The 56,463-nt window shown below is 63.6% G+C and carries 51 protein-coding genes and 1 pseudogene (1 of these 52 cut by a window edge); 24 read left to right on the plus strand and 28 right to left on the minus strand.

From position 1 onward, the window contains the following. Positions 1-583, plus strand: the 3' portion of a protein-coding gene (locus tag FJ941_RS11920; protein ID WP_181165846.1) for a branched-chain amino acid ABC transporter permease. The gene continues 401 nt to the left of window position 1, outside the view; 583 of the gene's 984 nt are visible here — the last part of the coding sequence; its start codon lies off the left edge, out of view; its stop codon occupies positions 581-583. After that, complete coding sequence (locus FJ941_RS11925; protein ID WP_140505719.1) at positions 580-1,884, plus strand: FAD-dependent oxidoreductase; 1,305 nt, start codon at positions 580-582, stop codon at positions 1,882-1,884. Before FJ941_RS11920 ends, FJ941_RS11925 begins: the two co-directional genes overlap by 4 nt. Before the next feature lie 22 nt (positions 1,885-1,906). On the opposite strand, the gene FJ941_RS11930 is transcribed toward FJ941_RS11925, so the two are convergent. The 4 genes from FJ941_RS11930 to FJ941_RS11945 are packed head-to-tail and all read right to left on the minus strand — an operon-like array spanning position 1,907 to position 6,234. After that, on the minus strand, positions 1,907-2,563 hold the full coding sequence (locus FJ941_RS11930) for a GntR family transcriptional regulator (RefSeq protein ID WP_140505721.1): 657 nt from the start codon (positions 2,561-2,563) through the stop codon (positions 1,907-1,909). A 16-nt stretch (positions 2,564-2,579) separates the two neighbouring features. After that, positions 2,580-3,872: an aspartate aminotransferase family protein gene (locus FJ941_RS11935; protein ID WP_140505723.1), complete on the minus strand. Its 1,293-nt coding sequence runs from the start codon at positions 3,870-3,872 to the stop codon at positions 2,580-2,582. 5 nt (positions 3,873-3,877) lie between these two features. Continuing rightward, a complete protein-coding gene (locus tag FJ941_RS11940; protein WP_140505724.1) occupies positions 3,878-4,936 on the minus strand; it encodes a phosphotransferase in 1,059 nt (352 codons plus the stop codon). Next, positions 4,933-6,234 (minus strand): ArgE/DapE family deacylase, encoded by a 1,302-nt coding sequence (locus tag FJ941_RS11945; protein ID WP_181169765.1) that lies wholly within the window; start codon positions 6,232-6,234, stop codon positions 4,933-4,935. The genes FJ941_RS11940 and FJ941_RS11945 overlap by 4 nt, the downstream gene beginning before the upstream one ends. Positions 6,235-6,408: 174 nt before the next feature. On the opposite strand from FJ941_RS11945, the gene FJ941_RS11950 reads away from it, so the two are divergent. Then, positions 6,409-7,086 (plus strand): GNAT family N-acetyltransferase, encoded by a 678-nt coding sequence (locus tag FJ941_RS11950; RefSeq protein WP_140505726.1) that lies wholly within the window; start codon positions 6,409-6,411, stop codon positions 7,084-7,086. Between the two features lie 13 nt (positions 7,087-7,099). Here the strand turns inward: FJ941_RS11950 and FJ941_RS11955 are convergent, their stop codons facing one another. Together FJ941_RS11955 and FJ941_RS11960 are read right to left on the minus strand one after the other, a co-directional pair. Beyond that, positions 7,100-8,746 (minus strand): acetolactate synthase large subunit, encoded by a 1,647-nt coding sequence (locus tag FJ941_RS11955; RefSeq protein ID WP_140505728.1) that lies wholly within the window; start codon positions 8,744-8,746, stop codon positions 7,100-7,102. 94 nt (positions 8,747-8,840) lie between these two features. After that, positions 8,841-9,743 (minus strand): LysR family transcriptional regulator, encoded by a 903-nt coding sequence (locus tag FJ941_RS11960; protein WP_140505729.1) that lies wholly within the window; start codon positions 9,741-9,743, stop codon positions 8,841-8,843. 102 nt (positions 9,744-9,845) lie between these two features. Between FJ941_RS11960 and FJ941_RS11965 the strand changes: the two genes are divergently transcribed. The 6 genes from FJ941_RS11965 to FJ941_RS11990 all read left to right on the plus strand — a co-directional run bounded on the left by FJ941_RS11965 (position 9,846) and on the right by FJ941_RS11990 (position 15,595). Beyond that, entirely contained in the window at positions 9,846-10,835 is a 990-nt protein-coding gene (locus FJ941_RS11965; protein ID WP_140505731.1) for a zinc-dependent alcohol dehydrogenase family protein, read from the plus strand. Positions 10,836-11,020: 185 nt separating this feature from the next. After that, positions 11,021-11,320, plus strand: a complete 300-nt coding sequence (locus FJ941_RS11970) for a zf-TFIIB domain-containing protein (protein ID WP_027145106.1) — start codon at positions 11,021-11,023, stop codon at positions 11,318-11,320. A gap of 75 nt (positions 11,321-11,395) precedes the next feature. Beyond that, the gene (locus tag FJ941_RS11975) at positions 11,396-12,388 is read left to right on the plus strand and encodes a Tim44 domain-containing protein (RefSeq protein WP_140505733.1); all 993 of its coding nucleotides are present in this window, start codon (positions 11,396-11,398) and stop codon (positions 12,386-12,388) included. A 356-nt stretch (positions 12,389-12,744) separates the two neighbouring features. After that, positions 12,745-13,296, plus strand: a complete 552-nt coding sequence (locus FJ941_RS11980; protein WP_140505735.1) for a MaoC family dehydratase — start codon at positions 12,745-12,747, stop codon at positions 13,294-13,296. A gap of 2 nt (positions 13,297-13,298) precedes the next feature. Next, complete coding sequence (locus FJ941_RS11985) at positions 13,299-14,459, plus strand: CaiB/BaiF CoA-transferase family protein (protein ID WP_140505737.1); 1,161 nt, start codon at positions 13,299-13,301, stop codon at positions 14,457-14,459. 14 nt (positions 14,460-14,473) lie between these two features. After that, a complete protein-coding gene (locus FJ941_RS11990) occupies positions 14,474-15,595 on the plus strand; it encodes an extracellular solute-binding protein (RefSeq protein ID WP_140505904.1) in 1,122 nt (373 codons plus the stop codon). 12 nt (positions 15,596-15,607) lie between these two features. Here the strand turns inward: FJ941_RS11990 and FJ941_RS11995 are convergent, their stop codons facing one another. Both FJ941_RS11995 and FJ941_RS12000 read right to left on the minus strand, forming a co-directional pair. After that, positions 15,608-16,447, minus strand: a complete 840-nt coding sequence (locus FJ941_RS11995) for an amidohydrolase (protein WP_140505739.1) — start codon at positions 16,445-16,447, stop codon at positions 15,608-15,610. A gap of 65 nt (positions 16,448-16,512) precedes the next feature. Next, a complete protein-coding gene (locus FJ941_RS12000; RefSeq protein ID WP_140505741.1) occupies positions 16,513-17,298 on the minus strand; it encodes an IclR family transcriptional regulator in 786 nt (261 codons plus the stop codon). A 168-nt stretch (positions 17,299-17,466) separates the two neighbouring features. Here FJ941_RS12000 and FJ941_RS12005 point away from each other — a divergent pair, with 168 nt between their 5' ends. The 8 genes from FJ941_RS12005 (at position 17,467) to FJ941_RS12040 (ending at position 24,765) form a co-directional block, all read left to right on the plus strand. After that, a complete protein-coding gene (locus tag FJ941_RS12005) occupies positions 17,467-18,786 on the plus strand; it encodes a sugar ABC transporter substrate-binding protein (RefSeq protein ID WP_140505742.1) in 1,320 nt (439 codons plus the stop codon). A gap of 123 nt (positions 18,787-18,909) precedes the next feature. Continuing rightward, positions 18,910-19,806: a sugar ABC transporter permease gene (locus tag FJ941_RS12010; RefSeq protein ID WP_140505744.1), complete on the plus strand. Its 897-nt coding sequence runs from the start codon at positions 18,910-18,912 to the stop codon at positions 19,804-19,806. A gap of 2 nt (positions 19,807-19,808) precedes the next feature. After that, positions 19,809-20,675, plus strand: coding sequence for a carbohydrate ABC transporter permease (locus FJ941_RS12015; RefSeq protein WP_140505746.1), 867 nt, complete (start codon positions 19,809-19,811; stop codon positions 20,673-20,675). A gap of 4 nt (positions 20,676-20,679) precedes the next feature. Beyond that, on the plus strand, positions 20,680-21,777 hold the full coding sequence (gene ugpC / locus FJ941_RS12020; protein WP_140505748.1) for a sn-glycerol-3-phosphate ABC transporter ATP-binding protein UgpC: 1,098 nt from the start codon (positions 20,680-20,682) through the stop codon (positions 21,775-21,777). A gap of 5 nt (positions 21,778-21,782) precedes the next feature. Then, positions 21,783-22,895: a mandelate racemase/muconate lactonizing enzyme family protein gene (locus FJ941_RS12025; protein WP_140505750.1), complete on the plus strand. Its 1,113-nt coding sequence runs from the start codon at positions 21,783-21,785 to the stop codon at positions 22,893-22,895. A 10-nt stretch (positions 22,896-22,905) separates the two neighbouring features. Continuing rightward, entirely contained in the window at positions 22,906-23,235 is a 330-nt protein-coding gene (locus FJ941_RS12030) for an L-rhamnose mutarotase (protein ID WP_027145216.1), read from the plus strand. Then, the gene (locus tag FJ941_RS12035) at positions 23,228-24,304 is read left to right on the plus strand and encodes a Gfo/Idh/MocA family oxidoreductase (protein ID WP_140505752.1); all 1,077 of its coding nucleotides are present in this window, start codon (positions 23,228-23,230) and stop codon (positions 24,302-24,304) included. The genes FJ941_RS12030 and FJ941_RS12035 overlap by 8 nt, the downstream gene beginning before the upstream one ends. Before the next feature lie 8 nt (positions 24,305-24,312). Then, positions 24,313-24,765: a MaoC/PaaZ C-terminal domain-containing protein gene (locus tag FJ941_RS12040; protein ID WP_140505753.1), complete on the plus strand. Its 453-nt coding sequence runs from the start codon at positions 24,313-24,315 to the stop codon at positions 24,763-24,765. Between the two features lie 71 nt (positions 24,766-24,836). Here FJ941_RS12040 and FJ941_RS12045 read toward each other — a convergent pair. The 12 genes and pseudogenes from FJ941_RS12045 to FJ941_RS12100 form a co-directional block, all read right to left on the minus strand. Continuing rightward, positions 24,837-25,475, minus strand: a pseudogene (locus FJ941_RS12045) (GntR family transcriptional regulator). A gap of 222 nt (positions 25,476-25,697) precedes the next feature. Beyond that, complete coding sequence (locus FJ941_RS12050) at positions 25,698-26,819, minus strand: acyltransferase (RefSeq protein WP_140505754.1); 1,122 nt, start codon at positions 26,817-26,819, stop codon at positions 25,698-25,700. Positions 26,820-27,036: 217 nt separating this feature from the next. Next, on the minus strand, positions 27,037-28,038 hold the full coding sequence (doeB, locus tag FJ941_RS12055; protein WP_140505756.1) for a N(2)-acetyl-L-2,4-diaminobutanoate deacetylase DoeB: 1,002 nt from the start codon (positions 28,036-28,038) through the stop codon (positions 27,037-27,039). Between the two features lie 5 nt (positions 28,039-28,043). After that, complete coding sequence (gene doeA, locus FJ941_RS12060) at positions 28,044-29,222, minus strand: ectoine hydrolase DoeA (RefSeq protein WP_140505758.1); 1,179 nt, start codon at positions 29,220-29,222, stop codon at positions 28,044-28,046. 139 nt (positions 29,223-29,361) lie between these two features. Further along, positions 29,362-30,354 (minus strand): ectoine utilization protein EutC, encoded by a 993-nt coding sequence (gene eutC, locus FJ941_RS12065; protein WP_140505760.1) that lies wholly within the window; start codon positions 30,352-30,354, stop codon positions 29,362-29,364. Continuing rightward, positions 30,351-31,343 carry a hydroxyectoine utilization dehydratase EutB gene (eutB, locus tag FJ941_RS12070; protein ID WP_140505762.1) on the minus strand — a complete coding sequence of 331 codons (993 nt, stop codon included), beginning with the start codon at positions 31,341-31,343 and terminating at the stop codon, positions 30,351-30,353. The genes eutC and eutB overlap by 4 nt, the downstream gene beginning before the upstream one ends. Positions 31,344-31,348: 5 nt before the next feature. After that, entirely contained in the window at positions 31,349-32,128 is a 780-nt protein-coding gene (gene eutA / locus FJ941_RS12075) for an ectoine utilization protein EutA (RefSeq protein ID WP_140505764.1), read from the minus strand. A 3-nt stretch (positions 32,129-32,131) separates the two neighbouring features. Continuing rightward, the gene (gene ehuD, locus FJ941_RS12080; protein WP_140505765.1) at positions 32,132-32,791 is read right to left on the minus strand and encodes an ectoine/hydroxyectoine ABC transporter permease subunit EhuD; all 660 of its coding nucleotides are present in this window, start codon (positions 32,789-32,791) and stop codon (positions 32,132-32,134) included. 34 nt (positions 32,792-32,825) lie between these two features. Further along, complete coding sequence (gene ehuC / locus FJ941_RS12085) at positions 32,826-33,485, minus strand: ectoine/hydroxyectoine ABC transporter permease subunit EhuC (protein WP_027145207.1); 660 nt, start codon at positions 33,483-33,485, stop codon at positions 32,826-32,828. Positions 33,486-33,654: 169 nt separating this feature from the next. Next, positions 33,655-34,506, minus strand: coding sequence for an ectoine/hydroxyectoine ABC transporter substrate-binding protein EhuB (ehuB, locus tag FJ941_RS12090; RefSeq protein ID WP_140505767.1), 852 nt, complete (start codon positions 34,504-34,506; stop codon positions 33,655-33,657). Between the two features lie 70 nt (positions 34,507-34,576). After that, positions 34,577-35,368, minus strand: coding sequence for an ectoine/hydroxyectoine ABC transporter ATP-binding protein EhuA (gene ehuA / locus FJ941_RS12095; RefSeq protein ID WP_027145205.1), 792 nt, complete (start codon positions 35,366-35,368; stop codon positions 34,577-34,579). A gap of 143 nt (positions 35,369-35,511) precedes the next feature. After that, positions 35,512-36,897: a PLP-dependent aminotransferase family protein gene (locus tag FJ941_RS12100; RefSeq protein WP_140505768.1), complete on the minus strand. Its 1,386-nt coding sequence runs from the start codon at positions 36,895-36,897 to the stop codon at positions 35,512-35,514. A gap of 83 nt (positions 36,898-36,980) precedes the next feature. Between FJ941_RS12100 and FJ941_RS12105 the strand changes: the two genes are divergently transcribed. From FJ941_RS12105 to hutH, 5 genes are all read left to right on the plus strand, one after another. Further along, complete coding sequence (locus FJ941_RS12105) at positions 36,981-37,472, plus strand: Lrp/AsnC family transcriptional regulator (protein ID WP_140505770.1); 492 nt, start codon at positions 36,981-36,983, stop codon at positions 37,470-37,472. A gap of 130 nt (positions 37,473-37,602) precedes the next feature. Continuing rightward, complete coding sequence (locus FJ941_RS12110; RefSeq protein ID WP_140505772.1) at positions 37,603-39,096, plus strand: NAD-dependent succinate-semialdehyde dehydrogenase; 1,494 nt, start codon at positions 37,603-37,605, stop codon at positions 39,094-39,096. 35 nt (positions 39,097-39,131) lie between these two features. Next, the gene (locus tag FJ941_RS12115; RefSeq protein WP_140505773.1) at positions 39,132-40,511 is read left to right on the plus strand and encodes an aspartate aminotransferase family protein; all 1,380 of its coding nucleotides are present in this window, start codon (positions 39,132-39,134) and stop codon (positions 40,509-40,511) included. Positions 40,512-40,520: 9 nt separating this feature from the next. Then, positions 40,521-41,624, plus strand: a complete 1,104-nt coding sequence (locus tag FJ941_RS12120; RefSeq protein WP_140505775.1) for an alcohol dehydrogenase family protein — start codon at positions 40,521-40,523, stop codon at positions 41,622-41,624. Between the two features lie 148 nt (positions 41,625-41,772). Continuing rightward, on the plus strand, positions 41,773-43,269 hold the full coding sequence (gene hutH / locus FJ941_RS12125) for a histidine ammonia-lyase (protein WP_140505778.1): 1,497 nt from the start codon (positions 41,773-41,775) through the stop codon (positions 43,267-43,269). Positions 43,270-43,297: 28 nt separating this feature from the next. Here hutH and FJ941_RS12130 read toward each other — a convergent pair whose 3' ends face one another. After that, positions 43,298-44,737, minus strand: coding sequence for an NAD(P)-dependent oxidoreductase (locus tag FJ941_RS12130; protein WP_140505780.1), 1,440 nt, complete (start codon positions 44,735-44,737; stop codon positions 43,298-43,300). Between the two features lie 318 nt (positions 44,738-45,055). Between FJ941_RS12130 and FJ941_RS12135 the strand changes: the two genes are divergently transcribed. Both FJ941_RS12135 and FJ941_RS12140 read left to right on the plus strand, forming a co-directional pair. Continuing rightward, a complete protein-coding gene (locus FJ941_RS12135) occupies positions 45,056-46,909 on the plus strand; it encodes an ABC transporter ATP-binding protein (RefSeq protein WP_140505782.1) in 1,854 nt (617 codons plus the stop codon). Beyond that, positions 46,909-48,801: an ABC transporter ATP-binding protein gene (locus tag FJ941_RS12140; RefSeq protein WP_140505784.1), complete on the plus strand. Its 1,893-nt coding sequence runs from the start codon at positions 46,909-46,911 to the stop codon at positions 48,799-48,801. The genes FJ941_RS12135 and FJ941_RS12140 overlap by 1 nt, the downstream gene beginning before the upstream one ends. A gap of 549 nt (positions 48,802-49,350) precedes the next feature. On the opposite strand, the gene FJ941_RS12145 is transcribed toward FJ941_RS12140, so the two are convergent. From FJ941_RS12145 to FJ941_RS12175, 7 genes are all read right to left on the minus strand, one after another. Next, positions 49,351-50,133 carry an ABC transporter ATP-binding protein gene (locus FJ941_RS12145; protein ID WP_140505786.1) on the minus strand — a complete coding sequence of 261 codons (783 nt, stop codon included), beginning with the start codon at positions 50,131-50,133 and terminating at the stop codon, positions 49,351-49,353. 10 nt (positions 50,134-50,143) lie between these two features. Further along, on the minus strand, positions 50,144-50,911 hold the full coding sequence (locus tag FJ941_RS12150) for an ABC transporter permease (RefSeq protein WP_181165849.1): 768 nt from the start codon (positions 50,909-50,911) through the stop codon (positions 50,144-50,146). Positions 50,912-51,035: 124 nt separating this feature from the next. Next, positions 51,036-52,043 carry an ABC transporter substrate-binding protein gene (locus tag FJ941_RS12155; RefSeq protein WP_140505906.1) on the minus strand — a complete coding sequence of 336 codons (1,008 nt, stop codon included), beginning with the start codon at positions 52,041-52,043 and terminating at the stop codon, positions 51,036-51,038. Between the two features lie 431 nt (positions 52,044-52,474). Further along, positions 52,475-53,206 carry a histidine utilization repressor gene (hutC, locus tag FJ941_RS12160; protein WP_140505789.1) on the minus strand — a complete coding sequence of 244 codons (732 nt, stop codon included), beginning with the start codon at positions 53,204-53,206 and terminating at the stop codon, positions 52,475-52,477. 1 nt (position 53,207) lies between these two features. Then, positions 53,208-54,236: a zinc-binding dehydrogenase gene (locus FJ941_RS12165; RefSeq protein ID WP_140505791.1), complete on the minus strand. Its 1,029-nt coding sequence runs from the start codon at positions 54,234-54,236 to the stop codon at positions 53,208-53,210. Positions 54,237-54,251: 15 nt separating this feature from the next. Beyond that, positions 54,252-55,574 carry a histidinol dehydrogenase gene (gene hisD, locus FJ941_RS12170; RefSeq protein WP_140505793.1) on the minus strand — a complete coding sequence of 441 codons (1,323 nt, stop codon included), beginning with the start codon at positions 55,572-55,574 and terminating at the stop codon, positions 54,252-54,254. 80 nt (positions 55,575-55,654) lie between these two features. Further along, positions 55,655-56,428 (minus strand): glucose 1-dehydrogenase, encoded by a 774-nt coding sequence (locus FJ941_RS12175; protein WP_140505794.1) that lies wholly within the window; start codon positions 56,426-56,428, stop codon positions 55,655-55,657. Between the last annotated feature and the right edge of the window lie 35 nt (positions 56,429-56,463).

Consider the following 56,463-nt stretch of genomic DNA (forward strand, 5'->3'; position numbering starts at 1 on the left):
CGGCGGCCTGGCCGAAACGCCGCTGCTGTTCAACCTGTCGAACCTTGCTGTCGTTTGTGCCGTGACGCTGATTGCCTATCTCGCTTTGGAGCATCTGTCGCGAAGCCCGTGGGGTCGCGTGCTGAAGGCGCTGCGGGAGGACGAGCGGGCGGCGATTTCGCTGGGCAAGAGCGCGCGCTTCTACCGCGTCCAGGCGTTTGCCGTCGGCGGCGCCATCATGGCGCTGGCCGGCGCGCTGCAGGCGCACTTCACCGGCTTCATCGCGCCGGACAATTATCTGCCGATCCTCACCTTTCAGGTCTGGGTGATGCTGATCGTCGGCGGCTCGGGCAGCAATCTCGGCGCCGTCATCGGCAGTGTCCTGGTCTGGGGGATATGGGCGGGATCGGGCACGCTGACCAGCGTGTTCTTCCCGCCCGAGCAGCAGGCACGCGCTGCCTCGCTGCAGATCGTCGCCATCGGCGTCATGCTTTGTGTGATCCTGCTGATCCGGCCGAACGGGTTGTTCGGCGACAGGCCGAGGCGGCCGCGCTTTGGCAAGCGTAAGCGGATCGCTACGGACAAAAGCAGTTCCGGCTCATGAATGCTCTGGTCCGGCAGGGTGCGAATGGCACTTCGCTCTGGCATGCCATCAACCGCGATCGCCGGGAACGGCCGACGCTGCAAGGCAGGCTCGATGTCGATCTGGCCATCGTCGGCGGTGGATTTTCCGGTCTGTCGACCGCGCTGCACGCCGCTGAAAAAGGCATCTCCGTCGCTGTGCTCGAAGCCGAGATCATCGCCTGGGGCGCGACCGGCAGGAACGCGGGTTTCGTCGTGCCGAACTTCGCCAGGATGGATCCGGACAACATCCTTGCGCATCTCGGCCCCGAGCGCGGTGAGCGCCTCATCAATTTCGCCGCCGGCAGTGCCGACCTCGTTTTCGGCCTGATCCGGCGGCACGGCATCGACTGCCACGCTGTGCAGAACGGATGGATTCAGCCGGCGCACTCGCCCGGCGCCTTGCAGAAGGCCAAATCACGTGCGGACCAATGGGCGCGGCGCGGACGGCCTGCCGTCACCCTGGATCGGCAGGAGGTCGAAGCGCTGACCGGCGCGCGCGGCCATGTCGGTGCCTGGATGGATCGTTCCGGCGGCGTGCTCAATCCGGTCGCCTATGCGCGCGGACTGGCCGATGCGGCGGAGAAGACTGGCGCGAAGATTTTCGAACACACGCCGGTCACCTCGATCGATCGCGGGGCCGATGGCTGGGTGCTTAAAACAGGGTTGGGCTTGGTGCGCGCGGCCAAGGTATTGATCGCCACCAACGCCTATGGCGGGTCGCTCAGTCCGTTGCTGCGGCGAACCTATATTCCGCTGAAGGTTTTCCAGATCGCGACCGCGCCGCTACCGCTCGAAATCCGCACGCGACTGCTTCCCGGGGGGCAAGGCGTCGGCGATACCAGGCGCAATCTCTTCACCTTTCGCTTCGACGCCGATAACCGGCTGATCAGCGGCGGCATGCATATTCTTGGCCCTGGCGCCGATACGCGCGTGCCGCAAACAATCTTGCGGCGGCTTGCCAGCCACCTCGACCTGCCCGATTTGCCGCCGCTTGCCTACAGCTGGTCGGGAATCGCGGCGGTCGAACCGGATTTCCTGCCGCACCTCCTCGATCTCGGCCCGGGGCTGATTGCCGGCCGCGCCTGCAATGGACGCGGCATCGCCATGACCACGACGATGGGCAAGGTGCTGGCCGACTGGGCCGCTGGAACCGACGCGCGTGATTTGCCGCTGCCCTTTGCACCGCCGGCGCCGATCCCGTTCCATGTCCTGCTGCGGCACGCACCCAACATGCTGCTTGGCTGGAGCATGCTGCGCGACCGGATGGACGAGACGGCATAGGCCGACCGAGCCTGCCGTGCGATCAGTCCGCCGTGCAAAGGTTTTCGGAGAGGATAGCGGCCGCCGCGACAATGTCCTGCTCGAGGGAAGCCCGGACGGCTGGACCGTTGCGCTGTTCCAGCGCGGCGACGATCGCGCGGTGTGCGTCATTGGACTGCGGAATGTAGCGGTCAGCCCGCATCAGGAGCTTGAGATAGGGTCCGACGCGCCCCCAGAGATCGCGGATCATGTTCAAGAGGATGGGCGCGCCGGCATGCTCATAGATAGCGAAATGGAAGGCCTCGTTCAGGGAAAGATAGGTCGTGGCGTCCTGCGCCTCGACGGCCCGCTGCATGCCGGCGAGCGCGGCTTGTATGTCGGCCAGCCCGCTTTCAGTCATCCGTGACGTAGCCATCTCGCCCGCCAGCCCCTCGACGGCGATGCGGATGCGCGTCAGTTCCGCGAAAGCGGGCGCGGAGAGCAACGGCACGATGATCGAGCGGTTGTTCTGTATTTCCAGAAGCCGCTCGGCGACCAGCCTTTGCAGCGCCTCGCGGATCGGTGTGGTCGAAATGCCAAAGGTTTCGGCGAGCTTGCGGATGACCAGTGTCTGGCCCGGGCTGAAACCACCTGAAATCAATTCCTGCTTGAGCGCGCCGTAGGCGCGGTCATTGAGGGTTTGATGCTCGAGCTTCAGCATGCGCGGACCGCTCGGCTCACCATTTCGACAGCGCGCGATCGAGCGTCTCGGCCAGTTGCTCGGCATTGTCCCTGGAAAAGGGCAGCGGCGGCCTGATCTTCAGCACATTGCCGCGTGGGCCACAGGATGAAATCAGCACGCTGTCCTCGCGCATGGCTTCGACGACGGAAGAGGTCTTGGCAGCGGCAGTGGCCCCATCCTCCGCCGTCAGCTCGACGCCGAAATAGAGGCCATTGTGCCTGACATCGGCGACCATGCCGTGCCGGCTTTGCAAGGCGCGAAGCAGGTTCCTAGTATAGGCACCGACTGTCCGCGCGTTCTCGATCAGCCCCTCGCCCTCAATCACCTCGAGCACGGCGATGCCGACGGCGGCCGCGACCGGATTGCCACCGAAGGTGTTGAAGTAGCCGGTGTTGGAACCGAACGAGCTCACCAGCTGCGGCCGCACGATCACCGCACCCATCGGATGCCCGTCGCCGATCGGCTTGCCCAACGTGACGATATCAGGCTCAAGGTCGTAATTGGCGAAGCCCCACATGCCCTGGCCAAGCCGGCCGAAACCGGACTGGACCTCGTCGGCAATGACGATGCCGCCGGCTTTCCTGACGTGATCGGCCGCCTCGCGGATGACAGAACCATCGGGGAAGAAAATGCCATCGCTGGAAAAGGCCGAATCGAGCAGCAGCGCCGCCGGGCGGATGTTTTGCGCGCGCATATCGTCAATGGCGGCGGCGACATTCCTGGCGAAATCACGCGCGGCGCGGCCGCCGTCGCGGAACGTGTCCGGCGCTGCCACGGCTCGATGATGCGCGGGTACGCCCTTGGCGCCGACCGCCGCCGGCGACAGCTGCGCGGTGGCGATGGTGGCGCCGTGATAGGCGAAGTCGGTGATGATCACGCCGGTGCCGCCGCTCGAATGCTGGGCGATACGGATGGCGAGGTCGTTGGCCTCGCTGCCGGTGCAGGTGAACATGGCGTGGCCGAGATGGGACGGAAGCGTGCCGAGAAGCTTTTCCGCGTAGTCGAGGATGATCTCGCTGAGATAACGCGTGTGCGTGTTGAGCGTGTCTGCCTGCGCCGACAATGCCTCGACGACGCGCGGATGGCAGTGTCCGACCGAGACGACGTTGTTGTAGGCATCGAGGAATTTTCGGCCCTGCGCATCGTAGAGCCAGACACCGCTGCCACGCACCAGATGGATCGGGTTGCGGTAGAAGGCGCGATAGGTAGGCCCGAGCAACCTGGCGCGGCGTTCGAGCAGCGCGCGCTCGGCATCGGCAGAAACAGTTGCGGGCGAGGGCTGGGACACGGCATCTACTCCGGCTCGGAATGGTCGAGAAAATAGCGGCGGGCTTCAGCGGATGAGAGACCGTCCAGCCGTTCGAGCGAGGCCCAGACCTCGGTGATGAGGCGCAGGACATAGTCACGTTTGGCCGGAAACCGCTCGGCCTGCCAGCTGGCTATATTGGCGATAAGTGCGAGGCGGGCACGAATGAGGTGGAAGAGGATGCCAAGCTCTTCAATCTCGAGCGGCTGCACGGACTGGTAACCGGCGACGAAGCGTGCCGCAGGCGCCAGCGGATGGCCTTCAGCCGGCCAACGATAGACGGCACCGATGGCGAGATCGCAGATCAGCGGCGAGTGGATCATGTCGCCGAAATCGAGGATGCCGCTGACCATTTCCGGCCGCGAGGCATCCATCACCACATTGTAGGAGTTCATGTCGTTGTGGACGATCTGCGCGCGCAGCCCGGGGATGACCGGCGCTGCATGTTCTTCAAAAGCGTCGATGACACGCTCGACCATGGCGCGATGGTGGGCGTCGGTGATATGCGCCAGCATGGGCCGCGTCTTGGCGACCTTGCGGATGTCCCACAAAAGGTCGCTACCGGCGGCCGGATGGAAGAAGCCGCGCAGTGCCCGGCCAAGCTGGGCGAGGAAGATGCCGAGATTGCGATCCTGCGCCGCCGACGTGGGCGAGCGCGAAAGCAACTGGCCGGGCAGATAGGTGACCAGCCGGACGATGCGCGGCGCCGATCCGCCGACGCTGACCATAAACTGCGCTTCGCCTTCAAGGCTCTTGCGCACCGAGGGAACCGGCAAGGCCGGGTCGACTGTCAGAATATGGTCGAGCGCCCTGTTCTGGAAATCGGTGAAGCCGGCCTCTTCCGCCGGATGCGATACCTTCAGGACGAACTCGCCCTCGCCTTCGGTCTGGATATGGAAATTGTGGTCGCGTTCGCCCGGTAGCGGGCGCGCTCTGCCGGTGAGCCCGTAGTGCCGGCGCAATATGGCAAGCGCCTCGGCGATCGAAATGTCAGGGGCATCCTCGGCGAGCGTTTCGCCGAAGGCATCCGATACGGCCGCGTTCATAGCCTGACCTCGGGATCGATGGGCTCAAGGCCACACCAGTCGGCGATGAAGAGCGCGATGGTCTGGGTGACCTTGCGGACGGAGTCGAGATCGACGGCCTCGTCATAGCCATGCGGCATGCGGCAGATCGGGCCGTAGACGATCGCCGGCGTGTCGGCATAGAGGCCGAAGAAGCGCGCATCGGTGGTGGCCGAGGTGACATGCTCCGTCAGCGGCTCGCCCCACACGGCGGTATGGCTGCGCCGCAGCACGGCTTCCATCTCGTCGGGACCTTCCAGCACATAGCCCTCGGCCATGAAGCCGTTATAGGTCATCCTGGGCGGGCGATTGGCCAGGAACGGATCGGCGCGCGCCGCATCGGCGATGCAGGCCTCGAGTTCGGCTCTGGCGTCCTCCAGCTTCTGGCCGGGATAGGTCGCGACACGCATCTCGAAGACACAGCGCGCCGGAACGCTCGATGTCCATTCGCCGCCCTCGATCTTGCCGAGGTTGAAGCGGATCGGGTGCGGGTGATCGCAGAAATGCTTGTCATCGACTTTTCTCGCGTTCCAGACGATTTCGAGCTGCTTTAGAGCCTGTATGATGAGGAAGGCCTTCTCGATGGCATTGGCGCCGGCCGAGAAAGCGCCCGACGCGTGCTGCGGATCGCCGTCGACCTCGACCCTGAACCAGATCGGCCCGACCTGCGCCCGCATCAGCCTTGGCTCCAGCGGTTCAGGAATGAAAGCGGCGTCGGCGCGGTAGCCGCGCTGCAGGCAAGCAAGCGCGCCGTTGCCGGTGCACTCCTCCTCGACGACCGACTGCAGGAATACTTTCGCCGCCGGCTGATAGCCGAGGCCCCGCAAGGCGGCCAGGGCATAGAGACAAGCCGACAGGCCGGCCTTCATGTCGCCGGCGCCGCGGCCATGCATCCAGCCGTCCTCGATCGCGGGATCGTAGGGGTCGCGCACCCAGCGATCGAGCGGTCCCGTCGGCACCACATCGATATGACCGTTCAGGATCAGCGAGCGGCCGGTGGCGTTTCTCGGCGTGTGGGTGGCGACCACGTTGAAGGCGTCATCGTAGGACACCGCCACGGGTGAGAAGCCAGGCAGGTCGCGAATCGCATCGACATCGACACGCCACATGTCGACCGCATAGCCATTGACTTCATAGGCAGCCGCCATGAAGGATTGCGCGGCATGTTCCTCACCGCGTTGGGAGGGAAAGCGCACGAGATCGGCCAGGAAAGCGAGCTGGCAGTCAAAGCCATCGTCGACCGCCCGTAAGATAGCCTCATCCGCAATTAGCTCAGGCATGATATTCCGCCTTCCCAGAAATGATGTATCATATCTCATATGCCATTTCCCGGAAGCGCAAGAAGGCAGGCGGCCAAAATCATGGCCCACCGCTGGAGCCTCTTGGCAGGCGGCAGCAGAGTTGGCATCAGCTTGAAGCGCCGGCAAGGCTGCGCGGCGGAAGATCGAGGACAGATGCAGGTCACCGAAGGCACATTGCCGGCTGAAATCACCGATCTCACCGTCGGCTACCGGCGCCTGCCGGCCGGCAAGCTCGCCAATGCGGTGACCTGGATGGAGGCGCGCGCTCCCCTGCTCGGTCTGGCGCGGCCGCTCGCCATAAAACGGATCACGACGCCCGACTGCGCCTCGTATCGGGCGATCTTCCGCGAAATCGGCGCTCCCTGGCTGTGGGACCGCGTGTCCGAAATGTCCGACGCCGAGATAATGGCTCACTTCGCCGACCCGCGTCAGCACCTCTATTATGGCCACGATGAAACCGGCGCCCACATCGGCATGGTCGAATTCTTCGTTGCCGACAGCAACGAGATCGAGATCACCTATTTCGGCCTGTTCCCGTCCCTGACCGGCCGCGGTTTCGGCAAGCGGCTGATGGCCGGCGCGCTCGACCTGGCATGGCGCCTGAACCCGAGCCGCATCTGGTTGCACACCAGCAGCTTCGATCATCACAGCGTCATCGGCTTCTACGGCGCATGCGGGTTCGTGCCCTTCGCGACCGGGTTTGAGATCATCGACGATCCCCGGATAAAGGGAACCTTGCCGCGCGATGCGGCGCCGCAGATTCCGCTGCTCGATATGGAACGGGGCGCCCAGAGCGAGAACGTCGCACGGCGGCGAGCAGGCAAGCCCTGAGATAGCGTCTCCGTCAGGTCGCCTGCGGCGCCGGCAGCCGTTCGCGCAATTCGTCGACAAGCACCCTGGTGTTTTCGGAATAGTCGATGGGTACGACGACGAGATGCACGCCGCCGCCGGTGAAGGCCTGTTCCAGCGTCGGCCGCAACTCGGCGATCGCGCCAACCCTGGTCCCTTTGGCGCCATAGGCCTCGGCGTATCTAACGAAGTCGGGATTGCCGAAGGTCATGCCGAAATCCGGGAATTCGTCGACCGCCTGCTTCCAGCGGATCATGCCATACGCATGGTCTTCCAGCAGCAGGACGACGAGGTTCAGCTTGAGCCTGACAGCCGTCTCCAGTTCCTGGCTGTTCATCATGAAGCCGCCATCGCCGCAGATGGCCATGACACGACGCTGGGGATAGAGCAGCGCCGCCATCATCGCCGACGGCAACCCGGCGCCCATGGTGGCCAGCGCGTTGTCGAGCAACAGCGTGTTTGCCATGCGCGTGCGGTAGTTGCGCGCAAACCAGATCTTGTACATGCCGTTGTCCAGCGCGAGGATGCCGTCGGCCGGCATCACGGCGCGCACGTCGTGCACGATGCGCTGCGGCGTGAAGCGGTCTTCGGTGGCGCGCGCGGCGATGCGGCTCAAAATGCCTTCGCGCAGGGACAGCAGCGCCTGCGCGTTGGGGATCTTGCCTTCGATGCGGTCGGCCAGCAGCGCCAGCGACGGGCCGAGGTCGCCGACGATCTCGGCTTGCGGGAAATAGACCTGCTCGACATCAGCCGACTGGTAGCCGACATGAATAACCTTCGGTCCCTTCGCGCCCATGATGAACGGCGGCTTCTCGACCGTGTCGTGGCCAATGGTGATGATCAGATCGGCCTGTTCGATGGCCTCGTGGACATAGTCGCGCTCCGAAAGCGCCGCCGTTCCCATGTAAAGCTCGGTGCCGCCGGGCACGGTGCCCTTGCCCATCTGCGTGGTGAAATAGGGAATCTGCGTGCGCAGCACGAACTGGGCGACGTCGGGGGTCACGCGCGGCCGTGACGCCGCGGCGCCGAACATCAGCAGCGGGCGCTTGGCCTCGAGGATCATGCGGGCGGCGCGATCGAGCGCGCCAGCGCTGGCCAGGGGCAACTCGACCGGATGCGTCGGCACCAACGCGATCGGTTCGCACTCCGCCGCCGCGATGTCTTCCGGCAGTTCCAGGTGCACGGGGCCGGGGCGCTCTTCCTGTGCGACGCGGAAGGCTTCGCGCACCAGCGACGGGATCATCTTCGGCGAGACGATCTGGCGCGACAGCTTGGTCAGTGGCTTCATCGCCGCAACGATGTCGACGATCTGGAAGCGCGCCTGCCTGGACGACAGGATGCCTTTCTGGCCGGTGATCATGATCATAGGCATCGCACCGAGCAGCGCGTAGGCCGAGCCGGTCGTCAGGTTGAGCGCGCCGGGGCCGAGCGTGGTGATGCACACTCCTGCCTTGCCGGTGAGCCTGCCATAGGTGGCGGCCATGAAGGCGGCCGCCTGCTCGTGGCGGGTCAGGATCAGCTGGATCGACGAGCGGCGGATGGATTCGACGATGTCGAGATTTTCTTCGCCCGGAATGCCGAAGATCCGATCGACCCCTTCATTCTCGAGGGCCGCCACGAACAGATCCGAACCCTTGGTCATGAACCGTCTCTCCTGCGATGCGCGCATTCCATCAGCCATCTTCATATGGCACCGGAACGCGACGCCTCAAAGAGCGCAAGTCGTCTGCTGGCAATCACGCCATCATTTTCGGCAAGGCGGCCGCCAATGCGTCGACGGCCAGCCGGACCTTGAGCGGCAGATGCGGCGTCTGCAGCCAGAGTGCATGACAGTCGTAGGGATAGCGTGGCTGGTCCGGCAACAGCTCGACCAGCGCGCCGACCTGGATGCGCTGGCGAGCCAGCCAGTAAGGCAACCACGCCAGCCCCATGCCGCCGACAGCGGCATCGGCGATGGCATCGAGATCGTCGAGCCGCAGCCGGCCGTTTGGGATGACCTCGAGCGCGGCTTGTCCTTCGCGCGCGAACAGCCAGGGCTGAACGATCATGCCGAGCCGGCGATAGACAATCGCCTGATGATCGGCGAGATCTTCGATCCGCCGTGGTTCGCCATGAATTTCCAGATAGGAAGGCGCGGCACAGACGACCATGTCCTGGCGTGCAACACGGCGCGCGATCACGCCGGCCTTGTCGTCCAGCTCACCGGTCCGTATGGCGAGGTCGTAGCCATCCTCGGCAAGATCGGCAAAGCGGTCGCTGAGCGAGAGGTCGAGCTCCAGCATCGGATACCGCCGCGCCAGTTGCAGCAATACGGGGGTCACGCAGTGGCGGCCGAAATGCGCAGGCATGGTGACGCGCAATTTTCCGCGCGGTTCCGAGAGCTGGTCGGCGGCGAGCGCGTCGGCGGCCTCGGCCTCGGCCAGCACCAGGCGGCACCGCTCATAGTAGGCGCGGCCGAAATCGGTCAGGCTCTGCCGGCGCGTGGTCCGGTTGATGAGACGCACGCCAAGTCTGTCCTCAAGAAATCGGACATGCTTGCCGACCATCGGTCCAGACAGATCGAGCGCAGTGGCCGCCGCTGCGAACGAGCCGAGGTCAACCGCCCTGACGAACACGCCCATGCTCTCGAGCCTATCCATATTCGAAACTCCTGGTTTCTAGTGCATAACCAGAACAGCCATTTATCGCCGAAAGCCCTCGCGTCATAGCTCATTCGGTTCAGATAATTTGGAGTTGGCCGAATGACCCGTGTAGTCCGCTTTCACCAGCATGGTGGTCCCGAGGTCCTGCGCATCGAGGAGGTCGACCTGCCCCCACTGCGCCAGGGTGAAGTTCAAATCCGCGTCAGGGCATTCGGCCTCAACCGCGCCGAGGCGCTGCTGCGCGCCGGCAGCTATATCGAGACACCCGTGCTCCCGTCCGGGCTCGGGCTGGAAGCGGCAGGCGTCATCGAGGCGATTGGCGAAGGCGTGGCGGAGCTGGCGCCCGGCGACGCGGTCAGTGTCGTCCCGCCGCAATCGATGGTTCGCTGGCCGGCCTACGGTGAGCTTGTCACTTTCCCCGCCGGGCTCATCGTCAAACACCCACCGTCCCTCGACTGGCAAACCGCGGCGGCGGTTTGGATGCAGTATCTCACTGCCTACGGCGCCATGATCGACATCGCCAGCTTGAGCAGTAGAGATGCCGTTGTCATCACCGCGGCCTCGAGCAGCGTCGGACTTGCCGCGATCCAGATCGCCAACAGGGTTGGCGCGACAGCGATCGCGGTGACGCGGACATCCGCAAAAAGACAGGCCCTGCTTGATGCCGGAGCGGCTGAAGTCGTGGTCCTCGCCGACGAAGATCTTGCCATGCGGCTGAGTGGGATCGCTGGGCAGGATGGCGTGCGCGTCGTGCTCGATGCAGTCGGCGGCCCGATCTTCGAACCGCTGACCGCAGCCATGTCGAAGGGCGGCATTCTGATCGAATATGGCGGCCTCAGCAGCGACCCGACGCCGTTTCCGTTGCCTGCGGTACTGGGCAAGACGCTGACGTTGCGCGGCTATCTCGTCCACGAGATCACCGGCAATCCTGAGAAGTTGGAGGCTGCCAAGGCGTTCATCCTCGAAGGGCTTGGGGACGGCACGCTGAGGCCGATCATCGACAGAACGTTTCCATTCGACCAGATCGTCGAGGCGCATCGCTATCTTGAATCGAACGAACAGTTCGGCAAGATCGTCGTCACGGTTTGAGCAGCAATCATTCTCGCCGGCAATATTGCCCCTTGAAGGGGCCGCCCCGCATTCCTAAATCCCGAATGCGGGCCGGGCCCCTCTGACTGTCGCTTCTGGCGACCGTGATGTCGGACCGCTTCAACGGGCCCGTTTTCATTCCTTTCGGTCGAGCGGGCTCATTCCTTTCTGGTTAGGAGCCCCTGATGACATCATCTCTCCTCGGTATGGTCTGCCCCTCCTGCCGCGTCGCCCTCGTGATGAGCGAACGCCAGGGGATCGAGATCGACTACTGTCCGCAGTGCCGCGGCGTCTGGCTTGATCGTGGCGAACTCGACAAGATCATCGAACGTTCCGGCAGGGATGCGTCGCCCGCGCCGCAAGCGCAGCCCGCGCCATTTGCCCAGCCGCAACACAGCCGGGACCGCGATGACGACTATTCCCGCTCGCATGGCCAACGCTATCCGAAGCGAAAGAAGTCATTCTTCGAAGAGCTGTTCGACTGACCCTTATGACGCCCGCGACCCGGGGCCAGCGCCTTGCTGAAATTTTCCGAAACGACATCGATAAGGTTCTATCAGATGATTTCCCGCACAAGCCGATTCGCTATCCTCTTTGCCGGCCTGTTCCTCGCCTTCTCGATGGTCGCGATCGATCATGCCGAGGCGCGGCGCGGCGGCAGCTTCGGCAGTCGTGGCGCGCGCACCTTCCAATCGGCACCGCCGACCAGGACCGCGCCGGCGCCGACCGCGCCGGTCGAGCGTTCGATGACACCCAATGCCGGCGTGAACAATGCAGCCCGGCAGCCGCAGGCCGGCCCGCAGAGACCCGGCTTCATGAGCGGCTTCGGCGGAATGATGATGCGCGGCCTGCTGCTCGGCGGCCTGATCGGACTGCTCGTGGGCCAAGGTTTCGGCGGCCTCGCCGGCATGTTCGGATTCCTGCTCCAGGCCCTGCTCATCGGTGGCGCGATCATGCTGGCCATCAGGTTCTTCCGGTCGCAGTCCGCGCGTGGCCCCGCGCCCGCGCTCGCCGGCATGGACAATGCCCAGGCTTCGCGGCTTGAGAACCGCGCAACGGCACAGCAGGAGACGGGAACCGCAGGCTCCTTCACCATTCCCGGCTTTGGCGGCGGTTCGGGCGGAGGCTATGAGGCCACCCGGTCCGAGGAGATTACGCTGGCCCAGACCGACCTCGACGCCTTCCAGCAGTTGTTGACCGAGGTCCAGGAAGCATTCGGCCGCGAGGACCATGCCGCATTGCGCCGGTCGGTGACCCCCGAGATGGTGTCCTATCTGTCGGAAGAACTGGCCGACAATGCCCAGAAAGGTCTCAGAAACGAAGTGTCCGATGTCACCCTGCTGCAAGCCGACATCGCGGAAAGCTGGCGCGAGGATGACCGCGACTACGCCACCGCCGCATTGCGTTATGAGTCGCGCGACGTGGTGCGCGAACGGGCGAGCGGCAAGGTCGTCGAGGGCGACGAGGGCCACCCCACCGAGACGACCGAGTTGTGGACGTTCACGCGTCAGAACGGCTCGAACTGGAAGCTCTCGGCGATACAGGAGGCTTGAGCCTGGCGAGTTCATTGGCGATCAAGCCACGATCTTGACGCACATCGGCGTGCTGATCTCGATGGCGGAGACAGCACCGCCGGCGCCGTGAAAATAAGGCGTCTCCCGGTTCGGGCTGCCGACAAACACCAGACAGGCCATTCCAGGCACCGCGCATGATTTGCTCCTGCCCTGCCCGCGCTTCCGCGCGCAAAACCAGCCGAAATTTCGCCTGTCCTCGCTTGCAACATAGCCTCATATGTGAAAATAGTATTTATAAAAGAAGATTGGCGGGGAGGAGACATCGTGCAATCAGGCGCTTCGATGCGTGCTCGAATGATCACCTGGGCGCTCTTGCGAGACCGGTGGATTGAGCCATGAATGATTTCGCACCCACCGTCGGTGTTGCCTCGACGTACCCCAAGAATATGCCTGCCGATCATGCCGCCCTGCCGGTGTGGAACGCCGAGAACTGGTTCTACGAGGACTGGCCGGTTGGCCAGAGAATCCGTTCGTTGCGACGCACCATGGCGGAAGGCGACAGCCATCTCTTCAACACGCTGGTGCTCGACATCCACCCTTACGTGCAGGACCAGATGTTTGCCGAGAGCGAGGGCATTTTCGGCAAGAGGCTGATCGCCGGCGCCTTCGTCTTCTCGGCTGGGCTGGGGCTGGTCGCCACCAACTGCGTCAACGCCTTCTCCTACGGCTATGACAAGCTCCGCTTCATAAAGCCCGTCTTCATCGGCGACACCATCTATTCGATCCGTTCCAACCTCGACAAGAAGCCCCGCTACAAGGAGATGGGGCTGATCCGCGCCAGCTATGAGGTGTTCAAGGGCGAAGGCGAGCTGGTGCTCTATTGCGAGCATCTGCAGACGGTGAAGTACCGCAACCCTGCCGATTTCGTCGGCAAGACGGAGAAATAGAGATGCTGGCAGCAGCCGAATTGCCGCTGGCCGGCCTCGTCGTCGTCGACATGAGCCAATTCCTGTCCGGGCCGTACTGCTCGCTCAGGCTGCTCGATCTCGGCGCCCGCGTCATCAAGGTCGAGCGTCCTGACGGAGGCGATCTGTCGCGCCGGCTCTATCTCAGCGACACCGAGATCGGCGGCGATTCGACGATCTTCCATGCCATCAACCGGGCCAAGGAAAGCCTCGCCATCGATTTGAAGAAGGAGGCGGACCTCAAGGTATTGCGCGGGCTGCTGGCCAAGGCCGATGTGCTGATCCAGAATTTCCGGCCCGGCGTCATCGAACGCCTTGGCCTTGACTACGAGGCCGTCCGCCAGATCAACCCGCGCCTGGTCTATGCCTCGATCAGCGGCTATGGCGAGGAGGGTCCGTGGGTGAAGCGCCCGGGCCAGGATCTTCTGGCGCAATCGCGTTCCGGCGTGATGTGGTTGAATGGCGACGAAGACCAGGGGCCGGTGCCGTTCGGGCTCGCCATCGGCGACATGCTGGCGGGTGCGGCCTGCGCGCAAGGCATCCTGGCAGCACTGGTGCGGCGCGGCATCACCGGTCAGGGAAGCCATATAGAGACCAGCCTTTTGGAAGCGCTGGTCGACTTCCAGTTCGAGGTGCTGACCACGCATCTCAATGACGGTCGTCGCCTGCCCAGGCGCTCAAGTTTCCGCAGCGCGCATGCCTATCTCTCCGCGCCTTATGGCGTCTATCCGGCCAAGGACGGATATCTCGCCATCGCCATGACGCCTATCCCCAAGCTCGCCGAACTCTTGTCGCTCAGCGAGTTGGCCCCCTATTGCGACAAGCCGGCATCCTGGTTCACCGCGCGCGACGATATCAAGGCGATCATCGCCCGGAGGATCGCCACCAAGACCATCGACGAATGGCTCGAAATCCTGGAGCCGGCCGACATCTGGTGCGCCAAGGTGTTGAACTGGCCGGAGATGCTGGCAAGCCAGGGTTTCCAGTCGCTCGACATGCTGCAGACGGTGACGCGTGAGGATGACGTCTCGATCCTGACCACCAGTTCACCGCTCAGGGTTGATGGGATCAGAGCCAAGGTTGACCGCGCGGCGCCGCGCATCGGCGAGCACAGTACGAAAATCCGCGAGGAATTCGGACTGTGAGCACGCTCAAGGGCATGACCTGGAGCCACCCGCGCGGGTATGATCCGATGATCGCGTGTTCATCTCTGTGGGAGCAGAAGACCGGCGTTCCGATCGAGTGGGACAAGCGTTCGCTGCAGGATTTCGAATCCTATCCGGTCGAGGAGTTGGCGCGCGCCTATGATTTGATCGTCATCGACCATCCGCATGTCGGCCAGATCACGGCGGAGCGCTGTCTTGAGCCTCTCGACGTCACCGGCCGCGAGGCGCAGCGCGCCGCGCTTGCCTCGGGCAGCGTCGGCCAATCCTATCCGAGTTACACCTGGCAGGGCCGGCAATGGGCGTTTCCGATCGACGCGGCGGCGCAGGTGCAGGCCTGGCGGCCGGACGCGCTCGATGCGCCGGCAGCGACGTGGAGCGAGATGCTCGCTGTCGCCCGGCAGGGCGGCGTGTTGCTGCCACTGCGGCCACCGCATTGCCTGATGACATTCTACACGCTGGCCGGCAATCTCGGGCATCCCTGCGCGACCGATCCGTCTGGCGATCTTATCGACGTCGAGATGGGCTGCGAAGTCTTCGATAGGATGCGAGAGATCGCGGCGCTGGTCGACCCCACCTGCTTCGACATGGACCCGATCGCCGTTTCGGAGCGCATGGCCGAGGCCGGCTCCCGCATTGTCTGTGCGCCGCTGATCTATGGCTATGTCTCTTATGCGGCGTCGGGTTTTCGCGCGAACAGGCTGGCCTTTGCCGATATCCCGGTCATTGGTTCCAAAGGCCCGATCGGCTCGGCGCTCGGCGGCACAGGCATTGCGGTCTCGGCCTTTTCCAAGGCGAAGGACGCCGCGATCGACTTCGCCTACTGGATCGCCAGCGGCGATGTCCAGCGCGGCATCTATGCCGCCGCCGGCGGCCAGCCGGGCCATGCGGCTGCCTGGGAAGACCAGACGGTCAATGAAGCGACCGCTAACTTCTATCGGGACACGCGCGCGACGCTGGAGGACGCCTGGATGCGGCCGCGCCATGACGGCTACATGGCGTTCCAGCAGGCGGCGTCCGACCGCATCAATTCCGGTCTGACCTCCGGCGACCCGGCCGGCCAGGTCGTCGCCGATCTCATCAGCCTGTTCCGGGCCAGTATCCAGGCGGCCACCTGAGGGACTGGATCGTTACTTCAACCGCCACTGCTTGCGGGCGTTACCCGACAAAAGCTTGTCACGTTCCGAGACGCTGCAGCCGGCAAGCAGCGCATGTGTCGCCGCCACCCAGGTCGAGAGACCACCACCAAGCGTACAGACCGGCCAGTCGCTGCCCCAGACAACACGGTCCCAGCCGAATGAATTGATGGTGTGTTCGACGTAAGGCCGGAGTGTCTCGACCGTCCAACTGCCGGAGTCCGCATAGGCGACCACCCCGGAGACCTTGGCCATGACGTTCGGACGCCGCGCGATCTCGCTCATGTGTTCACGCCAGGGATGCTCAGCGTTGCCCTTGATGTCGGGGACACCGCAATGGTCGAGCACGAACTGGACATCGGGAGCCAGATCGGCGAGCGCCATCGCCTTGGGGACCTGATGCGGCAGTACGACGAGGTCGAAGGTCAGGCCGGTGCCGCCAAGCCGCTTAATGTTGTCACGGAACAATGCCCCTTCCGAAATATCGTCCGGCACGACGTGGAGGACACGGCGAAAGCCTTTGACGAAGGGATTTGCCCGCTGGCGTTCAAGATAGGCAGGGAAATCCGCCTCCTCGGGACGGCAAGATGCAATCGCCCCGGCGAGCATGCTGCCTGCTTGCCGCGACAGGCCCTCGACACGGGTGGTTTCCGCCTCGATGTCAGCCGGGTCGACATCCACCTCCATATGCAGCACGCAGCCGACGCCGACACGCTGGGCCTCCGTGGCGTATTCTTCATAGGAGAAATCGCGGTTCAGTGCCGGCTCGCCGGCAAGCCAGGGATAGCGCAGCACCGAGCGATCGATGAGATGCAAATGGGTGTCGATGATCATGGCGATGCTCCTCCGCTGGCTTTCTCAGATCATCTCACGGGGGAATTCTTCATTCAAATAAGAATTCATGCCGATGAACCGACGGCCGACCCGGCTAGGTGCGACAGCTTTTCGCAGGTTGCCAGCAACAACTCGATGGTCCGGGTGATATCGGGCGCGGACGGCGCGTTGACCACGGTGATGTAGGGGATCGACAGCGCCGCGATGGCCTTGCCGTCGGAACCGCGCACCGGGGCGGAGAGGTTGAAGACGCCTGCGGTCTGCATGGAAGCCATCATCTCGTAGCCGCGGTCGCGAATCTGGTCGAGACGGGCGAAGAACTCGGCCGGCTGCGCGGTCTTGTCGGTGCTACGGACATGCTCCGAGATCATCATCTGCCGCTCTTCCGGCGAACGGAAGGCGAGCAGGACGTGGCCTGAACCGGTATCGAACAGGCTAATGTGGGAGCCGACACGGATCGAAATCCCCCAGTAGTTCGGCGCCTCCTGCTGGCCGATCACGACAGCGGAACCGCGATCAAAAACAACGAGTTGGTTGGCTTGCTGCGAGGTCTCGGCCAACTCGCGCATCAGCGGCGTCGCATAGGAAACCAGCCGCCGCACCGGCGCGTGCAATTGTGCCAGGCCAAACAGCTTGAGCGTCAGCGAATAGCGGTCGCCGTCCAGTCGCGTGACGTAGCCACGCCGCACCAGCCGGTCCAGCATGCGATAAAATTCATTGGGGCTGCGGTCGAGTTTCTTGGCGATTTCCGCCTGCGTCAGGCCGCCATCGACGCCAGCCAGCAGTTCGAGGATGTCGAGCCCCTTGTCGAGCGCCGGCGCGCGGTAGCGCTCGTCTTCGCTGTCTTCCATGGCTCGTCCCTCCAGTGAATTCAGCTCTTCATATACGCAGGAACGTGGCTGGCGGAAACAAATTTCGCCTTGACGTATTCATGAATGTTTTGTTTGTATATGAATGTAGGACTTCTTGTCATCAGACGAGTTGCGGTCGCCGCTGAGGCGCACCAAGGGAGGATATCAATGAACAGACTGCTTTCCGGCGTGTCCGCCGGCGCATTGGCACTCGCATTTGGCGCGGGTGCTGCCCTTGCCGGCGACCTGCCCGGCAAGTTCGAAGGCGTGACCGTCGACGTAAAGCTGATCGGCGGCCAGCAATATGAAAAGCTCTACGAGCGCATCCCGGAGTGGGAGAAGGCGACCGGCGCCAAGGTCAATATCCTGACCAAGAAGAACGGCTTCGATATCGACAAGGAGCTCAAGTCCGACATCGCTTCGGGCAGCACCAACTGGTGCGTCGGCTGGAACCATTCCTCCTTCGCGCCGCAGTACACCGGCCTCTACACCGATCTCAGCAAGCTCCTGCCGAAGTCGGAGATCGACGGCTTCGTGCCGTCGACCATCAAGGCGGCAACCATCGACGGCAAGCTGGAAATGCTGCCGCGTGCGCAGTTCGACGTTTCGGCGCTCTACTACCAGAAGAGCCTGTACGAAAACGCCGACAACAAGACCAAGTTCAAGGCCAAATACGGCTACGACCTGGTGCCGCCGGACACCTGGAAGGAAGTCACCGACCAGGCCGAGTTCTTCGCCAACCCGCCCAATTTCTACGGCACCCAGTTCGCCGGCAAGGAAGAGGCGATCAACGGCCGCTTCTATGAAATGGTGGTCGCCGAGGGCGGCGAATATCTCGACAAGGACGGCAAGCCGGTCTTCAATTCCGAGGCCGGCATCCGGGCGCTCGACTGGTTCGTCAACCTTTACAAGGCCAAGGCCGTGCCGGCCGGAACCACCAACTACCTCTGGGACGATCTCGGCCAGGGCTTTGCTTCGGGCACCGTCGCCATCAATCTGGACTGGCCGGGCTGGGCCGGATTCTTCAACGATCCGAAGTCGTCGAAGGTCGCCGGCAATGTCGGCGTCAAGGTCGCGCCGAAGGGCTCCGCTGGCGTACGCACCGGCTGGTCGGGCTTCCATGGTTTCTCCGTGACCGAGAATTGCCCGAACAAGGAGGCAGCCGCGTCGCTCGTATGGTGGCTGACCAATGAGGACAGCCAGAAGCTCGAGGCCGCGGCCGGCCCGCTGCCGACGCGCACCGCGGTCTGGGACTGGGACCTGCAGCAGGCCGCGAACGATCCTTACAAGAAGGAGGTTCTGTCGGCTTTCCAGGAAGAAGCCAAGCACGCCTTTGCCGTGCCGCAGACGCCTGAGTGGATCGAGATCTCGAACGCCGTCTATCCCGAGTTGCAGGCCGCTATCCTCGGCGACAAGACCTCCAAGCAGGCACTGGATGAAGCCGCCGCCAAGGCGACGCAGATCCTGCAGGACGCCGGCAAACTCTAAGCATTGTTCTCAAGACCGCCTCCCCCACTGTGAATTGGGGGAGGCGATCGCGTCTTGCCGGTGCTGTCCATTCACCGGTCAGGCCCCGGCCCAAAATTGCATGCCAGATACCAAAGGACCCCGATGAAGGGCTTCAAGCCATCCGCACCATTCCTGCTGCTGCTTCCGGCGTTCATCGTGCTGGCGGCGGTCGTGGTGGTGCCGTTGCTTCTCTCGCTCTATTCCAGCTTCACGCCCTTCCGGCTGACCAAGCCCGAGACGTTTTTCGTCTTCATCGGCTTGCGGAACTATCTTTCGATCCTGGCCAATATCGATTTCTGGTGGGCGTTCGGGCGCACGGTTCTGCTGCTGACGATCGCGCTCAATCTTGAAATGCTGCTTGGCCTCGGCCTCGCCATGCTGGTCGAGAAGGCGACACGCGGCCAGCGCATCCTGCGCACGCTGATGATGTTTCCGATGATGTTCTCGCCGATCCTCGTCGGCTTCCAGTTCAAGTTCATGTTCAACGATAATATCGGTCTGGTGAACAACGCGCTGCAGTCGCTCGGCATCACCAGCGACGCCATCCCGTGGCTGATCGAAGGCCATCTCGCCTTCGTCGCAATTTCAGTCGCCGAGATCTGGTCGTCGACGGCGATCTTCGCCATCCTGATCCTGGCCGGGCTGCTCGCCATGCCCAAGGAACCGATCGAGGCGGCTCGCGTCGATGGCTGCACGCCGTGGCAGACATTCCGCTATGTGACGTGGCCGTTCGTCATGCCCTTCGCCTACATCGCCATGACCATCCGCTCGCTCGACGTGGCGCGCGCCTATGACATCGTCAAGATCATGACCGATGGCGGGCCGGCCGGCCGCACCGAACTGCTTTGGACGCTGGTGGCGCGCACCGCCTATAGCGACGGACGCATGGGAATGGCCAACGCGATGGCCTATTTCTCGATCCTGCTGTCGATCGCCTTCACAGTCTACTTCTTCAACAAGCTCGCCGCGGCGCGCACGCAGACCGGTGCCGAGTGGTGAAGATGGACGAGAATTCTTCCGCCCGCCTCAAGCGCCGACTGCTTGATATCGTCTATCGGATCGGCCTGTTTCTGGCGATGCTGACGATCTGCCTGCCCGGCCTCTGGATCGTTCTGTCGTCGCTGCGACCGACGGTCGAGATCATGGCGAAGCCGCCTGTATGGATCCCGCAGGACATTTCGTTCGATGCCTATGTCGCGATGTTCTCAGGCATCGGCAAGGGCGGCATTCCGGTCATCGAGTATTTCCGCAACTCGCTGATCATCTCGGTGACCTCGACGGTTATCGCGGTCGCCATCGGCATGGCCGGTGGCTATGCCTTCGCGCGCTACCGCTTCCGCGGCAAGTCGAGCGTCTTCCTCGGCCTGATGCTGACGCGCACGGTGCCGGGCATCGCGCTGTCGCTGCCACTGTTCTTCCTCTATGTGCGGCTCGGCATCATCGACACGCATTTCGGGCTGATCCTCGCCTATGTCGCACTCAACGTGCCGTTCACCATCTGGCTGATCGACGGCTTCTTCCGCCAGGTGCCGAAGGACCTCGCGGAAGCAGCGCAGATCGACGGCTGCACGCGCTGGCAGGCCTTCTGGCAGGTGGAATTCCCACTCGCCGGACCGGGCATTGGGTCGGCGGCGATCTTCGCCTTCCTGACCTGCTGGAACGAGTTCGCGCTGGCTTCCCAATTGACCCGCTCGGTGAGCGCCAAGACGCTGCCGGTCGGCCTGCTCGACTACACGGCCGAGTTCACCATCGACTGGCGCGGCATGTGCGCGCTCGCCGTTGTGATGATCATCCCGGCGCTCACCCTCACTTTCATCGTCCAGAAACACCTTGTCGGCGGCCTGACCTCCGGCGCGGTGAAAGGCTGATCCAATGGCAACGGTTTCCCTCAAAAAGCTGACCAAGCGCTACGGCAATATCCAGATCGTGCATGGCATCGACCTCGACATCACCGACCGCGAATTCATCGCGCTGGTCGGCCCGTCAGGCTGCGGCAAATCGACGACGCTGCGCATGATCGCCGGGCTGGAAGAGATCAGCGCCGGCTCGATCGAGATCGGCGGGCGCGTCGTCAACGACCTGCCGCCACGCTCGCGCAACATCTCGATGGTGTTCCAGTCCTATGCACTCTACCCGCATATGACGGTGCGCGAAAATCTCGGCTTCTCCCTGAAGATCGCCGGTGCCGCCAAGGAGGATATGGACCGCCGTGTCGCCGAGGCTTCAGCCATCCTCGGGCTCGATACTTTGCTCGACCGCCGCCCGTCGCAACTCTCCGGCGGGCAACGCCAGCGCGTCGCCATGGGCCGCGCCATCGTGCGCGACCCCGATGTCTTCCTGTTCGACGAGCCGCTTTCCAATCTCGATGCCAAGCTTCGCACGCAGATGCGCACCGAGATCAAGAAGCTGCATGCCAAGGTCCAATCGACGGTGGTCTACGTCACCCACGACCAGGTCGAGGCGATGACACTTGCCGACCGCATCGTCATCATGCGCGACGGCTACATCGAACAGGTCGGCACACCAGACGAGGTTTTCCGGCGCCCGGCGACACGCTTCGTCGCCGGCTTCATCGGCTCGCCGCCTATGAACCTGCATGAGGCCACGATAGACGACGGCCAGCTGGCTTTCGCCAGCGGCGCCAAGCTGCCGCTGCCCAGCCAGTTCAAGGCCAATGTCGCCATCGGCGACAAGGTCGTGTTCGGGCTGCGACCCGACGACATCTACCCGACCGGCCATGGCATCAGTTCGGGAAGTTCCGCCGACGTGCACCAGATCGAATTGCCGATCACCGTCACCGAACCGCTCGGCAACGAGACGCTGGTGTTCGTCGAGTTCAACGGCAGCGATTGGGTCTCGCGCATGCTGAACCCCCGCCCGCTGCGATCCGGCGAGCGCGTCGCCATGAGCCTCGACCTGTCGCAGGCGCATCTGTTTGCCACCGAGACCGGAAAGACATTGCGGAGCTGACCGACATGGCAAGGATCGAGAAAATCGAGCTGCGGATGGTGGACCTTGTGCCAAAGGTCAAGCGCACAGACGCCATCCAGAGCTTCGTCAGCCAGGAAACGCCTATCGTGACGCTCACCGATTCCGACGGCGCGGTCGGCACCGGTTACAGCTACACGATCGGCACCGGCGGTTCGTCGGTGATGCGGCTCTTGTCCGACCACCTGGTGCCGCGCCTGATCGGGCGCGATCCTGATATGATCGAGGCGATCTGGCACGATCTCGAATTCGCCACCCACGCCACCACGATCGGTGCGATCACCGCGATCGCCATCGCGGCGATTGACACCGCACTATGGGACCTCAGGGCGAAGAAACAGAACCTGCCGCTGTGGAAGCTCGCCGGCGGCGCCAAGGACCGCTGCCCGCTCTACACGACCGAAGGCGGCTGGCTGCATATCGATACGCAGGCGCTGGTCGACGATGCGCTGGCCGCCAAGGCGAAGGGATTTCGCGGCTCGAAGGTGAAGATCGGCAGGCCGCATGGGTCTGAGGATCTCGCGCGCCTGTCGGCGGTGCGAAAGGCGGTCGGCGACGGCTACGAGATCATGACCGACGCCAATCAGGGCTTCTCGGTGGACGAGGCGATCCGGCGTGCGGCGAGGTTGCGCGAGCTCGATCTCGCATGGATCGAGGAGCCGCTGCCGGCCGACGACATCGACGGACATATCAGGTTGTCGAGCTCGACGCCGACGCCGATCGCGGTTGGCGAATCGCTCTATTCCATGCGCCACTTCCGCGAATACATGCAGAAAGGCGCCTGCTCGGTCGTGCAGGTCGATGTCGGCCGCATCGGCGGCATCACCCCCTGGCTCAAGATCGCCCATGCGGCGGAGGCCTTCGACATTCCGGTTTGCCCGCATTTCCTGATGGAATTGCATGTCAGCCTGACCTGTGCTGTTCAGAACGGCAGGTATGTCGAGTACATTCCGCAACTCGACCAGTTGACCGGCAGGCACATGCGCATCGAGGATGGGCATGCGCTGGCGCCCGACGAGCCCGGTATCGGCATCGATTGGGACTGGGACGCGGTCGAGGCCATGAGCATCGCCGAATTCACCACGGCGATCACGAAATAGGGGAACGAACATGCAGCGGATGGGAATGGTTCTGGGGCTGAAGCCGGAAAAGGTCGAGGAATATGTCCGCCTCCATGCCGCCGTCTGGCCGGATGTGCTGACCATGATCTCGGCCTGCAACATCAAGAATTATTCGATCTACCTGAAGCGGCCGGAGAACCTGTTGTTTTCCTATTACGAATATCACGGCACCGACTACGCGGCCGATATGGCCAAGATGGCGGCCGACCCGAAGACGCAGGAATGGTGGTCCGTCTGCGTGCCCTGCCAAGAGCCGCTTGCAACCCGCAAGGAAGGTGAGTGGTGGGCTTCGATGGACGAAGTCTTCCACCATGACTGAGGCCGGTTTCGACCCCGCCTCGCTCATCCAGTCCTGGCCAAAACCCTCAAAACCCCGACCGATCGTCACCTTCGGTGCCGGATCTATCGTCGGCGACGCGCATTTTCCGGCCTACCGGAAGGCGGAATTTCCGATCGCAGGCCTCTACGATCCGGACCAGGCCAAGGCGCAGGCCCTGGCCGATAGATGGAGCGTGACGGCGTTCCGCTCGGTGGAAGAGGCCGCTGAAGTGAAGGACGCGATCTTCGATCTGGCAACGCCACCGGGGCGGCACGCCGAGATCCTGAAGGTCCTGCCCGACGGTGCGTTCGCGCTGATCCAGAAGCCGATGGGCAACTATCTCGGCGAGGCAACCGAAATCCTCGAGATATGTCGCGCCAAGAACCTCAAAGCGGCCGTGAATTTCCAGTTGCGCTTCGCGCCGATGATGCTGGCGCTGAAGGACGCGATCGCCAAGGGCTGGCTCGGCGAGGTCGTCGACTTCGACGCCTGGCTGGCGCTGGCGACGCCGTGGCAATTGTGGGAATTCCTGCTCAAGGCGCCGCGCGTCGAGATCGCCATGCATTCGATCCATTATCTCGATCTGATCCGGCAATTGCTCGGCGACCCCAGGGGCGTCCACGCCAAGACACTCGGCCATCCCAACCACAAGGTGGCGCAGACGCGCACCAGCGCCATTCTCGACTATGGCGACACGGTGCGTTGCGCGCTGTCGATCAATCACGACCACAAGTTCGGGCGCCGGCACCAGGCCTGCGAGTTCCGCATCTGCGGCACGGAAGGTGCCGCTTATCTCAAGCTCGGCCTCAACCTCGACTATCCCCGTGGCGAACCGGACATTCTGGAGATCTATCCGAAAGGCGGGACCGATTGGATAGCCGTGCCTTTGGCCGGCGAATGGTTTCCCGACGCCTTTGTCGGGCGCATGGCCAATGTCCAGCGCTTTGCTTGCGGAGAGGACGACAAGCTGGTCAGTTCGGTCGAAGACGCCTGGACCACCATGGCGCTGGTGGAAGCCGCCTATAAATCGAGCGAGGCGCCGGCGACGCCGCTGGCCGAAAAGCCGTAAGGCAGGACATGGAACAGATCACCTATTTCGAAGACTACGAGATCGGCTCGACGCGGCTGACCAGCGGCCGCACGATCACCGAGACCGACTTCATCGTCCATGCCGGACACACCGGCGATTTCTTCCCGCACCACATGGACGCCGAGTTCATGAAGACGACGCCGTTCGGCCAGCGCATCGCGCATGGCACGCTGGTGTTGTCGGTCGGCATCGGGCTGACGGCGAACGTGATCAACCCTGTCGCCTTTTCCTATGGCTATGACCGGCTGCGCTTCATCAAGCCGGTGTTCATCGGCGACACGATCCGCACGCGCACCACCATCGCGGCCAAGGAGGACGACCCCAAGCGGCCCACCTCGGGGCGGGTGATCGAGCGCTGCGAGGTAATCAACCAGCGTGGCGAGGTGGTGCTGGCGGCCGACCACATCTACATCGTCGAACGCAAGCCGGTGCAGAGCTGAAAAACAGCGTGGTTCTTACGAACCGGTCGCGCGGTGAGGCGCTTGAGCCGCGAGCAGCAGGACCATCCTGACTATGATTTTCGCGACAGGCCGCCGCCCTCTATCGCATTGACGAGCGTGTCGCTTCCTTCGCGCAGATGCTGCCGCAGAATGCTCACAGCCTTCTTGCCGTCGCGCCGGCGGCAGGCGGCCAGCAGGTCGCGATGTTCCGCCTGCGAGCGGGCGCGATGGTCGAGGTTGGACAAGAGGATGCGGACTTAGCGATCGGCCGCGTTGTGATGCGCCTCGATCAGGCCGAGCAGACGCTGATTGCCGCAGGCAGCGTAGAGCGACAGGTGAAAGGTTCGGTTCAGCGCACCCCAGCGGCCGACATTGCGCTCCGCGTCGATCTGCTCGAGCACCTGTTCGGCCACATCGAGATTGCCGTCCAACAAAGCCGGAATGGAGAGGCGGAGCGCTTCGCATTCGAGCAATTCGCGCACCGCGTAGATTTCGCTGATCTCGGCTCCATCCATGCGTGCGACATGCGCACCCTTCGTCGGATGGATCGAGACAATGCCCGCCGCCTCCAATTGGCGAAGCGCGTCACGAATAGGCATGCGGCTGAAGCCGAACTGTTCGGCCAGTTCGTCCTGGCGCAAAGCGGTGCCGGCCTTGAGTGTGCCGCTGGCAATGGCTTCGCGCAGCACGTTGGCGATCTGCTCCGCCACCGTCTGCGGCCTCTCGATCAGGCTTTCCGCAAATTCACGCAATCGATGCTCCCTGAGACGCGAACTCCAGCGTATTGGAAAACCGCTGAACTGGATATGAGTATCCTCGTGTACGAACTGCCAGGCGCGCCGCAGATTGGTCAGCGTTGATAGCGAGATGCCCCGCGCCAATGGTCTCTGTCGAATATCTTTGCAGGGCTCTGCCCAGCGGAGGCGCGGCGCCTATGCAGCCGTGGCCGGCCGATCCTTGAACAGGACCGGATCAGCAACAGCCGGCTGCGCATACCGTATGCGCAGGCGCAGAAATGGCGCTTCGATGCAGGTGTAGCTGAGATAGCCGATCGGGATCGTCGCCAGGAAACACAGCAAGGACCAGAGGCACGCAATGTAGAAATTGCTCATGCCCATGATGTTCGTGTTTATGAACGCCGCCACTTGCATGACGAAGAACAGGTGCAGGAGGTAGATCGAATAGCTGTAGGCCCCAGCCTTCTCCAGGATCTTGAACGGCAAGCCTGATCGCTTCCTTGGAAAACTGGTGTCGTAATAGGCGATCCCAAATGAATAGGCCGCCGCCTCCACCGTTGGCAGGATGATCCATATCCAATGTGGCGAGGGGTAGCGCTCTAGCTGGTAGAATCCCCCGGCGGCATCGAACCACCCGAAGAACCCCGAAAAGGCCAGCAGTACGGCCAGCGCCAGCCAGTGCCGGTCCTTCGCATAGGCGCGAAGATGGAAGGCAAGGATACCAGCGAGGAACTGATCGGCATGGCCAATGATGGTCCAGGCCCCCGCCGACTGTACCTCGCCGAACTGCACGTAGAGCGCCCACCTCAGCAAGATGGCTGCAGCGATGAAAAGCAAAGGGGCGAACAGGAAGCGTCTGGACGCCATCAGCAGGAACGGCAGCAGGATGTAGAAGTGAGCTTCCACGGTTATCGACCAACCGCCGTTCGGGAGGGTGGGAAAGATCACCCCCTTCCCGACGTCGGTGAAATAGCCGCCCAGGGGTTGGCCTGCCATAGATACGCGGCAAGCCTCGACGGCTATCACGGCCAGCAGGAGCGGAAGCAACCTCAGCGCCCGGTTGGCGAAGAAGGGCAGATAGCTGACCTGTTTCCCATCAAGAAGCTTGGCGAACAGGTAGCCGGAGAGCGCCATGAACAATGAAACGCCGGTGAACCCCTCATCCAGCAGGCTGAAAATGGGCACGGCAGGCACGAAATCATAGGGCACCGGCCCCTCGGGAGACTGATGGAGGAAATGCCAGGTGAAGACCAGGAAAGCCGCAAGGCCCCGAACATGGTCCAGCGCCGGATAGTGTTCTCCAGTCGAAGATCTCATGATTCAGACCAGGCGTCCGGGCGTTCAACGATCATCGCCATGTCGCTCATCCAATGCCCGCAACCGTGGCAGCAGAGCGAGGGGCCGCTTGCCGATGCCTAGTTTGTCTGCCTCTCGTTAATTTAAACTTCCATCAGATGGAGAAAATTGATGTCCGGCGCGGCCAGCCGCAATCGCCGGAAACCGCGCGGGATGTGCCGGGACGCAGCCGTGTCGATCAATCGACCTCCACGGCTACCACCGCCGCGCAGTCCCCGGCCTTGACCAGGCCGGGAAAATGCCGCGCCGCCAGCATGCCCGACATTTTCGCCCGGATATCCTGCGGAGCAACGCCGGTGCGGCCGGTGGAATGGATACGCGCCAGAACCACGCCCGCTTCGACGGGCTCGCCGAGATCGACCATGGTTTCGATCATGCCGTCGTCCTCGGCGAAGCAGAAGCAATCTCCCGAGGGCATGTCCAGCCACTGGGTTTTGCCGGTCTCGACCGCCCCGGCGACGATACCGGCATGACGCAACACGTTGAGGATGCCGCGCCGGGCGATCCGCACCGTCTCGGCTCGCGAAGTGCCGCCGCCGCCGAGCTCGGTAGTGACGAAGACCTTGCCCATTTCTTCGGCCGCCGTGTCATACATGCCGATTGCGTCGATTTCGGTCATGCGCATCGAGAACGGTGCCGAGAATGCCGCCACCGCGGCAAAGGCTTTCTGCTCCAGCGCCTTGTCGGGCAAGGTATGGGCGGCGCAGAACGGCACGAAATCCAGCGTTTTGCCACCGGAATGGAAGTCGAAGACGATGTCGGCGCGGGGAAGCAGCTCGCGTTGGAAATAATCGGCGATCTTCTGCGTCACCGTGCCGTCGGGCCGGCCGGGAAAGCTGCGGTTCATGTTGCCCTTGTCGATCGGCGAGGTGCGCGTGCCGGCCCGAAAGGCCGGATAGTTCATCGCCGGCACGATGATCACCGTGCCGCTGACCTGGTCGGGATCGAGCGTCCTGGCGAGTTCGTAGAGCGCCAGCGGCCCTTCATACTCGTCGCCATGATTGCCGCCGGTCAGCAGCGCCGTCGGCCCCTTGCCGTTGCGGATGACGCAGATCGGGATCATCACCGAGCCCCAGGCCGAGTCGTCGCGGCTATGGGGCAGGCGCAGGAAACCATGTTGGACGCCGCCGCGATCGAAATCGACGGTCGGCGCAATGGGCGACGGGCGAAGACTGGACATCGGGCTCAATCCTTCACCACCAGCTTGCGCGGCACATTGGCCAGGCACTCCACACCGGTTTCGGTGATCAGGATGGACTCGGTGATCTCCAGTCCCATTGTCTCCAGCCAGAGACCGGTCATGAAATGGAAAGTCATGCCAGGCTTGAGCTCGGTGCGATCGCCGGGACGCAGGCTCATCGTGCGTTCGCCCCAGTCCGGCGGATAGGAAATACCGATCGGATAACCGGTGCGGTTGTCCTTGACGATGCCGTATTTCTTCAGGACGGCAAAGAAGGCGTTGGCGATATCCTCGCATGTGTTGCCCGGCCTGGCGGCGGCAAGACCTGCTTCCATGCCTTCCAGCGTCGCCTTCTCGGCATCGAGGAAATCCTGCGTTGGTTTGCCGAGAAAGACGGTGCGCGACAGCGGGCAATGGTACCTGTTGTAGCAGCCGGCGATCTCGAAGAACGTGCCCTCGCCCCGCTTCATCGGCTTGTCGTCCCAGGTCAGATGCGGCGCCGAGGCGTCCGCGCCCGACGGCAGCAGCGGAACGATCGCGGGATAATCGCCGCCGATGCCGTCGACGCCGCGCGTGCCGGCATCGTAGATCTCGGCGACCAGATCGCATTTGCGCATGCCGACCTCGATCTTGTCGACGATGCGCTGGTGCATCGCCTCGACGATGCGGGCGGCCTTGCGCATATAGTCGATTTCGGTCGGGCTCTTCACCGCGCGCTGCCAGTTGACCAGCGCGGTGGCATCGACGAAGCGGGCGTTGGGCAGATGTTTCTGTAAAGAGGCGAAGGCGGCGGCGGAGAACCAGTAATTGTCCATCTCGACGCCGACGGTGAGCTTGCCCCAGCCGCGATCGGTCAGCACGCCGGACAGGAAGTCCATCGGATGGCGCTCGGTCGACTGCACATAATGGTCGGCGTAGCCGACGATGTTGTCATGGGCGAGATAGGCGGTACGCTTGGCGCCGTTGGCGTCCTGGCCACGGCCATACCAGACCGGCTCGCCCGACGGCGGCACGATGACCGCCTGGTGGACGTAAAACGACCAACCATCATAGCCGGTCAGCCAGGCCATGTTGGAGGGATCGCTGACGATCAAAAGATCGACGCCCTTCGCCTCCATGGCTTTCCGCGTCTTGGCGAGGCGTTCCGCATATTCGCTTCGCGAGAATTTCAGGTTCGGCTGCATAGTGTTGGTCCTCGTTTTTTGGGGCTGGAGCCCGTTTCAACTTTGTTGAATCTGGCTCCAGGTAATTCTTTTTTTCGGAGCATGATCTGCCGGGAAAACCGGTCGCCACTTTTTCCGGATCATGCTCCTGCGGCTGGGATCAGCTTTCAAAAACCGTTCCGGCTTTCGCGGCCAGCGCACGGTCGCGGGCGAACGTGGCGATCGCCGTATCCTGCACGCCGGTGCCGGTAAGATCGGCGATGGTGATGTCGCTGGCCGAGCGCCGGCCATGCTTCGCGCCGGCGATGATCTGGCCGAGCTCGGTCACATCAGTGTCAGCGGCCATCACGCCTGCCGCGATGGCATGGTGCAATTCACCCAGCCGCCGCGTCTGCTTCGCGCTGTCGGCGACATAGAGATCAGCCATGCGCAGGATCGCCGGCGCGATCTCGTTCTTGTGCTCGGCGTCGGAACCCATGGCGGTGATATGCTGGCCGGCCGAGACAAATCCGGCTTTGATCAGCGGTTCGGTCGACGGCGTGGTGGTGACGATGATGTCGGCGCCGGCAACGGCGTTGGCCGCATCGGGTTCGGCACGCACGTCGATGCCGAGCCTTTCGCGCAAGGTAGCCGCGGCGGTCTCCGCCTTGGCGGCATCGCGCGCCCAGATGCGCGCCTGCCTGATCGGCCGCACCAGCATCAGCGCTTCCAGTTGCAGCCCTGCCTGGACCCCAGCGCCGAAGATCGCGGCGACGGATGAGTCCGGCCGTGACAGGTGTTTGGCCGCGACTGCTCCCGCAGCAGCGGTACGGACGTCGGTGAGATAGCCGTTGTCGAGCAGCAAGGCTTCGACCAGGCCGGTTCTGGCTGACAAAAGCACCATCATGCCGTTTACGCTGGGCAGGCCGAGCTTGGGATTGTCGAAGAAGCCGGGGCTGATCTTGATGGCGAAGCCATCGATCCCAGGCACATAGGCGGTCTTCACATCAACCTCGCCGCGATGCTGCGGAATATCGAGCCGCAGGATCGGCGGCATCGCCACGGGCACCGTGGCAAGCGCGCGAAAGGCATTCTCGACACAGGCGACGGCATCGAGATCGAGCGTCACGATGGTGCGCAGTTCAGCTTCAGTGAGGATAGTCATCCTGCTCATGCGGCGCGCTCCGAAATCGATGGTATCTCCCCGCTGACGATCTTCCTGTGCAGTTCCATGTCGATGTTGCGGCCGGAAAGCAGAACCATGACCGGCCCCTCCGCCTTGACTTTGCCAGCGAGCAGCGCCGCGATGCCTACCGCGCCTGCTCCTTCGACGATCTCGCGTTCCTGTTCATAGCCATGGCGAATGCCGGCGGCGATCTCGTCCTCACTGAGCAGAACGACATCATCGAGCAAGTCGCGGCACATGGCGAAGGTCAGCCGGTTGTCGAGGCCGATGCCGCCACCGAGCGAATCCGCCAGCGTCGGCAGTTCCTCGACCAGCACGGGGTGGCCGGCATCGAGGCTCGCTTTCATCGCGGCGCCGCGCGCCATCGAGATGCCGACGACTTTTGCCCCGGGACGAACGCCCTTAATGGCGGCGGCGACACCGGAAGCCAAGCCACCTCCGGAGAGTTGCACCAGCACCAGAGCGGCATCCGGGACCTGCTCCATCATCTCCAGCCCGAGCGTGCCTTGCCCGGCGATGATCGCGGGATGGTCGAAGGGTGGCAGCATGACAAGCCCTTCCTCCGCCACCAGCTGCTCGACCTCCTGCTGGGCATCGTCCTGGCTGTTGCCGACAATACGGATTTCCGCGCCGAGGCGGCGGATTTCGTCGAGCTTATTCTGGGGTACCAAACGCGACATGCAGATAACCGCACGCATACGCTCGAGCTTTGCCGCATGGGCGAGCGCGCGGCCATGGTTGCCGGTCGATGCCGCGATGACGCCGCGCGCCTTCTCCTCGGCATCCAGCGAAGCGACGGCGTTCGAAGCACCGCGCAATTTGAAGCTGCCGGTGGTCTGGCGGTGCTCGAGCTTGAGATGGACCGGCACGCCCAGCCGCTCGGAGAGACTCGCCGAAAGCACGACCGAAGTGCGCTCGACCTTGCCTGCAATTCGCTCACGTGCGGCGCGGATATCGCCAAGGGTTACTGTCGCCATGATCGTCAGTCGCGCGGCAGGGGCAGCGTCATCAGACGGCCGAATTCGGGATGGGCTGTCTCGTCACCGCAAAGGCGCAGACAGTTCCAGGCGGTCGCCTGGTTGCTGGTCACCACCGGGCGGCCGATCGCCTCTTCCATGCCGGTGACAGCGAGTGCGCCGCGCAGTGCCGTGCAGGACACGAACAGCGCATCGGCCTGCGGGTGCATCGCCTGGCGCGCGAGATCGACAAGCGCTGCCGGAGCAATGCGCGCCATCTCGCGATCGTCCTCGAAGCCGAGGCAGCTAAAGCTTAGGATTTCGAAGCCACGTTCGGCGAAATAGGTCGCCATCGGCCTGGAGGTTTCCATGGTATAGGGCGTGAGAATGCTGATCCTGCGGACGCCGAACGCGTTCAGCGCGCGCACGCCGGCCATTGTTGGCGTGACGACGGGCACGCCTGGTTTGGCGGCCTGGATCGCAGCCTCGACCTCTCCATCGCCAATCACCACCGAGGCCGACGTGCAGGAATAGCAGATGGCGTCGAGCGGCTCGTCCGGCAGGATCAAGGCCGCGCCCGCCGTCAACGCCGGCTGCATCTTGCGCAGGTTCTCAGGCGTCGTCGGATTGGCATAGGGGATGCGCGCGACATAGACGCCGATCCGTTCGCTCGCCACCATGCGGCGAAAATCCGGCTCGGTGGTATGGTCGGTGGCCAGGATGATGAGGCCGACGCGCCGCTCCAGCGGACGCTCATCGAGCGCTGGCCGGTTGGGCACAAGCTTGATCTCGGGCAAGGGCTTCATCTTTTATCTTTCGATCTTGCCATAGCGACGTTCCAGCCAGCGCAGCAGCACGACCGAAATCAGGCTGATGGCGAGGAAGAAGGCACCGACCAACGTGATTGGCTCGAGGTAGCGATAGTAGGTGTTGGCGACGCTTTTTGCCTGGTTCATCAGTTCCAGAACGGTGATCGCCGAGAGCAGCGGCGTCTCCTTGAACATGGCGATGAAGTAGTTGGCCAATGCCGGGATCATCGGCGGAATGGCCTGCGGGATGATGATATGCGTCCAGGTCTGCCGGGCGCTGAGATTGCAGGCCTTGGCGGCTTCCCACTGGCCACGCGGTACATTGTCGATGCCGGCGCGGTAGACCTCCGCCGTGTAGGTGCCGTAGTGCAGGCCGAGCCCGATGACGCCGGCGACCAGGGGCGGCAGCAGGATGCCGATGTCGGGCAGCACATAGAAGATGAAATAGAGCTGCACCAGGAGCGGTGTGCCGCGGATGAATTCGGCCACCCAACCGACGGTACGCGACACCGCTTTGTTGGGCGAGCGGCGCGCCAGCGCGATGCCCAAGCCGACGATTGCCGCCAGCACCGAGCCGAGCAGCGTCGCCAGGATGGTGATCTTCACCCCCTGGATCAGGGTCGGCAGGATCTGCCGGACAAAATCCCAATCCCAATCCATCAGCGAACCCAATTCATCAGGAATGCTCCGGCCATCAGACCCGCACCCCGTCGAGGCCGCGCGCCATGCGGCGTTCCAGCGAGCGCACACCCCACGAGATGAGCAGCGCCAGGATGAAATAGATGAGAAGAATGGTGGTGAACGGCACCATGGTGTTGCCCGTCTGGGCGCGCACCACCTGTGCCTGGAAAGTGAGGTCGGCAAGCGAGATCAGCGAGACGACCGATGTCGCCTTGAGCAGCTCGATGGCATTGTTGCCGAAGGTCGGCAGCATCACCAGAAACGCCTGCGGCAGGATGACATGGCGCATGCCTTGCCAGCGGCCCAGATTGAGCGCGATGCAGGCCTCATGCTGTTCGCGGCCGATCGATTGCACGGCGCCGCGCACCACCTCTGCGGCATAGGCTCCGACATTCAAGCCCAGCGCCAATACGCCGGCCTGCAACGGGGTCAGTTCGAGACCCAGCAGGGGCAACACGAAATAGGCGAAGAACAGCTGCACGAAGATCGATGTGCCGCGGAAGAATTCGATATAGGCCGTCGCCAGGGCCCGCAGCGCGAAGAAGCGCGACAGGCGCCCCAAGCCGGCGAGAAAGGCCATGATCAGGGCCAGCACCGACCCCATCAGCGTCAGCTCGATGGTGACAAGCGCTCCCTGCAATATCAGGCCGAAATAGCCGGACCACTGGGTCATTGAGGTTCCAACGTTTGTAGTACTAGGGTCCTTCTTCCCGTTTACGGGGAGAAGATTGCCGGCAGGCAAATGAGGGGCAGAGCCAGCTCGGCAAACCGGCGCCACCCCTCATCCGGCCCTTCGGGCCACCTTCTCCCCGTGAACGGGGAGAAGGCAAGAAAAGCGCGCGCTACTTCGCCGAGCAGAGCTTGTCGCGCGTGGTCGACATTGCCGCCGCCGCCGAGAAGCCGTAGGGCTCGATGATCTTGGCGAACTCACCCGACTTCTTCATCTTTGCCAGTTCGACGTCATAGGCATCACGCAGAGCCTCGTCGCCCTTCTTGAAGGCGGCGCCGTCGCAATAGACCGGCGCACCCTGCACCGGAGCGATGACTTCGAGGTTCGGATCGGCGGCCTTCTTCATCAGATCGTTGATCGACAGCACAGGCAGCGAATAGGCATCGATGCGGCCGTCCTGCACCATCTTCAGGCCGCTCTGGCCGTCCGGCACGACGATGACGCGCTCGCGCGGCACGCCGGCGTTGAGCGCCAGCTTCTCCTCGGTGCCGCCGCCGGGCGCGCCTATGGTGGCGGACGTGTCCTTGGCGACATCCTCGTAGCTCTTGAAGCCTTTCGGATTGCCCTTCTTCACCAGCATCGCCTCGGCGTCGCACAGCACCGGCTCCGAATAGGCGACCGCCGCGCAACGCTCCGGCTTCATGAACAGGCCGGCGGTGACGACGTCGAAGCGGCCGGCCTGCAGGCCGGGGATCATGGCGCCATACTCAGAGATCGAGGCGACGATATCGGCTACTCCGAGACGCTTGAAAATCTCGCGCGCCACATCGGGCGCGGCGCCCGAAACCTTGCCGTCGGCGGCGACCGCCGTGTAGGGTGGCTCGTTGGCGATAGCGACGCGTGCGAACCCTTGCGCCTTGAGTTGTTCGAGCTTCTTGTCCGCGGCCGAGCCCAGGCTTGATGTCGCAAGCACCGCCGTCAGTGCGATGCCAGCGACGCCGGCCAGAATGCCAAATTTCTTCATTGTTCCCAACTCCTTGTTCTTGTCTTGGTTTGCGTGATTTCAGGACGGCTTAGCCGCCTTTGGCATGCGGTCAGACACGGTGTCCGGCCGCGATGATCTTCTTCAGGAACCCTTGCGTGCGTTCCTGCTTGGGATTGCGGAAAATCTCGTCTGGCTTGCCTTCCTCGACTATGCGGCCGCGATCGAAGAACAGCACCCGGTCGGCGAAGTCGTGGGCGAAACCCATCTCGTGCGTGACCAGCAGCATGGTCATGTCGGTTTCGGCGCAGAGCCGCCACAAGACGTTGAGTACCTCCTCGACCAGCTCCGGGTCGAGCGCCGACGTCACCTCGTCGAACAGCATGATCTTCGGCTGCAAAGCGAGCGCGCGGGCGATCGCCACGCGCTGCTTCTGGCCGCCGGACAATTGGGCCGGCATCGCCTTCGCTTTGTCGGCCATGCCGACCATCTCCAGCAGTTCCATCGCCCGCTTCTCGGCAGCGGCGCGCGGCGTTCCCTTGGTCAGCATCGGCGCCAACGTCACATTGTCGATGACGCTCTTGTGCGGAAACAGGTTGAACAGCTGGAAGACCATGCCGGTCTTCTGGCGCATCCGCGCCAGATGGCGCTCGTCGGCCGGCAGCAGCTGGCCGTTGCGCTCCATGTGGTAGAGCTGCTCGCCGTCGATCTGGATGTGACCGCCGTCGATGCGCTCCAGCGTCATCAGGATGCGCAGGATCGTCGTCTTGCCCGAGCCGGAGGGGCCGATCAGCGCCAGCTTCTCGCGCGGCATGACCTGCATCGAGAGGCCGTCCAGGACCTTGAAGCTGCCAAAGCTCTTCGAGATGCTGTCGACCTTGATGATGGGTGCGGATGCGGACAAATGAATTTCCCCGTGCTGGAGAAGGCTGGTACCCTTAACGATGCGGAACGTGCCAAATCATGTCAATTGGGAAAATAATATCATGACAATTATTCCGATTGCGCACATTTTCCAGTCAAGCACAGCCGGCTTTTTGGGCAGGCTTAGATTGCGAGCAGCAAATGCTCGGGATCGCCAAGCAAGAGTTTGGTGACAACGCCGAGACCGGCCCGCAGTTCCCCCTCGGTGGTCGAACCCAGCGAGATGCGTACCGCCGGATGCCAGGGCGCATCCGAAATGCGAAAGGAGGTGCCCGGCGCAATGGCCACGCCTTGCAACCGGGCCTGGGCGACAAAGCTCTCCTCGGAGCGGTCGGCCGGCAGTTGCAGCCAGATATGCAATCCGTCGCGGCGGGCACGGTAGTCGACGCCTGAGAGTACCTCGCCAGCGATATCCTGCCGGCGATGCAACGCCGCGCGCTGCCAGCGCACCAGTTCCATCGCGGTGCCGTCGGTCACCCATTTGGTGGCGATTTCGGCCACCATTGGTGTCGCCATCCAGTTCGAGACAAGATGCCGGTTGGCGACGGCCGCAACGTAACGATCGGGCGCGGCGAGATAACCGATGCGCAGGCCGGGCACGGTGATCTTGGTGAAGGAGGTGACGTAGAGCGTCCGCTCCGGTGCGAAAGCGGCGACCGGCGGCGGTCGATCCTCGACCAGCGGACCCAGCACATCGTTCTCAATAATTGCGATGTCGTGCTTGCGCGCCACCGCCGCGATCTGCTCGCGGCGCGCCGCATCCATGAGCGTTGCCGTGGGATTTATGACGGAAGGCTGGACGAACACGGCGCGGATGTCGGAAAGCCGGCAGGCCTCGTCCAGCGCTTCCGGAATCAAGCCATTGCCGTCAATCGGCAGGCCTTCGAGATTGAAGCCGAGATAACGGGCGAGCGGCACCAGCGTGTGATGGCCGATCGCCTCGGTGGCGACGGTGGAGCCCGGCGGCGCCACGCTCATCAGCGCCACTGTCATGCCGGCGGTGGCGCCATTGGTCAGGCTGATGTTCTGCGGGGAGGCATCGAGGCCGCACAGTTTCAGCCACTCGACCGCCACGGCGCGGTGGCGCGGGAATACCATGTTTGGCCGGAACGACAGCACCGAACTCGACGGCAGGTTTTCGGCGAGCCAGCCCAGCGCCTGCTTCATGCGCTCCAGGTGCATCGGCTCGCAGACCGGTTTCAGAATCGACAGGTCGATGACCTCGCCGAGGCGCTCGGGCAGATAGGGCGGCTCCGGTTCGCGGCGCTGCGTCTGGACGAAGCTGCCACGGCCGATCTCGCCCGAAATCAGGCCACGCCGGATCAATTCCTCGTAGGCGCGGCTCACGGTCTGCACTGACAGCTTGAGATCGTCCGCCAGCCTGCGATGCGTCGGCAGCCGCGCGCCATTGGCAAGGCGTCCGTCATGGATGGCGCGCGCGAACTGATCGGCCAACGATTGATAGGCTGGCCGTCGGATGAGCGTAGGATCGGGTTGCCACAATGTCATGACTTATTAGAGATCGAAATCAGTGCAATTGACAATCGAAATAATGCGCCGTCATGGTACGATCGACGAAAAAGTGAGCGCTGATGACTGCCGCGAAACTCGACGCGATCGACCTTAAAATCCTCGACGCCATCCAGCGTGACGGACGTATCACCAAGCTGGCGCTGGCCGAGCAGGTCGGGCTGTCGCCAACACCGTGCTGGATGCGGCTGCGCAAGCTCGAAAAAGCCGGCATCGTTTCGGGCTATCACGCCCGGATCGCCATGCGCGTCGTGGCGCCGGTCGCCACGGTGCTGATGGAGGTGACGCTGGCCAGCCACCGCCAGGCCGATTTCGACCGCTTCGAGCGCGTCATCCGCGACATCCCCGAAATCGTCGCCTGCTGGTCGGTGGGTGGAGGCGTCGACTACGTGTTGAAGGTGATGGCACGCGACATCGACGCCTATCAGCGGCTGGTCGACGGCTTGCTCGATCGCGAGATCGGCATCGACCGCTACTTCACTTACATCGTCATCAAGACGGTAAAAGATGATGCCGCGCTGCCGATAGCGGACCTGCTGCCGGCACCGACATAGCGCCGGAGAAATGGGCTGCCCTCTCGGTGCAATAGAGAGATTCTCTCTACGGCCAGGCGTTCAAACAGCCTCTCTGTCTGCCGCTGATGGATAGTCTCCCCGCATCAAACCGAACCGGGAGGCTTCGACCATGTCCGCGCATTTCGCCCGCTCGCATCGCCACGAAGCGCTAGACCGGCTCGCCGACCGCCGGCTGCTGCGCGAACTCGCTTACGTCGACGGCCATTGGACGGCGAGTGAGGCTGCGGAGAGCTTCGAGGTCACCGATCCGGCGACCGGCGCCACCGTGGCCTTCGTTGCGGCGCTCGATGCCGGGCAGACCACAAAAGCAATCGACGCAGCCGCGCGCGCCTTTCCGGCGTGGCGGGCGCTGTTGCCGCAGGAGCGCTCGAAAATCCTGCGGAAATGGTTCGACCTGATCATCGCGGCGAAAGACGACCTCGCCCTGCTGATGACATTGGAGCAGGGCAAACCGTTGAAGGAGTCGCTCGGCGAGATCGACTACGCCGCCTCCTTCATCGAATGGTATGCCGAGGAAGCGAAACGTCTCAACGCCGAGAGTGTCACCAGCCATCTGCCGAACGCGGAGATGATGGTGCGGCGCGAACCGCTCGGCGTCGTCGGCGTGGTCACGCCGTGGAATTTTCCGTCGGCCATGCTGACGCGCAAGGCAGCTGCCGCACTCGCCGCCGGCTGCACCATCGTCGCGCATCCCTCCTCGGAGACGCCACTTTCAGCGCTGGCGCTGGCCGAACTCGGCGAACGCGCCGGCCTGCCCGCCGGCGTTTTCAACATCGTCACCGGCAAGGCCGCGACGATCGTTGGACGCATGTGCGAAGACCCGCGCGTGCGGGCCATGAGTTTCACCGGCTCGACCGAGATCGGCCGGCTGATCGCCGCGCAAAGTGCGCCGACGATGAAGCGGCTGGTGATGGAGCTTGGCGGCCACGCGCCGCTGATCGTCTTTGCTGACGCCGATATCGACAAAGCGGTGGCCATCGCTATCGACGCCAAATTCGCCACCTCGGGCCAGGACTGCCTTGCGGCCAACCGCATCTATGTCCAGCGTCCGCTCTACGATCGATTCTGCATCGCTTTCGCCAAGCGCATTGAGGCGCTGCGGGCCGGCAATGGCCTGGCCGATGACATCGACATCGGGCCGCTGATGCATGAGCGCGCCGTCAAGAAGGTCGAGGAACAGGTTGCTGGCGCCATGGGCCTTGGCGCGCGTTGCCTCACCGGCGGCAAGCGGCATCAGGCCGGGCCGCTGTTCTACCAGCCGACACTGCTCGTCGATGTCGCCGACGAAGCGCTGATCATGCGCGAGGAGACCTTTGGTCCGGTCGCCGCGGTGACAGCATTCGACGACGAGGACGAGGTGATCGCCCGCGCCAATGCGACCGAATATGGCCTCGTCGCCTATGTGGTGACAGAGAACGGCGCCCGCCAACAGCGCATGGGCCGCGCGCTCGACTATGGCATGGTCGCCATCAACCGTGTGAAGATCACCGGCGCGCCGATCCCGTTCGGCGGCGTCAAGCAGTCCGGCATCGGCCGCGAAGGCTCGCGCCACGGGCTGGAAGCTTTCACCGACCTCAAATACCTTTGCCTGGATGTGGCGTAGGCTCGCACCCGGATCTCTTTCAAGGAGTCAAAAAGATGCTCGATCAGTCCAACGAACTCGCCGCTTGGGATCGCGACCACTTCTTCCATCCCTCGACGCATATGGGCACGCATGCCCGTGGCGAGAGCCCGACGCGGATCATGGCCGGTGGTGAAGGCGTCACCGTCTGGGACAACAACGGCAAGAAGAGCATCGATGCCTTCGCCGGCCTCTATTGCGTCAATGTCGGCTATGGCCGCCAGAAGATCGCCGATGCCATTGCGACCCAGGCGAAGAACCTCGCCTATTACCACGCCTATGTCGGGCACGGCACCGAGGCCTCGATCACGCTGGCCAAGATGATCATCGACCGCGCGCCGAAGGGCATGTCGAGGGTCTATTTCGGCCTATCCGGTTCGGATGCCAACGAAACCAACATCAAGCTGATCTGGTACTACAACAACGTGCTGGGACGCCCGGAGAAGAAGAAGATCATCTCGCGCTGGCGCGGCTATCACGGCTCGGGCGTGATGACGGGCTCGCTGACCGGGCTCGACCTCTTCCACAACGCCTTCGACCTGCCGCGTGCGCCGATCCTGCACACCGAGGCGCCCTATTATTTCCGCCGCGCCGACCGCTCGATGAACGAGGAGCAATTCTCGCAGCATTGCGCCGACAAGCTCGAGGAGATGATCCTGGCCGAAGGTCCCGACACGGTTGCCGCCTTCATCGGCGAGCCGATCCTTGGCACCGGCGGCATCGTGCCGCCGCCCGCCGGATACTGGGAAAAAATCCAGGCGGTGCTGAAAAAGTATGATGTGCTCCTGGTCGCCGACGAGGTGGTGACGGGTTTCGGCCGGCTGGGCACGATGTTCGGCTCCGATCACTACGGCATCAAGCCGGACCTGATCACCATCGCCAAGGGTCTGACCTCTGCCTATGCGCCGCTGTCGGGCGTCATCGTCGCCGACAAGATGTGGCAGGTGCTGGTGCAGGGCTCCGACAAGCTCGGCTCGCTCGGCCATGGCTGGACCTATTCGGCGCATCCGATCTGCGTCGCCGCCGGGGTCGCCAATCTCGAACTGATCGACGAGATGAACCTGGTGCGGAATGCCGGCGAGACCGGCGCTTATTTCCGTGCCGAACTGGCCAAGGCCGTCGGCGGTCACAAACACGTCGGTGAGGTGCGCGGCGACGGCATGCTGGCAGCGGTCGAATTCGTGAGAGATCGTGACGACCGTGTCTTCTTCGACCCTTCGCTGAAGATCGGACCGCAAATTGCCACGGCCCTTGCCGCAAGCGGCGTCATCGGCCGCGCCATGCCGCAGGGCGACATTCTCGGCTTCGCGCCGCCGCTGTGCCTGACCCGCGAGGAAGCCGACATCGTGGTGGCCAAGACCGCCGATGCCGTGAGCAGCGTATTCGCCAATCTCTGAGACCGACCCATGAATGCCATGACCAAAACCCTCCCCGCCACCATGGCCGCCGTGCTGCTCACTGGGCACGGCGGACCGGAAAAGCTCGTCTACCGCACCGATGTCAAAGTGCCTGCCCCCGCTTCAAGTGAAGTGCTGATAAGGGTCAGCGCTTGCGGGATGAACAACACCGATGTCTGGGTGCGTCAGGGCGCCTATGGTACCGAGGAGGATGCGGACGCGGTGTCGACCTGGCGAAGGCAGGGCAATACGCTGACCTTCCCGCGCATCCAGGGCACCGACACGGTCGGCACCATCGTTGCCGTCGGCGAAGGCGTTTCGCCCGATCGCATCGGCGAACGGGTGATGGTCGATTTCTCCATCTACAACCGCGACGACGATTCACTCGCCGACATCGACTATATGGGCCATGGCCGCGATGGCGGTTATGCCGAATATCAAACGGTGCCGGCTGACAACGCGCATGTCGTCGACACCACCTTGAGCGACGTCGAACTCGCCACGTTCTGCTGCGCTTACCTTACTGGCGAGCAGATGCTGGAACGCGCCGCACTTAAAGCCGGCGAGCGTGTGCTGGTCACCGGCGCCTCGGGCGGCGTCGGTTCCGGCATCGTGCAGCTGGCGCGGGCGCGTGGCGCCATTCCCTATGCCGTCGTCGGCAAAGGCAAGGAACAGGCCGTACTCGACATCGGTGCCGAGGCGGTCATCACCCGTGGCGTCGCAGACCTGCCGCGAGCCGTGACCGAAGCGACCGGCGGCCAGTCGATCGACGTGGTCGCCGATCTCGTCGGCGGCGCGATCTTCAACGATCTGCTGCGCATCCTGCGACCCGAAGGCCGCTACACCACTGCCGGCGCGATTGCAGGTCCGGTCGTCCAACTCGACCTCAGGACCATGTATCTCAAGCAGCTGCAGTTGCATGGCTCGAGCCAGGGCACGCGCGCCGATTTCCGCCGCATCGTTCGCTACATCGAGGAGGGCAAGGTCAGGCCGTTGGTCGGCGGCGTCTACAAGCTGTCCGATTTCCACCACGCGCAGGTCGATTTCATCGCCAAGGATTTCGTCGGCAAGCTGGTGGTGGTGCCCGACGCTGTCGCGGAGCGATCGGCGTAGTCGCGGAAATCCTAGTCCCTTGCTTCTGCCTGCCTTCTCATCGCTGCCATAATCGGAATGGCTTGCAGTCGTGCCAGCAAGGCGCCACAAACGATGACGCTCGCAGCGCCACCGGCCCGGGCATCCGGTCACGGGATACAGGCGAGACATGACAGCCCGAATGATACTGCTCGACGCCAAGCCGCTCAGCGCGGCTGACGTCGCCGAGATCGCGCGGCGCAATGCGCGGCTGACGCTGGGCGAGGAGGCGATGCGGCGCATCCGGGCGAGCCGCGCGCTCATCGAGCAGCTGACGCAACTCGGCAAGCCGATGTATGGCGTCACGACCGGCCTTGGCGCCTGTGTCGACACGCCGCTCGCGCAGGCCGATCTGATCGCCTTCCAGCACAGCGTGCCGCTCAGCCACAGCATGGGTATCGGCCCGGCCCTTCCGACCGAGGCGGTGCGGGCGCTGATGGCCGCGCGCATCTCAGGCATGGCTGCGGGCGGCACCGGTACTTCCGAACGCGTGGTGATGGGCCTCGTGGCGGCGCTCAACGCCGGCGTCCATCCGGTGATCCCCACCTGGGGATCGATTGGCGCGGCGGACCTTGCCCATCTCGGCCACATGGCGCGAGCGCTGCGCGGCGACGGCGAGACGGAATACCAGGGCAAGATCATGCCGTCGGCCGAGGCGCTCGCACTCGCCGGGCTCGAACCGCTCGACCTGCGCGAGAAGGACGGCCACGCCATCATCGTCGCCAACAGCCTGTCGACCGGCACGGCGTGCCTGTGTCTGGAAGACGTCGCCCATCTCATCGACTGGGCGCTGGCCGCGGTGGCGCTCAACTACGAGGCGTTCCGTTCTTCCCTGACCGCGATCGACGAGGATGCCCTGGCCGCCCGGCCGGCGTTCGGCCAGCGCGAGATCGGCGCCCGGCTGCGTGCGGAACTGGCGGGAAGCGGCTTGTTGAAGGACAAAGCGGCGCGGCGGCTCCAGGATCCGCTCAGCTATCGCTGCGTGCCGCAGGTCTGGGGTGGCCTGCTGCCTGCGTTCGAACAGGCGAAGCTGGCGACGGAGATCGAACTGACCCATTCCGGCGACAACCCGGTGATCCTGCCCGAGGACGAACGCGTCGTCTCAAACGGCAATTTCGACCTCACGGCGATGACGTTGGCCTGGGAACATCTCGGCCAGGCGCTCGCCCATTGCGCAGTGGGCACCGCCAACCGCTGCATGAAGCTGATGTCGCCGACAATTGCGGAGTTGCCGCGATTCCTGTCGGCCAGGGGCGGCAGCCGCCAAGGCTACGCTGAACTGCAGAAGCCGCTCGCCGCGCTGGAAGCCGAGATCCGGCATCTCGCCAACCCGATGTCGCTCAGCCCGCTTGCCGTATCGGACGGCATCGAAGACCAGTCGTCGATGGCGCCGCGCGTGGTGGCCAAAACCGCCGAGATTGTCGAGCGCCTGCGCTGCCTCGTTGCTATGGAACTGATCTTCGCGGCGACGGGCGTGGAGTTGCGTGGCGTCGTCGACAGCATGGGCGAAGGACCGCAGCGCACCTTTGCCGCCGTTCGTGCGCTCGTCAGCCCGCTCGACGACGACCGCGAGATGAGCGCCGACATGACTCGGGTCGCCCGTATGGTGTCCGGTCCCCGGGACTGAGCCGGCGCTCCATCCAGCAATCGCGTTCCTATTGGAACGGGCCCCGGAGATTCAGTTGCTCGGCCAAAAGGCAGAAGCGGTCGATCAGCCTGACAAGCGCCTCACCCTGTTCGGCGACAATCTTACCGCGCTCGGGCCGCGGCATGTCAGCCAAGATCCTCCACAACCGGTTCTGCCGATCACAGACGTCTGCCAATTCAGCGCAGTCGTTGGAGGTCAATTTCAAAAGATGATCCGCAGTCACCGGCCCGATGCCGGGAGGCGTGGTCGCTCCAAGCGAAAGATAGCCTGGCGGCACAGTGCCTTTTGCATTCGTCACTGTCTTGCGGCAGAGGACATCGAATATCTGGTCGACGGCCTGCTTGGCGCCGGCGACGCGCGAGGGATGATCCGTGTCGGCCGCCGCATGCGGCAGGAGCTCAAGCCTGGCGCCATGCCTCTCGACGAGATCGAGATAAGGCAGCATCGGGCCGGACAGGCTGCCAGTGGAGGCATCCTTGAACAGGTCGGCATCGATCGCGGCGTGGCGCACCTGCCCTGTATTCAGGGCGTCGCCCAAGGCCGCGACGTCGACGAGTTCGCCGCGATCGTAGTTGACCAGCACGGCGCCGCTTTTCATGCGAGATAAAATGTTCATACCGATGAGCCCGGCATTGGCATAGCGGCCGGTCCGCGCATCCTGCTTGCCCAAGCCGACATGAACGCTCAGCACATCGGCGCCTTGAGCCGCGTCGGCGAGGTCCGCCGCATAGGCAAAGCCCTCGGCTTCTATCCAGTCCCGATGCCGAGGCCGCGCATGGATCACCACGCGCATGCCGAAAGCGCGGGCAAGCTTGGCCACCTCGCGGCCGATATTGCCGTAGCCGATGATCGCAATCGTTTTGCCTTCGAGCTTTTCGGTGGGGAAATCGCGCAGTTCCCTGCCGGTGTCGAAGGCGCCCCGCGCCACCCGGTCGTGAAGTGTGTCGACCGGGAGATCCGGCAGCACTTTCAGGATCGCCTTCATCACCATCTGCGCGGTGGCGCGGCTGTTGATGCCGGGCGTGTTCATCAGCACCGCCGAGCCGCCCTCGCCACTGCCGCCGCCCCACGAGCGCGAGCCCATATTGCCGGTGCCGGCGCCGATCCGCACGCCGGCCAGCGGAAAAACGGTCTCGGCAGGCAGGAAGGTGGCGGCGGCAATGACGGCGTCATAGCGTCCGTCACCGGCGGCCTCGATCAGCTCTTCGCGGGTGCTGAGATCCGGCTGGTAGAAGAAATGCACCCGGCCAGGTTCGAGAGCGGTCTTGTCGCCAAGTCCGGTCGCATGAAAGCGGCCGCCCTTGGCTTCGATATGGGCACACACCTCCGAAGGGTCTGGCTTTCCATCAGCGTCGAAGCGCAGGCCGATCAGGTCGCAGACCAGAACGGCGTAGGCGCGTTGCGGATCGATCGGCTCAACGGCGTGTATGTCTGTGGTCGCGGTCACGTCGTTCCCTCATGCAGGACGGAGGCCTACTGATAAAGCAGGCGCTGAATAACCAGAACCTATCCGCCCGGAATGGTGCGGGATCGATCACCGGCGGCAGACCAGCGGCGAGTTGCGACACGATCTTGCCGGTGACCGCACCGCCGATCAGGCCCTGATGGCCATGGCCGAGATGGCACGCGGCACCGCCTTTCAGGTACAGTGCGATGCCGTCATTGGCCCTTGAACGGGCAAGCCGGACGCGCGTAAAATCGCGCTATCTGATTGAGTCTGCTACATTCGTTCGGGCTAATGTCCGGATTGGTCTGGGTATTTTCCTTGCACACGGATGCAACCAGCGCGGCCAAGCGCGGCAAATCATTTGCCCATGTGGCGGAAGCCTCCTGGGGCAAGGGCGTCAGCACGTTGCTGCGCATTGTGCGCATGACGCTGCGCCATCCCTGGCAGGTTGCTATCACCCTCATCTCGACCTTTGTCGCAGCGACGCTGCAGCTCTTCATTCCGCGCCTCTTGGGCCGCGCCATCGACCAGGCGCAAGGGGTGATGGCCACGGGTGCCGGCACCGCGGCCGAGCACGCGCTCTGGACTACCGCGCTGACGCTGCTGGTCGTCAGCATCCTGCGCGGCCTCTTCACCATGGCGCAGAACTACTATGGCGAGGCCGTCGGCCATCAGACCGGCTATGAGCTGCGGCTCGCCTTCTACGAGAAGATCCAGCGGCTGAGCTTTTCCTTCCACGACAAGGTCCATACCGGCGACCTCATCACGCTCGGGCTGCTCGATCTCGACGGCGTGCGCATGTTCTTTTCCACCGGCATCCTGCGCGTGGTGCTGCTTGGCGTGCTGATCGGCGTCGGCGCCTATTTGTTGATCAGCACCGATCTCGTGCTCGGATTGTTGAGCCTCAGCTTCGTGCCATTCGTCGCCTGGCGCTCCTCGGTGACGCAGCTCCGGCTGCGCAGCACCTGGCTGACGCTGCAGGAGCGGCTGTCGGTGCTGAGCCGGGTGATGGACGAGAATCTCGGCGGCATCCGTGTCGTGCGCGCCTTCGCGGCTCAGCGGCATGAGCTGGCAAAGTTCGACCGCGCCAAGCAGGATGCGCTGGAGCTCGCCAATGAGCGCGTCGACATCCGCGTCTCCAACACCAGCGCCATGAACTTTTCGTTCCTGGCCGCCATGGGCCTGGTACTGTGGTTCGGCGGCCAGAAGGTGATCGCGGGCCAGATCAGCGTCGGCACGCTGGCCCAGTTCCTCACCTTCATGACCATATTGCAGATGCCGGTGCGCCAGCTCGGCCTGATGGTCAACTCCTTCGCGCGCGCCTCGACCTGCGGCACGCGGCTGTTCGAACTGCTCGATGCGGAGCTCGACATCGAGGACGCGCCCGATGCCAAAGATCTGGTCATCACCGACGGCGTGCTGCGCTTCGACAATGTCGGCTTCCGCTATGAGGGCGCCGGCGAGCGTCCGATGCTTTCCGGCCTTTCCTTCGAAGCCAGGCCCGGCGAGACCGTCGGCATCGTCGGCCCGCCCGGCAGCGGCAAGTCGACGATCGCGCATTTGATCCCGCGTTTCTACGACGTGACCTCAGGCGCGATCACCATTGACGGGCAGGACATCCGCAAAGTCACGCTGCAATCGCTGCGCAAGGCTGTCGGCGTCGTGCAGCAGGACGCGTTCCTGTTCACCACCTCGATCGAGAACAACATCGCCTATGGCAATCCCTGGGCGCGCGAGACCCGCATCGGGCAGGCCGCCGAGTATGCCCAGTTGCACAATTACATTATCGGCCTTCCGGCCGGCTACACCACGGTCGTCGGTGAACGCGGCGCGTCGCTTTCGGGCGGTCAGAGGCAGCGCCTGACCATCGCGCGCAGCCTGATGCTGCGGCCATCGGTGCTGGTCTTCGACGATTCCACGGCCGCCGTCGACGCTGGCACCGAGCAGCGGATCCGGGCGGCGATGAAGCGCTTCGCCAGGGATCGCGTGACGCTCATCATTTCGCATCGGCTGAGTTCGCTGATGCATGCCGACCAGATCCTGTTCGTCGAGGGCGGCCGGATCGTGGAACGCGGCACGCATGAGGAATTGCTGGTGCTCGGCGGACGCTACCGCGCGCTTTACGACCTGCAGCTGCGGCCGGACGAAGATCGGCTCGAGGGAGCCGCCTGATGTCGACACAGGACGACGACGAGAAGGAAGACACAAGCCGGCGCCCGACCAAGGCGGTCGTCGGCTCGCACCGCGATGAGGAAGAGGTCTTCGGCAAGGCCTACGATCCGCGCATCGTCAGGCGCATCTGGAGTTTCGTCAGACCATATCAGGGCCGGATCTTCATCTCGGTCGCCGCGGTGCTGGTGTTCACGCTGACGCAACTGGCGATCCCGCTGGTCATCCGCTACGCCATCGATCACGGCATGGCGCCAGGCAAGCTCGACCGATCGGTGATGATCTCCGCGATCGTCGCTTTTGCCGTCATCATCCTCATCAACTACGCCGCCAGCCATGTCCAGGAGAGCGTCGTCGGCAAGGTGGCCGAAAACGTGCTATCCGACCTGCGTCGTGCCATGTTCAGCCACCTGCAGCGGGTCTCTCTCGGCTTCATGGACAGGACCGAGGTCGGCCGGCTGATGTCGCGCCTGCAGGGCGACGTCAATTCGATGCAGGAATTCCTCGAGACATCCGTGATGTCAGTGGGCGACATCGTGCTGTTGTTCGGCATCGTCACCGTCCTGCTGTGGCTCGATTTCCGGCTCGGCCTGCTGACGCTGTCGACCATGCCGATGCTGTTCATCGTGCGCCTGTTCTGGCTGCCGCGCGCCAAGGTCGCCTTCATGGCGGCGCACGAGACCAACTCCATCGCCAACGGCGCGCTTGCCGAAGGCATCCATGGCGTGCGCACCGTGCAGAGCCTGGAGCGCCAGCATGTCAATTTCGACCTCTATGACGAGAAGGTGCTGGCCAACCTCAACGCCCATTTGCGGTCCGCGAAATATGCGCAGGTGATGGTGCCGATCGTCGACACGCTGACCGGCATCGCCATGGCGACCGTGATCGTCGTCGGCGGGTCGATGGTGCTGTCGCACAGTCTCGACATCGGCGTGATGGTGGCGTTCCTGTTCTACATCCAGCGCTTCTTCGACCCGATCCGCTCGCTCACCATGCAATACAGCGTCATGCAGCGCGCCATGGCTTCGGGCCAGCGTATCTCCGAAGTGCTCGACGTGCCGGTGGATGTCAGCGACAAGGAAAATGCGGTGGCGCTGTCGCGCGACATGGACGGCTCGGTCGAGTTCCGGAATGTCATTTTCGGCTACCGGCCGAACCAGCCGGTGCTGAAGAACGTCTCCTTCCGCGTCAATTCGGGCGAAACGGTCGCGCTTGTCGGCCCGACCGGATCGGGCAAGTCGAGCTCGATGGCGCTGGTGCACCGCTTCTACGATGTCTGGTCGGGGGAAGTCCTGGTCGGCGGTCATGATGTGCGCGACCTGACGCAGGATTCGCTCGGCGACCAGGTGGCCATGGTCCTGCAGGAGCCGTTCCTGTTCTCCGGCACCGTGCTGGAGAATATCCGTTATCACAAGACCGGTGCCAGCCGTGAAGAGGTGGTGCGCGCCGCCCAGGCCGTCGGCGCGCACGACTTCATCGAGCAATTGCCTGACGGCTACGACACCGAGCTCGAACAGCGCGGCGGCAACCTCTCGCTCGGCCAGCGCCAACTGATCAGCTTCGCGCGGGCGCTGGTGGCCGACGCCAAGATCCTCGTCCTCGACGAGGCCACGGCCAGCATCGATTCCTACACCGAAATGCTGATCCAAAAGGCGCTGATCAAACTGCTGGAGGGCCGCACCGGGCTGGTCATCGCGCATCGCCTGGCCACCATCCGCGGCGCCGACCGCATCATCGTGCTGCAGAACGGCGAGATCGTCGAAAGCGGCAATCATGAGCAGCTGATGAAGAGGAAAGGCCTCTATGCCCGCCTCTACAATATGAACTACGCTTCCTTCGACGACATTTCCGCGGAAGAGATGGGAATGGACGCGGCGGCCGGCAAAGCAACGTAAGCTCGTGCTGGCGGGGTGCGAACGGACGGATTGCTTCCATACCCCCTTGCCGAGAGATCCCCTGATGTGGCCGCTGACCCGCACGCCGTCCTCGGGACCGTGAAGGCCCGATTTCGTGAAGGAACGTGTGCGGGGAGGCGCGCGTTCTTTTCCATATGTCTCGAATGAAAAGGAGACATGCTTATGAGAAAGCCAAGCGTATTCCTCTGTTCCATCGTGTTGACGTTGGCCACGAGCGCTGTCCCGTTTGCCACTGTCGCCGATGCCGCAGTCACCAGGCATCACTATGTCCGCGTCACCACCGCCCATAATGGCCACACGCACGCCGCGAGCCGCGGACACAGACATCGTTACGTTTGGGTTGATGCCGGTTGGACCGGCGGGAATTCGACCGATAACAGCAACTGGATGGACAGCTATTACAATGGTTACGGCAGTTACCGTGGGTATGCCGGCGACTTTTGCGGCACCATCGCATGGACGCTCGACATATGCAGTCCCCACGGCCCCTGATTCCTGACCGTCGGTGGCCAACGAAGTTTGCTGGTATTACGCCATTTCGGGACGTCTTGACGCCTCGCGGATCGCCTTGTGCACGCTGCGCTGCAAATCCATGAAGGCCGGAGTTTCCATCACCTCTTCCCGGCGCGGGCGCTCGATGTCGACGTTGAAGGTCTGCATGATGCGTCCCGGGCCGATCCCCATGACGATGATGCGATCCGAGAGGTAGACGGCCTCTTCGACGTCATGCGTGACGAACAGCACTGTGAGCCGATGCTCTTCCCAGATCTGGGTCAGCAGTTCCTGCATCTGATGCCGCGTCAAGGCATCGAGCGCACCGAAGGGCTCATCCATCAGCAGCATCTTGGGGCGATAGGAGAGCGCGCGCGCGATGGCGACGCGCTGCTTCATGCCGCCCGACAGTTCGGACGGGAAACGATCAGCGCTTTGCGACAGCTTGACGAGGTCGAGATGCTCGAGCGCGATCTCGCGGCACGAGGATCGGTCATAGCCGGCCGCCTTGAGGGCAAACTCGATGTTCTGCCGCGCCGTCAGCCAGGGAAGCAGCGTGTAGGACTGGAACACGACACCACGGTCGAGACCCGGTTGCATGATCGGTGCGCCATCGATGCTGAGGTCGCCGGCATCAAAATCCTGCAGTCCGGCGACGATCGACAGCAACGTGCTCTTGCCGCAGCCCGACGTGCCGACGAGAGAGACGAACTCATTGTCGGCAAGGTCGAGATTGATGTCCCGCAGCACTTGCGTACGCCGCTCGCCGGTGCCGAAGCTCTTGTCGAGACCGGCGATGCGCAGTTTGGGAACTGTCATCGGCGGTTCCTCATTGCGGGTGGCCTTCCTGCCGGAACAGTACCTTCTCCAAGGCCTTCATGACCTGGTCGGTAATGAGGCCGAGCACGCCCAGCAGCAGGATGTAGCCGATGATGGTGTTTGTCTGGAAATAGCGCTGCGACACGGTGATGCGATAGCCCAGGCCGGATGTCGCCGCGACGAGTTCGGCCAGCACCAGCCAGGTCCATGCCCAGCCGAGGCTGATGCGCAGCGTGTCCCAGATGCCCGGCAAGGCACTGGGCACGACGATGCGCGTCAGGATCTTGCGGTCCGGCAGACCGAGCGTGCGGCCAAGGCCGATGAAGTCGGTAGGAACCCGTTTCACATTGTCCATGACCATCAGCACTTGCTGGAAGAAGGTGCCGATGAAGATAATCAGGAATTTCTGGGTGTCTCCGGTACCGGCCCACAGGATGGAGAGCGGCACGAAGGCGACAACCGGCATATAGCGGATGAAATCCACCAGCGGCTCGATGGCCGCCTCCCAGGAGCGGAAACTGCCGATCAGCACGCCGATCGGTATGGACAATGCCGAGGCGAGAAGAAAGCCGATGGAAATGCGGTACATCGAGGCCCTGAGGTCCAGCCACAAGGTACCGTCGGCCGCGAGCTTGGTGATCTGGGTCGCGACGCTGCCTGGCGACGGCAGGAAGATGGGTTTCACCCATTCCAGCCCGGTCGCCGCCCACCAGGCGAGACCAAGGCCGACAAAGACAGCCACCGCTATCGCCAGGAAACGCGACCTGGCGATGGGCACGCCGATCCCGGAGGATCGGCGACGCCTCGCCGGTTTTGCGGCGGGCGCCGGCGTCGGGCGGGCCAAACCGGTTTTCGCGGGAGGCTCCCCGGACATCTGCGTTACCACCGCGATCCGGATCTCGTCATTGCGCCGCCTTGACGAAGGACGGGTCGATCATCTGCTCCGGCGTCACGTCGGCCTGAAGTAGCTTGGCGTTCTTGGCGGCCGCTTCGACGTCGGCGAATGTCTTGGTGGTAAAATCGCCGGTGAGCGCCGTCTTGTTTTCGGCCAGGGAATAGTAGCGCACCCCGTCGAAGGCGGTGTTGAGGTCCTTGACGTCGGAACCGACAGCCTTGGCGATGATGGCGCGGCCGCCCGGGGTGTCGGCCTTGTAGTCCTTGAGCGCGGCGTCCCAGCTCTTGATCATGGCCAGCACCTGGCCGGGCCGAGATTTGATCACCTCGTCGCGCACCACCAGGACGTCGCTGATCAGGCCGGGATCCTCGCCGGCGGTGAACAGCAGCTTGACATCCTTGTTTTGCGCCATGGCGACAGTGAGGTACGGCTCGTAGGTGACCGCGACCGGCACCTGGCCCGCGATCAAGGCGCTGCCGGCGTCGGCGGCAGGCATTGGAACCGGCTGGATATCGGCTACCGACATGCCGTTCCTGGCGAGCGCGTATTTGAGCAGGATGTCGCTCGTCGTGCCTTCCTCGAAAGCGACCTGCTTGCCCTTGATATCGGCGATGGAGGTGATGTCCTTGCCGGCGACGATGGCGTCGGCCGTCATGGAGACATCAAGCAGCAGCACGATCTTTACCGGCAGGCCGGCCGCAACCATGCCCATCGCCGTGTGGGTGGCGATGTTGGCGGCGTCGAGCTGGCCGCTTGCGAGTGCCGCGTTGATATCCTTGTCCTCGGCGAAATTGACGATCTGGACGTCCGACAGGCCGTTCGTCTTGAACAGGCTCTTGGCCTCGGCGACGTGCCACTGGCCATATCCAAGCCAGGGCTCGATGCCGATCTTGAACGGACCGGCCTCGGGCGTCGTGGGAATGGCCGCATCGGTCGCATGGGCCGCCGGGGCGGCGGTGAGCCCGACGGCAACGGCCATCACCAATGCGCGAAATTGTCCTGCTAGGTTGAGCATCATCTTTCGTTCCCCTTGATGATCAGACCGCTTTTACCCAGGCATCCGGTCTGGTGAGACTGCGGGGTTCTGCTCTTGCGGCACTGTGCCTCGGCGTCTTGCCCGCCACTTCATGGTTGAAGTGCCGACATATCTCAGCGTCAGCGGCAGCGGATGTCAAGGCTGAAATACATACATGCATATACAAGTTGGTGGAGTCCAATTTTACGTTTGAACCGTCGAATCTCCCGCCCGAGTGCTCACGCTTTTTCAGGATCGATCCGATCGAGAAAACCGGTCATCCGGTCGGTTCCGCCATCGGGCGCGCCGCGACCATTCCTTGCTGTTGGAACTCGAGCGTCGCGGCATGCTGCCGGTGGATTGGCGAGCAATGCTGCGATCAGGACCTTTCCTGTCGCCGTGAAATCTCGGCTTGCATTGGCTCGTTGGCTTCAGCTTGCCCTGGAAGGCGAGTAGCGGCTGCCGAGCGAGTAGCGGCTGCCGGCATAGGTCAGCTTGCTGATCGTGGCCACGACCGCCCCCGTCCACGTTCGGCGATGCAGGAGAAGGCAGCAACTGCCGACATCGATGCCGAGATGCTGCGCCGTCTCCTTGTCGGCCGGGATGGCGGAGATGATATGCTCGACCTCGGTCACCGGGGTCTTCTGCATGAGGTAGTCGTAGGTCGCCGTCCTGGTGAAGTCCTGCTTGTCGTAGTCGGGGATCAGGTTCGGATTGACGAAACGCTCCTCCAGTTGCACCGGCAGGTCGTTCTCGAAATTGACGACGACGGAGTGATAGACCGAGGTGCGCTTGGCAAACTCGAACGACAGCGCGAGTTCCTTCGTGGGCACGATGGTTTCGAGGACGAGAACTTCGGAGCGATGCCTGTTGCCGCGCTCGACGATCTCGGCGGCGATGTTGTTGATCTCGATCAGCGTCGATTGTGGCCGGGGTGGCGCGATGAACGTGCCGACACCTTGCAGCCGGATCAGGAATCCTGCGGCGGTCAGTTCCCGCAGGGCCCGGTGAACCGTCATCCGCGACACACCCAGCGAAACCACCAGCTCGTTCTCGGACGGCAGCTTGCGATCCTTGCCCCATTTGCCCGTTCCGATGTTGGTCAGGATGTAATCCTTCACCTTCTCGTAAAGGGGGCTCGCCGTGTCGGGCAAATCGATCATCTCAAAAATCCTTTCCGGCAGGTTGCCGCACGCGGATGATTGTCTTCAAGCCATCGCTCTTCCCGGCCAGCAGCCGCTCATAGGCGGCTGGAATCTCGTCCAGGCCGATCTCGCGATCGATCAGGGCCAGCAGCGGTTCACTTAGTTCGCCCAGCATCCGCACGGCCTCTGGCAATTCGTCGGCGAAGGCATGGCATCCGAGCAATGCGATCTCGCGCTCGACCAGAACATTGGGGTCGATGTCGAGCCGGCCATGGAAGATGCCGACCATCGCCACCGCGCCGCCGGGATCGAGAACGCCGAGCAACTGGTTGAATGCGGCGATGCTGCCCGTCGCCTCGACGGCCGCCAGCAGCGGGGCATTGGCGGTCGCGGCTGCAATGGCATCGCGGTCGAGATCGACGATGGTGGCGCCGGTCACCCGCGCCACCCGGGCGCAGCGGTCCCAGTTGCGGTCAGCGACAAGCACCGTGCCGGCGGAGGTTCGGGAGAGCAGCAGCGCGGCGAGACCACCGATCGGACCGCAACCGACGACAAGCACCGAGCCCGCCGTTCTCGGCAACCGCCGCACCGCGTGCAGCGCGACCGCGAGCGGCTCGGCCATGGCAGCGACCCGCTCGTCCAGACCGGCGTCGATGACATGCAGCAGACGTGCGGGCAGCACCGCCTGTTCGGCAAAGCCGCCATCGCAGATTTCGCCGACGAAGCCCAGCGAAGTGCAGAGATGCCGCTTGCCGGCGCGGCATTGCGTGCAATCTCCGCACCAGAAGCGGGAATCCGCGACCACCCTATGGCCGACGGCGACGGTATCGACGCCCTCGCCCAGCGCGATCACCGTGCCGGTCAGCTCATGGCCAGCTGTCGAAGGCGACCGGCTTATCCATTGGCCGGTGCGGAAATTGTGCAGATCCGAACCGCAGATGCCTGCGGCATCGACCCTGAGCTTCACCCAGCCGGCATCCGGAATGCCTGGCGCGGCGATATCCTCGACGCGCAGATCGCCCGGTCCATAAAGTCGTGCCGCCTTCATCGTGATCGTCTCCGCTCAGCCGGCGAGATAGCGGTCGCGGATTTCCGAAACCGCGTTTTCGTGCGAACTGAAGCCCTCGTAGCGGGCGAGCCTGCGGGCATGCAGCGCCAGTTCCGGATAGGCGGCCGAGGTGACATAGCCGACCGACGAACGCTTGACGAAATCCGTTACCGAGAGCGGCCCATAGGTCCGCGCCCAGCGGCTGGTCGGCAACACGGCATTCGGCCCGAGGACAAAATTGGCGAGGGTGACCGGCGTGTGCGGACCCATCAGGATTTCGGCCGCTTCGGTGATGTGGCCGAGATGCGCGAACGGCTCCTTCGAGAGTATCTCGAGATGTTCGGGCGCATAGTCGTTGATGAAGCGGTAGGAGTCTTCCAACGACGCGGTCAGCACGATGCCGCCGCGCTCTCCCGTCAGCACCGCGCGCGAGAATTCCACACGCTGCTCGGTCATGCGCGACCAGTGGTCGGGAAGTGCAGCAAGTGCTGCTTCGGCAACCTTGCGGCTGTGCGTCACCAGATAGGCCGAGGAATCCGGCCCGTGCTCGGCCTCGATCAGCAGATCGAGCGCGGCAAGGCCTCCGTCGACGCTGTCGTCGGCAAAGATAATGGCTTCCGACGGCCCGGCCGGCAGACCCGTGTTGATGATCGAGGACAGCACGCTCTTGGCCGCCACCACCCAAGGGCTGCCGGGGCCGACGATCTTGAGCGCCGGCTTCACCGTCTCGGTGCCGTAGGCGACCGCGGCGACGGCTTGCGCGCCGCCGCATTTGTACACGGTCTCGACGCCGGCGAGGCGAGCGGCGACCAGCGTGGCCGCGTCCACAGAGCCATCCGAGGTTGGCGGCGTCACGATGGCGATCTGTGGCACGCCGGCAATGACAGCCGGAACCGACGTCATCATCGTCACCGACGGAAAGGCGCCTTTGCCGCGCGGCACGTAGAGCGCGACCGATGCGATCGGTGTATACCGGTCGCCGGCATAGGCGCCCGGCCGGACCTCCTTGAGCCACATGGTCTCCGGCTTCTGCTCTTCATGAAAATGCCGGATGTTTTCGATGCCGAACCTGATGCTCTCCACGACATCCTTCTCGACCTTGTCGAAGGCGGCATCGAATTCCGCTTCCGACACTTTCAGTCCGCCTTCGGCCACATTGGCCTTGTCGAAGTCCCTGGCGAACCGGATCAGGGCGGCGTCACCCTCGTCCCTGACCGCCTGGATGATCGGACGGACCTTTTCGACGAAGACCGACAGATCGCTCTCGGCGCGTTTCAGCAGACCGGCCCGCCGGGTGGCATCGAGGGATGACAGATCATGGAAGCTGATGTCGGACATGGTATTCCCTCCTGTTGGAACGCAATGTGCCGGCCGGTCACATTGCGGAAGACTCTGTTTTCAAACCTAGGCGAGCCGCCTCAGATCGATGCGAGGAAACCGCCATCCACCGGAATGGACTGGCCGGTTATGTAGGCTGCGGCATCCGAGGCAAGGAACACGGCGATGCCGTGCAGATCGCGCAGATCGCCGAAACGATGCTGCGGAATCTTGGCGAGCATGGATTGCTGCCACACCTCGTTGCCGTAGAACACTTCCGTCATCGCCGTCCTGAAATAGCCCGGGGCGATGGCGTTGACCCTGATGCCAAGTTCCGCCCATTCCACTGCCAGCGCCCGTGTCATGCCGAGCAGGCCCGATTTCGACGAACCGTATGGCACCGCCGTTGGAATGCCGACTTCTGAAGTCAGCGAGCAGAGGTTGATGATAGCGCCGGGCCGCCCGGCGTCCCGCATCTGCCGCGCTGCCGCCTGGGCGCAGAAAAACGCCCCTTTGAGATTGGTATCGATGATCCGGTCCCAGAGGGGCTCGTCGACGTCGAGCGAGGGCCGGACCTCTTCCACCCCGGCATTGTTGACGAGAATGTCGAGGCCGCCAAGCAGGCGGGCTGCCTCGGCGATGGCCGCACGGCACCGGCCGACATCGGTCACGTCAAGGGCAATGGCATGCGTGACCCCGCCGGCGGCGCGGATGGCCGCCACCGTCTCACCGAGCGAGTCCCGGTTACGCGCTGTGACCGCGACGTCGGCGCCGGCGGCGCTCAGCGCCTCGGCGATGCTGCGGCCAATGCCGCGGCTGGCGCCGGTGACAAGCGCCTTCCTGCCCGAAAGGTCGAAAAGAGAAGCGTTGCGCATTGATCCTCCTTGGCCGCTCCGGTTGCGTGGCAGAG

Origin of the sequence: Mesorhizobium sp. B2-3-13, from assembly GCF_006442195.1 — a bacterium.
In the GTDB taxonomy this organism is placed as follows: domain Bacteria; phylum Pseudomonadota; class Alphaproteobacteria; order Rhizobiales; family Rhizobiaceae; genus Mesorhizobium; species Mesorhizobium salmacidum.

What these genes read in the sequence shown, in the direction of transcription:
- ugpC (WP_140505748.1), top strand. Translation starts at nt 20,680, where the DNA reads ATGGCAACGGTTTCCCTCAAAAAGCTGACCAAGCGCTACGGCAATATC.
- FJ941_RS11990 (WP_140505904.1), top strand. Translation starts at nt 14,474, where the DNA reads ATGACCTGGAGCCACCCGCGCGGGTATGATCCGATGATCGCGTGTTCA.
- FJ941_RS12035 (WP_140505752.1), top strand. Translation starts at nt 23,228, where the DNA reads ATGACTGAGGCCGGTTTCGACCCCGCCTCGCTCATCCAGTCCTGGCCA.
- FJ941_RS12050 (WP_140505754.1), bottom strand. Translation starts at nt 26,819, where the DNA reads ATGAGATCTTCGACTGGAGAACACTATCCGGCGCTGGACCATGTTCGG.
- hisD (WP_140505793.1), bottom strand. Translation starts at nt 55,574, where the DNA reads ATGTCCGACATCAGCTTCCATGATCTGTCATCCCTCGATGCCACCCGG.
- FJ941_RS12000 (WP_140505741.1), bottom strand. Translation starts at nt 17,298, where the DNA reads ATGGAAGACAGCGAAGACGAGCGCTACCGCGCGCCGGCGCTCGACAAG.
- FJ941_RS12145 (WP_140505786.1), bottom strand. Translation starts at nt 50,133, where the DNA reads ATGACAGTTCCCAAACTGCGCATCGCCGGTCTCGACAAGAGCTTCGGC.
- FJ941_RS12155 (WP_140505906.1), bottom strand. Translation starts at nt 52,043, where the DNA reads ATGCTCAACCTAGCAGGACAATTTCGCGCATTGGTGATGGCCGTTGCC.
- FJ941_RS12120 (WP_140505775.1), top strand. Translation starts at nt 40,521, where the DNA reads ATGAATGCCATGACCAAAACCCTCCCCGCCACCATGGCCGCCGTGCTG.
- FJ941_RS12100 (WP_140505768.1), bottom strand. Translation starts at nt 36,897, where the DNA reads ATGACATTGTGGCAACCCGATCCTACGCTCATCCGACGGCCAGCCTAT.
- hutH (WP_140505778.1), top strand. Translation starts at nt 41,773, where the DNA reads ATGACAGCCCGAATGATACTGCTCGACGCCAAGCCGCTCAGCGCGGCT.
- FJ941_RS12030 (WP_027145216.1), top strand. Translation starts at nt 22,906, where the DNA reads ATGCAGCGGATGGGAATGGTTCTGGGGCTGAAGCCGGAAAAGGTCGAG.
- FJ941_RS11995 (WP_140505739.1), bottom strand. Translation starts at nt 16,447, where the DNA reads ATGATCATCGACACCCATTTGCATCTCATCGATCGCTCGGTGCTGCGC.
- eutB (WP_140505762.1), bottom strand. Translation starts at nt 31,343, where the DNA reads ATGGCGACAGTAACCCTTGGCGATATCCGCGCCGCACGTGAGCGAATT.
- FJ941_RS11930 (WP_140505721.1), bottom strand. Translation starts at nt 2,563, where the DNA reads ATGCTGAAGCTCGAGCATCAAACCCTCAATGACCGCGCCTACGGCGCG.
- FJ941_RS12010 (WP_140505744.1), top strand. Translation starts at nt 18,910, where the DNA reads ATGAAGGGCTTCAAGCCATCCGCACCATTCCTGCTGCTGCTTCCGGCG.
- FJ941_RS12025 (WP_140505750.1), top strand. Translation starts at nt 21,783, where the DNA reads ATGGCAAGGATCGAGAAAATCGAGCTGCGGATGGTGGACCTTGTGCCA.
- FJ941_RS11955 (WP_140505728.1), bottom strand. Translation starts at nt 8,746, where the DNA reads ATGACCAAGGGTTCGGATCTGTTCGTGGCGGCCCTCGAGAATGAAGGG.
- FJ941_RS12140 (WP_140505784.1), top strand. Translation starts at nt 46,909, where the DNA reads ATGTCGACACAGGACGACGACGAGAAGGAAGACACAAGCCGGCGCCCG.
- FJ941_RS11965 (WP_140505731.1), top strand. Translation starts at nt 9,846, where the DNA reads ATGACCCGTGTAGTCCGCTTTCACCAGCATGGTGGTCCCGAGGTCCTG.
- hutC (WP_140505789.1), bottom strand. Translation starts at nt 53,206, where the DNA reads ATGATCGATTTGCCCGACACGGCGAGCCCCCTTTACGAGAAGGTGAAG.
- FJ941_RS11940 (WP_140505724.1), bottom strand. Translation starts at nt 4,936, where the DNA reads ATGAACGCGGCCGTATCGGATGCCTTCGGCGAAACGCTCGCCGAGGAT.
- FJ941_RS11975 (WP_140505733.1), top strand. Translation starts at nt 11,396, where the DNA reads ATGATTTCCCGCACAAGCCGATTCGCTATCCTCTTTGCCGGCCTGTTC.
- doeB (WP_140505756.1), bottom strand. Translation starts at nt 28,038, where the DNA reads ATGTCCAGTCTTCGCCCGTCGCCCATTGCGCCGACCGTCGATTTCGAT.
- ehuC (WP_027145207.1), bottom strand. Translation starts at nt 33,485, where the DNA reads ATGACCCAGTGGTCCGGCTATTTCGGCCTGATATTGCAGGGAGCGCTT.
- FJ941_RS11960 (WP_140505729.1), bottom strand. Translation starts at nt 9,743, where the DNA reads ATGGATAGGCTCGAGAGCATGGGCGTGTTCGTCAGGGCGGTTGACCTC.
- FJ941_RS12005 (WP_140505742.1), top strand. Translation starts at nt 17,467, where the DNA reads ATGAACAGACTGCTTTCCGGCGTGTCCGCCGGCGCATTGGCACTCGCA.
- FJ941_RS11985 (WP_140505737.1), top strand. Translation starts at nt 13,299, where the DNA reads ATGCTGGCAGCAGCCGAATTGCCGCTGGCCGGCCTCGTCGTCGTCGAC.
- FJ941_RS12105 (WP_140505770.1), top strand. Translation starts at nt 36,981, where the DNA reads ATGACTGCCGCGAAACTCGACGCGATCGACCTTAAAATCCTCGACGCC.
- ehuD (WP_140505765.1), bottom strand. Translation starts at nt 32,791, where the DNA reads ATGGATTGGGATTGGGATTTTGTCCGGCAGATCCTGCCGACCCTGATC.
- FJ941_RS12115 (WP_140505773.1), top strand. Translation starts at nt 39,132, where the DNA reads ATGCTCGATCAGTCCAACGAACTCGCCGCTTGGGATCGCGACCACTTC.
- FJ941_RS11945 (WP_181169765.1), bottom strand. Translation starts at nt 6,234, where the DNA reads ATGCCTGAGCTAATTGCGGATGAGGCTATCTTACGGGCGGTCGACGAT.
- FJ941_RS12015 (WP_140505746.1), top strand. Translation starts at nt 19,809, where the DNA reads ATGGACGAGAATTCTTCCGCCCGCCTCAAGCGCCGACTGCTTGATATC.
- ehuB (WP_140505767.1), bottom strand. Translation starts at nt 34,506, where the DNA reads ATGAAGAAATTTGGCATTCTGGCCGGCGTCGCTGGCATCGCACTGACG.
- FJ941_RS11925 (WP_140505719.1), top strand. Translation starts at nt 580, where the DNA reads ATGAATGCTCTGGTCCGGCAGGGTGCGAATGGCACTTCGCTCTGGCAT.
- FJ941_RS12165 (WP_140505791.1), bottom strand. Translation starts at nt 54,236, where the DNA reads ATGAAGGCGGCACGACTTTATGGACCGGGCGATCTGCGCGTCGAGGAT.
- doeA (WP_140505758.1), bottom strand. Translation starts at nt 29,222, where the DNA reads ATGCAGCCGAACCTGAAATTCTCGCGAAGCGAATATGCGGAACGCCTC.
- eutA (WP_140505764.1), bottom strand. Translation starts at nt 32,128, where the DNA reads ATGAAGCCCTTGCCCGAGATCAAGCTTGTGCCCAACCGGCCAGCGCTC.
- FJ941_RS12040 (WP_140505753.1), top strand. Translation starts at nt 24,313, where the DNA reads ATGGAACAGATCACCTATTTCGAAGACTACGAGATCGGCTCGACGCGG.
- eutC (WP_140505760.1), bottom strand. Translation starts at nt 30,354, where the DNA reads ATGAGCAGGATGACTATCCTCACTGAAGCTGAACTGCGCACCATCGTG.
- FJ941_RS11980 (WP_140505735.1), top strand. Translation starts at nt 12,745, where the DNA reads ATGAATGATTTCGCACCCACCGTCGGTGTTGCCTCGACGTACCCCAAG.
- FJ941_RS11970 (WP_027145106.1), top strand. Translation starts at nt 11,021, where the DNA reads ATGACATCATCTCTCCTCGGTATGGTCTGCCCCTCCTGCCGCGTCGCC.
- FJ941_RS11950 (WP_140505726.1), top strand. Translation starts at nt 6,409, where the DNA reads ATGCAGGTCACCGAAGGCACATTGCCGGCTGAAATCACCGATCTCACC.
- FJ941_RS12175 (WP_140505794.1), bottom strand. Translation starts at nt 56,428, where the DNA reads ATGCGCAACGCTTCTCTTTTCGACCTTTCGGGCAGGAAGGCGCTTGTC.
- FJ941_RS12110 (WP_140505772.1), top strand. Translation starts at nt 37,603, where the DNA reads ATGTCCGCGCATTTCGCCCGCTCGCATCGCCACGAAGCGCTAGACCGG.